The 56,218-nt window shown below is 67.2% G+C and carries 52 protein-coding genes (2 of these 52 cut by a window edge); 19 read left to right on the forward strand and 33 right to left on the reverse strand.

The window, feature by feature from the left end; translation table 11 throughout:
• The 3 genes from htpG to DIS04_RS10780 all read right to left on the reverse strand — a co-directional run.
• A protein-coding gene (gene htpG / locus DIS04_RS10770) for a molecular chaperone HtpG (protein ID WP_111413782.1) crosses the window boundary here: on the reverse strand, positions 1-683 show its 5' end (the start). The gene continues 1,222 nt to the left of window position 1, outside the view; only the first 683 of its 1,905 coding nucleotides appear in the window; the start codon lies at positions 681-683; its stop codon lies beyond the left edge, outside the window.
• 92 nt (positions 684-775) lie between these two features.
• Positions 776-1,246 (reverse strand): PaaI family thioesterase, encoded by a 471-nt coding sequence (locus DIS04_RS10775; protein ID WP_111413783.1) that lies wholly within the window; start codon positions 1,244-1,246, stop codon positions 776-778.
• Positions 1,239-1,760, reverse strand: coding sequence for a PaaI family thioesterase (locus tag DIS04_RS10780; protein WP_111413784.1), 522 nt, complete (start codon positions 1,758-1,760; stop codon positions 1,239-1,241). Before DIS04_RS10780 ends, DIS04_RS10775 begins: the two co-directional genes overlap by 8 nt.
• A 209-nt stretch (positions 1,761-1,969) precedes the next feature.
• Between DIS04_RS10780 and DIS04_RS10785 the strand changes: the two genes are divergently transcribed.
• Positions 1,970-3,922 carry a transglycosylase SLT domain-containing protein gene (locus tag DIS04_RS10785; protein WP_111413785.1) on the forward strand — a complete coding sequence of 651 codons (1,953 nt, stop codon included), beginning with the start codon at positions 1,970-1,972 and terminating at the stop codon, positions 3,920-3,922.
• Positions 3,923-3,933: 11 nt separating this feature from the next.
• On the opposite strand, the gene DIS04_RS10790 is transcribed toward DIS04_RS10785, so the two are convergent.
• The gene (locus tag DIS04_RS10790; protein ID WP_111413786.1) at positions 3,934-4,575 is read right to left on the reverse strand and encodes a LysE family translocator; all 642 of its coding nucleotides are present in this window, start codon (positions 4,573-4,575) and stop codon (positions 3,934-3,936) included.
• A gap of 314 nt (positions 4,576-4,889) precedes the next feature.
• On the opposite strand from DIS04_RS10790, the gene DIS04_RS10795 reads away from it, so the two are divergent.
• On the forward strand, positions 4,890-5,096 hold the full coding sequence (locus DIS04_RS10795; protein ID WP_111413787.1) for a cold-shock protein: 207 nt from the start codon (positions 4,890-4,892) through the stop codon (positions 5,094-5,096).
• Between the two features lie 119 nt (positions 5,097-5,215).
• Here DIS04_RS10795 and DIS04_RS10800 read toward each other — a convergent pair whose 3' ends face one another.
• The 3 genes from DIS04_RS10800 to DIS04_RS10810 all read right to left on the reverse strand — a co-directional run bounded on the left by DIS04_RS10800 (position 5,216) and on the right by DIS04_RS10810 (position 8,644).
• The gene (locus DIS04_RS10800; protein WP_111413788.1) at positions 5,216-6,022 is read right to left on the reverse strand and encodes a hypothetical protein; all 807 of its coding nucleotides are present in this window, start codon (positions 6,020-6,022) and stop codon (positions 5,216-5,218) included.
• Positions 6,023-6,154: 132 nt separating this feature from the next.
• On the reverse strand, positions 6,155-8,035 hold the full coding sequence (locus DIS04_RS10805; protein ID WP_111413789.1) for a M48 family metallopeptidase: 1,881 nt from the start codon (positions 8,033-8,035) through the stop codon (positions 6,155-6,157).
• A gap of 12 nt (positions 8,036-8,047) precedes the next feature.
• Positions 8,048-8,644, reverse strand: a complete 597-nt coding sequence (locus DIS04_RS10810; RefSeq protein ID WP_111413790.1) for a LemA family protein — start codon at positions 8,642-8,644, stop codon at positions 8,048-8,050.
• A 179-nt stretch (positions 8,645-8,823) separates the two neighbouring features.
• Here DIS04_RS10810 and DIS04_RS20890 point away from each other — a divergent pair, with 179 nt between their 5' ends.
• Genes DIS04_RS20890 through DIS04_RS10830 form a run of 4 tightly spaced genes read left to right on the forward strand, consistent with a single transcriptional unit; the run spans position 8,824 to position 11,385 of the window.
• Positions 8,824-10,320 (forward strand): DUF1538 domain-containing protein, encoded by a 1,497-nt coding sequence (locus tag DIS04_RS20890; protein ID WP_340148170.1) that lies wholly within the window; start codon positions 8,824-8,826, stop codon positions 10,318-10,320.
• Positions 10,317-10,667, forward strand: coding sequence for a P-II family nitrogen regulator (locus DIS04_RS10820; protein ID WP_111413792.1), 351 nt, complete (start codon positions 10,317-10,319; stop codon positions 10,665-10,667). Before DIS04_RS20890 ends, DIS04_RS10820 begins: the two co-directional genes overlap by 4 nt.
• A 26-nt stretch (positions 10,668-10,693) precedes the next feature.
• On the forward strand, positions 10,694-11,080 hold the full coding sequence (locus tag DIS04_RS10825) for a CBS domain-containing protein (RefSeq protein WP_111413793.1): 387 nt from the start codon (positions 10,694-10,696) through the stop codon (positions 11,078-11,080).
• 17 nt (positions 11,081-11,097) lie between these two features.
• Positions 11,098-11,385 (forward strand): hypothetical protein, encoded by a 288-nt coding sequence (locus tag DIS04_RS10830; RefSeq protein ID WP_111413794.1) that lies wholly within the window; start codon positions 11,098-11,100, stop codon positions 11,383-11,385.
• Positions 11,386-11,463: 78 nt separating this feature from the next.
• On the opposite strand, the gene pepN is transcribed toward DIS04_RS10830, so the two are convergent.
• The 5 genes from pepN to rimI form a co-directional block, all read right to left on the reverse strand.
• A complete protein-coding gene (gene pepN, locus DIS04_RS10835; protein WP_111413795.1) occupies positions 11,464-14,097 on the reverse strand; it encodes an aminopeptidase N in 2,634 nt (877 codons plus the stop codon).
• A 72-nt stretch (positions 14,098-14,169) separates the two neighbouring features.
• On the reverse strand, positions 14,170-14,577 hold the full coding sequence (locus tag DIS04_RS10840) for a YbaN family protein (protein WP_111413796.1): 408 nt from the start codon (positions 14,575-14,577) through the stop codon (positions 14,170-14,172).
• A gap of 138 nt (positions 14,578-14,715) precedes the next feature.
• Positions 14,716-15,246, reverse strand: a complete 531-nt coding sequence (locus DIS04_RS10845) for an Hsp20/alpha crystallin family protein (protein WP_111413797.1) — start codon at positions 15,244-15,246, stop codon at positions 14,716-14,718.
• 172 nt (positions 15,247-15,418) lie between these two features.
• Positions 15,419-15,904, reverse strand: a complete 486-nt coding sequence (locus DIS04_RS10850) for a YajQ family cyclic di-GMP-binding protein (RefSeq protein ID WP_111413798.1) — start codon at positions 15,902-15,904, stop codon at positions 15,419-15,421.
• Between the two features lie 66 nt (positions 15,905-15,970).
• Positions 15,971-16,429, reverse strand: a complete 459-nt coding sequence (gene rimI, locus DIS04_RS10855; RefSeq protein ID WP_111413799.1) for a ribosomal protein S18-alanine N-acetyltransferase — start codon at positions 16,427-16,429, stop codon at positions 15,971-15,973.
• A 183-nt stretch (positions 16,430-16,612) separates the two neighbouring features.
• Here rimI and DIS04_RS10860 point away from each other — a divergent pair, with 183 nt between their 5' ends.
• The 7 genes from DIS04_RS10860 to DIS04_RS10890 all read left to right on the forward strand — a co-directional run bounded on the left by DIS04_RS10860 (position 16,613) and on the right by DIS04_RS10890 (position 28,213).
• Entirely contained in the window at positions 16,613-18,118 is a 1,506-nt protein-coding gene (locus DIS04_RS10860; protein WP_111413800.1) for a RimK family protein, read from the forward strand.
• Positions 18,119-18,491: 373 nt separating this feature from the next.
• Positions 18,492-19,838, forward strand: coding sequence for a UDP-glucose dehydrogenase family protein (locus DIS04_RS10865; protein WP_111413801.1), 1,347 nt, complete (start codon positions 18,492-18,494; stop codon positions 19,836-19,838).
• A gap of 9 nt (positions 19,839-19,847) precedes the next feature.
• Positions 19,848-21,776, forward strand: coding sequence for a glycosyltransferase (locus DIS04_RS10870; RefSeq protein WP_111413802.1), 1,929 nt, complete (start codon positions 19,848-19,850; stop codon positions 21,774-21,776).
• Positions 21,777-21,795: 19 nt separating this feature from the next.
• Positions 21,796-23,376 (forward strand): alginate biosynthesis protein Alg44, encoded by a 1,581-nt coding sequence (locus tag DIS04_RS10875; protein WP_111413803.1) that lies wholly within the window; start codon positions 21,796-21,798, stop codon positions 23,374-23,376.
• Positions 23,366-24,238: a polysaccharide lyase gene (locus tag DIS04_RS10880; protein WP_111413804.1), complete on the forward strand. Its 873-nt coding sequence runs from the start codon at positions 23,366-23,368 to the stop codon at positions 24,236-24,238. Before DIS04_RS10875 ends, DIS04_RS10880 begins: the two co-directional genes overlap by 11 nt.
• Before the next feature lie 172 nt (positions 24,239-24,410).
• Positions 24,411-25,538, forward strand: a complete 1,128-nt coding sequence (locus tag DIS04_RS10885; RefSeq protein ID WP_245904544.1) for an alginate lyase family protein — start codon at positions 24,411-24,413, stop codon at positions 25,536-25,538.
• Between the two features lie 35 nt (positions 25,539-25,573).
• Positions 25,574-28,213 (forward strand): tetratricopeptide repeat protein, encoded by a 2,640-nt coding sequence (locus tag DIS04_RS10890; protein WP_111413806.1) that lies wholly within the window; start codon positions 25,574-25,576, stop codon positions 28,211-28,213.
• Positions 28,214-28,293: 80 nt separating this feature from the next.
• On the opposite strand, the gene DIS04_RS10895 is transcribed toward DIS04_RS10890, so the two are convergent.
• From DIS04_RS10895 to DIS04_RS10945, 11 genes are all read right to left on the reverse strand, one after another.
• A complete protein-coding gene (locus DIS04_RS10895) occupies positions 28,294-29,589 on the reverse strand; it encodes an adenylosuccinate synthase (protein WP_111413807.1) in 1,296 nt (431 codons plus the stop codon).
• A 127-nt stretch (positions 29,590-29,716) separates the two neighbouring features.
• Positions 29,717-30,898 (reverse strand): ATP phosphoribosyltransferase regulatory subunit, encoded by a 1,182-nt coding sequence (locus tag DIS04_RS10900; RefSeq protein ID WP_111413808.1) that lies wholly within the window; start codon positions 30,896-30,898, stop codon positions 29,717-29,719.
• 175 nt (positions 30,899-31,073) lie between these two features.
• On the reverse strand, positions 31,074-31,958 hold the full coding sequence (gene hflC / locus DIS04_RS10905; RefSeq protein WP_111413809.1) for a protease modulator HflC: 885 nt from the start codon (positions 31,956-31,958) through the stop codon (positions 31,074-31,076).
• Positions 31,959-33,191 (reverse strand): FtsH protease activity modulator HflK, encoded by a 1,233-nt coding sequence (hflK, locus tag DIS04_RS10910; protein ID WP_111413810.1) that lies wholly within the window; start codon positions 33,189-33,191, stop codon positions 31,959-31,961.
• Between the two features lie 149 nt (positions 33,192-33,340).
• Entirely contained in the window at positions 33,341-34,657 is a 1,317-nt protein-coding gene (gene hflX, locus DIS04_RS10915; RefSeq protein WP_111413811.1) for a ribosome rescue GTPase HflX, read from the reverse strand.
• An 8-nt stretch (positions 34,658-34,665) separates the two neighbouring features.
• Positions 34,666-34,917, reverse strand: a complete 252-nt coding sequence (gene hfq, locus DIS04_RS10920) for an RNA chaperone Hfq (protein ID WP_103968388.1) — start codon at positions 34,915-34,917, stop codon at positions 34,666-34,668.
• Between the two features lie 89 nt (positions 34,918-35,006).
• Positions 35,007-35,945, reverse strand: a complete 939-nt coding sequence (gene miaA / locus DIS04_RS10925) for a tRNA (adenosine(37)-N6)-dimethylallyltransferase MiaA (RefSeq protein WP_111413812.1) — start codon at positions 35,943-35,945, stop codon at positions 35,007-35,009.
• Between the two features lie 9 nt (positions 35,946-35,954).
• The gene (mutL, locus tag DIS04_RS10930; protein ID WP_111413813.1) at positions 35,955-37,877 is read right to left on the reverse strand and encodes a DNA mismatch repair endonuclease MutL; all 1,923 of its coding nucleotides are present in this window, start codon (positions 37,875-37,877) and stop codon (positions 35,955-35,957) included.
• Positions 37,874-39,310, reverse strand: a complete 1,437-nt coding sequence (locus tag DIS04_RS10935; protein WP_111413814.1) for an N-acetylmuramoyl-L-alanine amidase — start codon at positions 39,308-39,310, stop codon at positions 37,874-37,876. The genes mutL and DIS04_RS10935 overlap by 4 nt, the downstream gene beginning before the upstream one ends.
• A 38-nt stretch (positions 39,311-39,348) precedes the next feature.
• Positions 39,349-39,849 carry a tRNA (adenosine(37)-N6)-threonylcarbamoyltransferase complex ATPase subunit type 1 TsaE gene (gene tsaE, locus DIS04_RS10940; protein WP_111413815.1) on the reverse strand — a complete coding sequence of 167 codons (501 nt, stop codon included), beginning with the start codon at positions 39,847-39,849 and terminating at the stop codon, positions 39,349-39,351.
• Positions 39,830-41,392 (reverse strand): NAD(P)H-hydrate dehydratase, encoded by a 1,563-nt coding sequence (locus tag DIS04_RS10945; RefSeq protein ID WP_111413816.1) that lies wholly within the window; start codon positions 41,390-41,392, stop codon positions 39,830-39,832. Before DIS04_RS10945 ends, tsaE begins: the two co-directional genes overlap by 20 nt.
• A gap of 101 nt (positions 41,393-41,493) precedes the next feature.
• Here DIS04_RS10945 and queG point away from each other — a divergent pair, with 101 nt between their 5' ends.
• The gene (gene queG, locus DIS04_RS10950; protein ID WP_111413817.1) at positions 41,494-42,585 is read left to right on the forward strand and encodes a tRNA epoxyqueuosine(34) reductase QueG; all 1,092 of its coding nucleotides are present in this window, start codon (positions 41,494-41,496) and stop codon (positions 42,583-42,585) included.
• 160 nt (positions 42,586-42,745) lie between these two features.
• On the opposite strand, the gene orn is transcribed toward queG, so the two are convergent.
• A complete protein-coding gene (gene orn, locus DIS04_RS10955; RefSeq protein WP_111413818.1) occupies positions 42,746-43,330 on the reverse strand; it encodes an oligoribonuclease in 585 nt (194 codons plus the stop codon).
• An 87-nt stretch (positions 43,331-43,417) separates the two neighbouring features.
• Between orn and rsgA the strand changes: the two genes are divergently transcribed.
• From rsgA to asd, 3 genes are read left to right on the forward strand one after another with little or no spacing between them, the layout of a single operon-like run.
• The gene (gene rsgA / locus DIS04_RS10960; protein WP_111413819.1) at positions 43,418-44,452 is read left to right on the forward strand and encodes a small ribosomal subunit biogenesis GTPase RsgA; all 1,035 of its coding nucleotides are present in this window, start codon (positions 43,418-43,420) and stop codon (positions 44,450-44,452) included.
• Positions 44,453-44,491: 39 nt separating this feature from the next.
• Positions 44,492-45,322, forward strand: a complete 831-nt coding sequence (locus DIS04_RS10965) for a sulfurtransferase (protein ID WP_111413820.1) — start codon at positions 44,492-44,494, stop codon at positions 45,320-45,322.
• A gap of 30 nt (positions 45,323-45,352) precedes the next feature.
• Positions 45,353-46,213 (forward strand): archaetidylserine decarboxylase, encoded by an 861-nt coding sequence (gene asd, locus DIS04_RS10970; RefSeq protein ID WP_111413821.1) that lies wholly within the window; start codon positions 45,353-45,355, stop codon positions 46,211-46,213.
• Between the two features lie 6 nt (positions 46,214-46,219).
• Here the strand turns inward: asd and epmA are convergent, their stop codons facing one another.
• Both epmA and efp read right to left on the reverse strand, forming a co-directional pair.
• Positions 46,220-47,206, reverse strand: a complete 987-nt coding sequence (gene epmA, locus DIS04_RS10975) for an EF-P lysine aminoacylase EpmA (RefSeq protein ID WP_111413822.1) — start codon at positions 47,204-47,206, stop codon at positions 46,220-46,222.
• Positions 47,207-47,314: 108 nt separating this feature from the next.
• A complete protein-coding gene (gene efp / locus DIS04_RS10980; RefSeq protein ID WP_111413823.1) occupies positions 47,315-47,881 on the reverse strand; it encodes an elongation factor P in 567 nt (188 codons plus the stop codon).
• 102 nt (positions 47,882-47,983) lie between these two features.
• Here efp and epmB point away from each other — a divergent pair, with 102 nt between their 5' ends.
• Positions 47,984-49,030 carry an EF-P beta-lysylation protein EpmB gene (epmB, locus tag DIS04_RS10985; RefSeq protein ID WP_111413824.1) on the forward strand — a complete coding sequence of 349 codons (1,047 nt, stop codon included), beginning with the start codon at positions 47,984-47,986 and terminating at the stop codon, positions 49,028-49,030.
• 37 nt (positions 49,031-49,067) lie between these two features.
• Here the strand turns inward: epmB and leuA are convergent, their stop codons facing one another.
• The 4 genes from leuA to DIS04_RS11005 form a co-directional block, all read right to left on the reverse strand.
• The gene (gene leuA / locus DIS04_RS10990) at positions 49,068-50,774 is read right to left on the reverse strand and encodes a 2-isopropylmalate synthase (RefSeq protein ID WP_111413825.1); all 1,707 of its coding nucleotides are present in this window, start codon (positions 50,772-50,774) and stop codon (positions 49,068-49,070) included.
• Positions 50,775-51,080: 306 nt separating this feature from the next.
• Entirely contained in the window at positions 51,081-51,440 is a 360-nt protein-coding gene (locus DIS04_RS10995) for a protealysin inhibitor emfourin (protein WP_162623045.1), read from the reverse strand.
• On the reverse strand, positions 51,437-52,480 hold the full coding sequence (locus DIS04_RS11000) for a M4 family metallopeptidase (RefSeq protein ID WP_111413827.1): 1,044 nt from the start codon (positions 52,478-52,480) through the stop codon (positions 51,437-51,439). Before DIS04_RS11000 ends, DIS04_RS10995 begins: the two co-directional genes overlap by 4 nt.
• 70 nt (positions 52,481-52,550) lie before the next feature.
• Entirely contained in the window at positions 52,551-53,384 is an 834-nt protein-coding gene (locus tag DIS04_RS11005) for an ion transporter (RefSeq protein ID WP_111413828.1), read from the reverse strand.
• A 243-nt stretch (positions 53,385-53,627) separates the two neighbouring features.
• Between DIS04_RS11005 and DIS04_RS11010 the strand changes: the two genes are divergently transcribed.
• Positions 53,628-54,482 (forward strand): SDR family oxidoreductase, encoded by an 855-nt coding sequence (locus DIS04_RS11010; protein ID WP_111413829.1) that lies wholly within the window; start codon positions 53,628-53,630, stop codon positions 54,480-54,482.
• A gap of 68 nt (positions 54,483-54,550) precedes the next feature.
• Here the strand turns inward: DIS04_RS11010 and DIS04_RS11015 are convergent, their stop codons facing one another.
• The 3 genes from DIS04_RS11015 to parC form a co-directional block, all read right to left on the reverse strand.
• Positions 54,551-54,811, reverse strand: a complete 261-nt coding sequence (locus DIS04_RS11015) for a TIGR02647 family protein (protein WP_111413830.1) — start codon at positions 54,809-54,811, stop codon at positions 54,551-54,553.
• Between the two features lie 68 nt (positions 54,812-54,879).
• Entirely contained in the window at positions 54,880-56,100 is a 1,221-nt protein-coding gene (serB, locus tag DIS04_RS11020; RefSeq protein WP_111413831.1) for a phosphoserine phosphatase SerB, read from the reverse strand.
• On the reverse strand, positions 56,097-56,218 hold the 3' end of the coding sequence (gene parC, locus DIS04_RS11025; protein WP_111413832.1) for a DNA topoisomerase IV subunit A. Its footprint extends 2,131 nt past the window's final position; only the last 122 of its 2,253 coding nucleotides appear in the window; the start codon falls outside the window, past its right edge — the gene reads right to left on this strand; its stop codon occupies positions 56,097-56,099. The genes serB and parC overlap by 4 nt, the downstream gene beginning before the upstream one ends.

Consider the following 56,218-nt stretch of genomic DNA (forward strand, 5'->3'; position numbering starts at 1 on the left):
TCGATCTCGTTGCCCTCGTCGTCCTTGGCCGTCTCGACCCTGGGCATGCGCACCGGCACCTCGATATGGTCGGAGTACTTGCGCACCAGGCTTCGCAGGCGGAAGTCGTCGGCGAACTCCGTGGCATCCTTCTTCAGGTGCAGGACGATCTCGGTGCCGTGATGCTCGCGCTCGACGTCGGCGACGGTGAATTCGCCTTCTCCCTTCGAGCGCCACTCGACGCCCTCGGCCTTGTCGCTGCCCGCCTTGCGCGTGCGCACCGTGACCTCGTCGGCGACGATGAAGCTGGAGTAGAAACCCACGCCGAACTGGCCGATCAGCCGCGCGTCCTTCTGCTGCTCGCCGCTGAGCTGCTTGAGGAACTCGGCGGTGCCGCTGCGGGCGATGGTACCGAGGTTCTTGATCACCTCGTCGCGGTCCATGCCGATGCCGTTGTCGCGCACGGTGACGGTACGGCCCTTCTCGTCGTGCTCGATCTCGATGCGCAGTTCGCTGTCGCCCTCGTAGAGCGCGTCGTTGTCCAGCGCGGCATAGCGCAGCTTGTCGCAGGCGTCGGCGGCATTGGAAATCAGCTCGCGCAGGAAGATCTCCCGGTTGGAGTACAGGGAGTGGATCATCAAATGCAGCAGCTGCTTCACCTCGGTCTGGAAGCCGAGGGTTTCCTCGTGGGCGGTCGTGGACATGGATCGGTTACCTCATGGCTTGAACCCGCGGCGACGCGCGACGCGCCGCCGTTACAGAACTGTTCAGCGATATGGGGTTCGCGCCCGCTTTTTCAAGCGTCATCCTTCCTCGAAGCGCCCAGCACCAGATGCAGGCGCGCCGTGGCCACCGGCTGCGCCTCGGACTCCTGCCAGGCGATGACCTGGACATTGGCCAGGCGCCGCCCCTCGCGCAGCAGCCGACAGCGGGCATGAGTCGGCACGACGCGGGCGGTACGCAGATAGTCGATGGAGAAGTCGACGATACGCGGCAGCCGGGGCTCGCGGGCCGACAGCATCAGGTCGAGGGTGCCGGCGGTTTCCATGAAGGCCGCCACCACGCCGCCATGCAGGGCGGGGAGCAGGATGTTGCCGACGTTGTGCTCGTGCGGCTCGAGATGAAAGACCAGGCCGTCGCCGGCACCATCCGGCGTGGCCGAGACGCCGATATGACGCGCATAGGGAAGGCGTTCGAGCCAGGCGGCGACATCGCCCTCGGCGCGGGTGCGGGCCAGCCAGGCCACGTCGTGGAAGCCTTCAGGCATGGCCGGCCTCCCCGAATAGCGTCTCGGCGAAGCCCGGTGGCGTGTTGCGAGCCCCCAGGCGCACGAAGTTGCCGATCCCGCGGGCGATGGTCCTACCCGGCTCCTGCCACAGCGTGCCCTCGGTGAAGACCATGGCACCGGTCACCCGCAGCACCCTCGCTTCGGCCATGATCGGCTTGCCCGCCAGCGCCGGGCGGTAGTGATCGACGCGCAGGTCGAGGGTCGGACAGACTTCCGGCGCGGGCAGCCCGCACAGCACCGCCGAGCCGCACACGGTATCCAGCAGCATGGTCAGCACCCCGCCGTGGACCAGGCCGCGCCCGCTATCGCCCAGCAGCTCGTCGCGCCATGGCAGACGCATGCGTACCTTGGGCGGGCTGACCTCCTCGACCTCGAGACCGAGCTCCCGGGTATGGGGAATGACGTTGACGAAGCGGCTCAGGCCGGCTCGCCAGGCTTCGGGACTTCGACCCGCCGTGGCAGGCTCGTTCTGCGGCTCATCGCGTTCGTTCACCCCACCCCTCCAACAAGCGTTTGATCGATCCTGCTAGACTAGTCCGCGACCACCGTCGAGACAAGGCCGAGGGCATCATTCAGCGCAGCGGCCGGCTCGCCGGACAAAGGCCGTTGAAATGGCGCGGAAACGCCCCGCCGGTCTACTCAAAGCGGCTTCGATAGGCGAGGATAGAGGAGTACGTCAACGCCTTCCGGAGGCCGCCCAACATGCGCCATTCCCCAACCTTTCGCCGCGCGTCCGGTTGGCTCGCCGCAGCCGCCCTCAGCCTGACGCTCAGCGCGCATGCCCAACCCGGCGACAGCGCGATGCGCGACGCCCTCGAAGCCGCGCGCAACCAGCAGTGGGATCGCGTCGACGAAGCCGCCATCAGAGACCATGTGCTCGCGGGCTACGTCGAGTACCATCGCCTTCGCAACCGCCTGCCGCAGGCCGAGCCAGGCCAGGTCCTGGACTTCATCGAGCGCCACCGGGACTCCCCGCTCGCCGACTGGATGCGCGGCCAGGCGATCGGCCGCTATGGCGAAGCCGGCCGCTACGGCAGCCTGCTCGCCGTGGCCGACGGCGAACCCAGCGGCACCGAGCGCCAGTGCCACTACTACACGGCCCTGATCGGCAGCGACCCCGAGGCGGCGGCCGCCGGCGGCCGCAAGCTGTGGCGCGTCGGCCAGTCGCAGCCCTCCGCCTGCGACACCCTGTTCGACCACCTGCGCGACGGCGGCGAAATCGACGAGTTCGATGTCTGGGAGCGCATGATGCTGGCCTGGGGGCAGGGCGAGACCGGCCTGGTCCGCTATCTGGGCCGACAGCTCGGCAGCCGCTGGCAGGAGGGACGCGATGCCGTGGAACGGCTGCAGCGAAGCTATGCCGACATCACTCGGGTGCCCACCTGCATCGGCCCCGAGTGCCGTGGCAGCGGGCCGCTGTTCGTGGCCGCCATGCATGGCTTCATCCGCGCCGACACCGAAGCCGCGATGGAGGCATGGCGCAAGATCGCGCCCCACCTGCCGATCGAAGAGACGCATCGCCACGCCATCGAAGAGGACCTTGCCTTCCATTCGCTGGTGCGCGACATCGAGCACAACCTGGCCTGGGTCGACGAGGCGTTACCGCGGATCGGCACCACCCGCGTACTGGAGCTGCGCATTCGCCACGCCCTTTCCAAGCGTGACTGGAACGACGCCCTGAGCTGGATTGAAAGCCTGCCCGACGACAGCCGCGACGAGAGTCGCTGGCAGTACTGGAAGGCTCGCGCCCACGAGCAGCTGGGGGACACGGAGCGGGCCGAGGCGGCCTATGCCCGCGCCGCCCGCGGGCGCGACTTCTTCGGCTTCGCCGCCGCCGATCGCATCGATCGCCCCTACTCCCTGAACCTGGAACGCAGCAGCTTCAACGACGAGTTCCGCGGCCAGGTGGATCAGTGGCCGACGGTGCAACGCACCGAGGCGTTGCTGCGTATCGGCGAGGAGGGTCTGGCCAACAGCGAGTGGCTGCATGCGGCGGCGAATGCCTCGCCGGGCGAAGTCAGGGCGCTGGCCGACTATGCCGCGCGGCGTGGCTGGCACGCACGCCTGGTGCAGACCACCATTACCGCGCAGCTGTGGGACGCGCTGGAGTGGCGCTTTCCCGAGGCCTACCGCGAGCACTTCCTGCACTGGGGCCGGCAGACCGGGGTCGACCCCTACCTGCTGATGGGCATTGCCCGGCGCGAGAGCGCCTACAACCCCGAGGCGATGTCACCGGCCGGCGCGCGGGGCCTGATGCAGCTGATGCCGGGCACCGCCACCCTGCTCAGCCGCCAGCTCGGCATCAGCGACCCCGGCCCCTACGGGGTGCTCGACCCGGAACTCAACATCCGTCTCGGCAGCACCTACATTCGCGACATGACCGACCGTTACCGCGGCAACCGACTGGCGGCGGCGGCGGCCTACAACGCCGGCCCCGGCCGGGTGGATCGCTGGCTGCGCGACGCCCCCGAGGAATTCGACCTGTTCGTCGAGTCGATTCCCTTCCGCGAGACCCGCGACTACGTGCAGGCCGTGCTCTCCTACCGGGTGATCTTCGAGAGCCTGGCCAACGGCGGCAGCAGCGAGGGCGTGTCGATGCTCAGCCAGGCGGAGAAGACGGTGCGCTACGATGCCTCGTTGCTCGCCAGGAACTGAAGCTTCTCCGCTCAGGCGGGCTGGCGCTCCAGCGCCAGCCTGACGCCGAACAGGATCAGCACCGCGCCGGTCGCACCGTTTAGCGCGCGGGCGAAGTGGCGGCTGCCGAGCCAGCGCCCCGCGCTGCCGATCATCAGCACGATGGCGATCTGCCACAGGTTGGCGATCACGAAGTGCACCCCGGCAAGCCATAGCGACTTGAGCAGTGCCGGGTCCGTCGGGGCGATGAACTGTGGCAGGAAGGCCATGTAGAAGACCACCGTCTTGGGGTTGAGCACATTCGACAGCAGCCCCTCCCGCAGCGGGCGCCACATCGACACGGCCCGGCGCTCGCCCTGCACCGCCCCCAGCGGCAGCCCCTTGCCGCGCCAGGCGGCCTGCAGCCCGTGAATCCCCAGCCAGATCAGGTAGGCCGCCCCTGCCAGCTTGAGCGCACTGAACGCCCACGCCGACTGCAGCAGGATCAGCGAGATGCCCAGCGCCGAGACGGTGGCATGCACGAACAGCCCGCAGCAGATCGCAAGACTGGTGAGCACGCCATCGCGCACCCCGCCGCGTGCGGTGTTGCGGATGACCAGCAGGGTATCGACCCCCGGGCTCATCGACAGCAGAGTGATGGCGACCAGGAAGGGCCAGAAGTGTGCGTCCAGCATGGCAGGGCTCCGGTTCGGGAAGGCAGCGCAGCCCGAGCAGGGGCGAACGCCGTGGCTGCCGTACGAGTATGCAGCATTGCCAATTCAAGACAACGGATTCGCTGGACGCTCGGAATTTTTCTATCTACAGTGGATTGAGCGGACGCATGGGAAGAGCGTGCTTCCGTGGCGTTGGCCAGCAAGTGGAAAGTCGTCCCGTCGTATGTCGAGCCAATCGATGCACCCGAAGCGCACTTTTCGCCTCTTGCCCGCGCAGTTTGGGCCCGGCTTGCCGGTGCCCCGCACGATCCAACAGTATGTAAGGAAAATCGACAATGGCAACTGGCACTGTCAAGTGGTTCAACGATACCAAGGGCTACGGCTTCATCTCTCCGGACGACGGCGGTGATGACCTGTTCGCGCATTTCTCCGAGATTCAGGCTGAAGGCTTCAAGACCCTGCAGGACGGTCAGAAGGTGACCTTCGACGTGACCCAGGGCAAGAAAGGCCTTCAGGCCTCCAACATTCGGGTTTCCAACTGAGGCATCCCCTCCGTTGACCCGGCGCCGGGCTGGCAAGAAGGCTCGGCGAGCAGACGAAAGGCCCGCTCCTGCGAGCGGGCCTTTTTCGTGTTCTCCCGGGGCCTGCCAGCCGCAGACCCTCAGGAGTCGCGCTCGGACTCACCCCGGGAGCCGTTCCCGGAGCTCGATTCCGCCCCGCCCTCGCGGCTCGATTCGCTCGAATCCTCGGGCTCGATCTTGGGGAGGTCGCTGCCCGGATCGCTGCGCTCGGCCTCCTCGAACTGCTCGTCGAGTTCACGCTGAGCCTCCTCGAAGCGACGCTCCGTCTCCTCGAGCCAGGCATCCACGTCGGACTGGGTGACCTCGCCGGATCGCTCCGCCTCGCGCTCGATCTCGAAGGACGCGTCCTGCTCCTCCTGCTCGCCGCTCTCCATGGGCTCGAGTCGCAGCTCGGGTTCCGATGAACTCTCCATCGGCTCGAGCTCCGGGGGGGTACGATCCGCCTCCTCGAACTGCTGGTCGATCTTGCGCTGGGCCTCCTCGAAGCGGCGCTCGGTATCCTCGAGGATCGCCTCGACATCGGAGCGGGTCGGCTCCCCGGGCATGGCACCGCCCTCTTCCAGCGCATCGACGGGAGACTCGCCCAGCGTCTCGGCTTCGGCATCGACATCGGCATCGGCATCGAGCTCATCGTCCGATCCGCTCGACGCCTCCTCTTCCTCCGGCTCGGCGGGTATCGACTCGTCTTCGCTCTCCGTGTCTTCCTGCTCGTCGGGGGGCGGGGTCGACGGGTCCTCTTCGGCGGTCTCCTCCGCAGGCGCCGACTCGGCGGTGGGTTCGCCCTGCTCGGCTGGCGCGGCCACCTCATCGCCGTCGTCGCCGCAGCCGGCCAGCATCAGGGCCAGGGTCAAGGCCGCGGCGGCCGGAATCCAGGGTGTCTTGGCCATCGGTTTTCTCCCGTCCGTATGAGACCCGCAAAGTGGCCTATTCCAGCAGAGCCCGGCGGACGCTGCAAGCCGCCGGATAGCGGGCCACCCTACTGCTTGGACAATGGCAGGGAAAAACGATCCGTTCGCGCCTCAATTCGTGGCCGCCAGGGGCAGCGGGCAGCCCAGCGACCAGGCCACGGCGCGCAGCAGCTCGGCCTCCTCGGCACGGACCTGGCCGTCGTGGGCAACGCAGCGGGCCATGGCGCCGAGCAGCCTGACGCGATCGTCGTCACCCAGCAGGCGACAACGCCCCAGGGCCCAGTCGAGCTCCTGCGGCGTTGCCGGCCGGGACACAAACGCGATCTCCAGGCCCAGCCCAGCGGCCGCCTCGCGGAACGCTTGCGCGGCCCCTGTCGCCTGGTCACTGCCGGCCAGCGCCAGGCTCGACAACAAGCGGGCCACCGCCGCCTCGACCCGCGCCAGCGGCTGCCGCCGGCCAGCCCGGCCCCCCGCCCCCTCGCTGCCGGCGATCACCAGGCGATGCAGTGCCCACTGCAGGGCGCCGGGTTCCTGTTCTACCGCCATCAGCCGCTCGAGGCAGTCGCGAAAACCGGCGTACTGGGCGACCGAAAGCTGCCGCAGCACGGGCAGGCACAGCTCGATCAGCGCCAGCCGCTGGCCCGGCCGCACCTCGGCCAGCGGCCGCTCGAGACGCTCCAGCTCGGCCAGCACGTCCGGCCGCGCCGCCGCGGTCAAGGCCTGCCGCTGGCGGGCGCGGCTGGCCGGCTCGGCCCCCATCAGGATGCCGTAGACCACCGCGCGCGCTGAATAGGAGTCGTGCGCGGCCTCGAGCAATACCGGGGCGATGCCCGCCAGCGCCCCGCGGGCTCGCTGCAGGTCCGCCTCGCGCGGTTCGCCGACCCGCTCGGCCAGCGCCGCCGGCGGCGCCATGCCGGCGCCCTGGTCCGGCTGCGCCTGGGCGCGCCCTTCGCCGACGGCGGCGGCTTCCCGCTCGACGCTGGGCTCGGGAAGTCGGCCGTCCCATTCGGGTTCGAGGCGCCGAATGCGGGTCGCCAGCGGCGGATGCGTGGCGGTGAGTCCGCGCAAGCCGGGCAGACCGCGGCTGAAATAGAGGTGGCTGAACTCCTCGGCTCGGGTCGCACGCAGCTCGGAGCCCTGTGTCGCGACGCGCTTGAGGGCATCGGCCAGCCCCGCCGGATTGCGGGTGTACTGGACCGCGCTGGCATCGGCGAGGAATTCACGCTGGCGACTGACCGCCGCCTTGATCAGGTTGCCGCACAGGGTGCCGACGAAGCCCACCAGCATCAGTGCGAGCCCAGCCCCGAGCAGCACCGCTTGGCCGTTGCCACGCCGCGAGCCGCCTGCCACGCGACGGGTCGCCATCCCCCTGAGCAGCAGGCGGCCGACGAGGCCGATCACCAGGATGCCGTACAACAGCGCGACGAGGCGCAGGTTGAGGCGCATGTCGCCATGCAGCACATGGCTGAACTCGTGGGCGATCACGCCCTGCAGCTCGTCGCGCGTCAGCGCCTGGATGGCCCCCCGTGTCACGCCGATGGCCGCGTCCTGGGGCGCATGGCCGGCAGCGAAGGCGTTGATGCCGGGTTCGTCGAGCAGGTAGACCGCCGGCACCGGCAGCCCCGCGGCGATCGCCATCTCCTCGACCACGTTGAGCAGCCGGCGCTCGCCGGTATCGCGCGTGTCGCCATTGAGGGGCCGGCCTCCCAGCGCCTCCGCGACCGCCGCGCCGCCGGCACGCAGCTGCAGATGACGAACCAGGCTGGCGCTGGCGACCACCAGCAGCACGCCGAGGGCCACGCTGCCGAGCAGCAGCGGGTCGAGCGCGCGCGCCAGCGGATCGCCACCGGGCTGGCCGCCATCGAGCAGTAGCGTGGCCAGCGCGACCACCGCGACGGCCGCGGCGATCATGCCCAGCACGGCGATGACGAGCAGCACGACCAGCCAGACGGTCAGACGCTTCGCGCGCTCCTGGGCACCGAAGAAATCCATCGCCGCACGCCGTCAGAAGCGAACGCTGGGGGCGGCCTGGATCTCGGCGCTGTCGTCGAACTCCAGCAGCGCCGCATCCTCGCGATGGCCCAGCGGCCCCGCCAGCAGCACCGGCGGGAAGCTCTGGCGGTAGGTGTTGTACTGCATGACCGCGTCGTTGTAGGCCTGGCGGGCGAAGGCGACGCGGTTCTCGGTGCTGGTGAGGGTCTCGGAGAGCTGGCGCATGTTGTCGGAGGCCTTCAGGTCCGGGTAGGCCTCCATCACCACGTTGAGCCGTCCCAGGGCGGCGCCCAGCGCCCCCTCGGCGCCGGCCAGCTCGGCCATGGCGCCGGGCTCGCCCGGCCGCGCGGCGGCCGCTTCCAGCCCGCTCAGCGCCGCATTTCTCGCTTCGGTCACGGCGGTCAGGGTATCGCGCTCGTGAGCCATGTAGGCCCTGGCGGTCTCCACCAGGTTCGGAATCAGGTCGTAGCGGCGCTTGAGCTGCACCTCGATCTGGGCAAAGGCATTCCGGTAACGGTTCTTCAATGCCACCAGGCGGTTGTAGATGCTGACGCCGTAGACCAGCAGCAGGGCCAGCACCACCAGTACGACGATCACTGTCACGCTCATTGCTCTCTCCCGTGTGCCGCCAGCGACCCGCTTGATGTGAGTCAATGTCCGAGCCTGCATTAGCGTCTGCTCAATGTCATATACCGATGGTATAGTGTGGCAGCCGAGCGGGCCAGCCACTCATGCCTGCGCTCGCAGCGTCACGTCCCGCCCAACCGATCATTGCCAGGGAGTCGGTCTTGGTAGCGCAACTCAAGGATTTCCTCCACGCACTGGTCCATGCCCTGCGCAACCTGCTGCCCATCATCGTGGTGGTGGTGGCCTTCCAGGCACTGTTGCTGCGCGAGTGGCCGGAGGGCGGGCTGAGCATGGCGGCGGGCCTGCTGGTGGTCGCCGTCGGCGTCGCCCTGTTCCTGCAGGGACTCGAATTGAGCATTTTTCCGGTGGGCAAGCGGCTCGCCAATCAGTTTACCCGCCGTGGTTCCATGCCGTTGCTGATGCTGTTCGGTTTCGCCATGGGTTTTTCTGCCGTCGTGGCGGAACCGGCACTGATCGCCGTGGCCGAACAGGCCGCCACGATCAGCCAGGGGCGTATCGACGCCCTCACCCTGCGCCTGATCGTGGCGAGTTCGGTGGGTCTGGTGATGGCACTGGGCGTGTTTCGCGTGATCCTCGGCCACCCCCTTCACTGGTACATGATCACCGGCTACGCACTGGTGGTTCTCGTCACCTTCTTCGCCCCCGAGGAGATCGTCGGGCTGGCCTACGATTCCGGCGGCGTCACCACCAACATCGTTACCGTGCCGCTGATCGCTGCGCTGGGGATCGGTCTTGCCTCCTCGATCCGCGGGCGCAACCCGCTGATCGACGGTTTCGGCCTGGTGGCACTGGCGGTGATGGTGCCTATGATCAGCGTTCAGCTCTACGGCATACTGGTCTATGCCGAGCCCGACGCGTTCGGGGCAGGCGCCGAGTTGCTGCTTGCCGGGAAAGACGTCTCCCCGCCGTCCGGCCCGCTGACGACCCTCCTCGATCTATTCGCCATGCTACGCGACGTGCTGCCGATCATTCTGGTCGTGCTGTTCTTCCAGTACGTCGTGCTGCGCCATCCCTTGGCCAATCCGCTCAGGGTCGGCATTGGCTTCGCGCTGGTGATCGTGGGGCTGTACGCCTTCGTGGTAGGACTCAAGCTCGGCCTTTTTCCCATCGGGCGGAGCATGGCCGAGCAGTTGATCGCTTTCGATTCCTGGCTCTGGGTCTACCTGTTTGCTTTCTGCATTGGCTTTGCCACCACCATGGCCGAACCAGCATTGATCGCCATCGGCAACCAGGCCGAAGAAGCCGCCGCCGGCAAGATTCAGGGCAACGTCATTCGCCTGCTGGTAGCTCTGGGTGTGGCCATCGGCATCACCATCGGCGTACATCGCATCATCACCGGCGACTCGATCCACCACTACATTACCGGCGGTTATCTTCTGGTCATTCTGCTGACCGCCCTGGCGCCCCGCTACATCGTAGCCCTGGCCTTCGACCTCGGCGGCGTAACGACATCCGAGGTGACGGTGCCGCTGGTCACCGCGCTGGGAATCGGCCTGGCCAGCCAGATCGAGGGTCGTAACGTCCTGATCGACGGCTTCGGACTGATCGCCTTCGCCTCGATCTTTCCTATCGTGACCGTCATGGGCTATGCCATTCTGATGGAAAAACTAGCGCAGCCGGGAGGCAGGACGACATGAAGTTTTCGCTATTGGTTGCCATCGTGCCGGAGGATCTCGAGCAGGAGTGCATCGATGCCGCCACCGAAGCCGGCGCGGTCGGCATGACGCTGATGTCCGGCCGCGGGATAGGCGGTGAACGCAAGAAAACGTTCTTCGGGCTGACTTACGAGGGCAGCCAGAGCATCATGCTGCTGACGCTGGAGAAAAGCCTCTCGCTGAGAGTGTTGAAGACCATTCGCCAGGTACTCAACCCGACCGGCGAGGACTCCCGCGGCCTGGTCATGACGCTGCCGGTAGAACACCTCGGCGGTATCGACATGGCGCAGGTCAAGCGCTTCGAAGAGCGCCTCAGGCAAGATGTCTGAACGAATGGTTTAACGGAGAGAACAAGATGCTGGTCAAGGACATCATGAACCGCAACGTGGTGACGGTATCCCCCTTCGCCACCTTGCGCGATGCGCTGAGCTTGATGAAGCGCCATAACCTCAAGAGTCTGGTGGTGGAGCAACAGGATCCGCACGATGCCTGGGGGTTGATCACCTATACCAACATCCTCAAGACCATCGTCGCCGAGAATGGCGACATCGACCTGATCAACGTCTATGACGTCTGCGCCAAACCCGCCATCGGTGTCGGCGAGTCGCTCGACGTGCGCCATGTCGCCAGCTTGATGACCGACAGCGTGGTCAAGCGTGTGCTGGTACTGGACGACAACAGGTTGCTGGGCCTGGTCACCATGGATGATATCGTAGGCACCGTGCTCGACATGATCGAGTAAACCGACCGGACTCGCATATGCAAGATTTTTTCACCTGGCTGGGCCGCACCCTGGGCGAGATCATTCGCTTCGTGGTCGACCTGCTGGTTCACTTCTTCCAGAACCTGGGCGCTTCCGCCCGCGGCTTCTTCGACGGCCTGGCCACCTCGCTGGGCATCTCCCCCTCGCTGATCAGCCTGGCGGTGCTGCTGCTCGGCCTGTGGCTCCTCTACCTGGCGCTGCGCGCCCTGCTGCGCCGTCGCCTCGTCGCCACGCTGATCTGGGCCTTGCTGGGGGTGATGGTGCTGAGCTGGCTCATCTACTAAGCCCAGCCAAAAAAGTGCCGCCCCTGGGGCGGCACATTTTTGTTATCAGGAAGGGCGGAATTTCCAATTACCCTTTCCTCAAGCGAGGGCCTTTTCGATCACCTCATACACATTGGGCGAGAGCTTCTCGGCGCGGATGCGTTCGAGTTCGCCCTTCATCAGATCCTGACGCGACTCGTCGAAGCGCTGCCAGCGGGTCAGCGGCGTGACCAGGCGTGCGGCGATCTCCGGGTTGAGCCGGTTGAGCTCGATCACCACGTCGGCCAGCAGACGGTAGCCCTCGCCATCGGCGCGGTGGAAGTTGATGCGGTTCTGGTTGGCGAAGGTGCCGATCAGGGCGCGTACCTTGTTGGGGTTCTTCAGCGAGAAGGCGGGGTGCGCCATCAGGTGCTTGACCCGCTCCAGGGCGTCGGCCTGGGGCCGGGTGACCTGGATCGCGAACCACTGGTCCATCACCAGCGTGTCATGGGCCCACTTCTCGCCGAAGGCGCGCAGCGCCGGCCCCGCCAGGTCGTCGCGGCTGCTGTGGGTCAGCAGCGTGAGCGCATGGCGCACGTCGGTCATGTTGTGATCGGCCTCGAACTGTCGGCGCGCCAGGGCGATGCCCTCTTCGTCCTCGATCGCCATCAGGTAGGAGAGCGCCACGTTCTTCAGGCTGCGCCGCGCGATCTGCTCGGGTTCCGGCGCATAGGGCGCGTCGCTCACGTTCTCTTCAAAGAGGCGCAGGAAGTCGTCGCGCAGGGTCGCGGCCAGGGACTGCTTGACGAAGTCGCGCGCGGCATGGATCGCCTCGACGTCGACCAGCGGCTGCTGCTCGGCGATATAGGCTTCGCTGGGCAGGGTCAGCATCTCCGCCAGCACCGCCTTGTCGTCGCCGCCGCGCTCGAGCAGGGCACGGAAGGCCTCGACCACGCGCGTGTCCATCACCTTCTCGACCCCGTTGCGGTGAGCGGCGATGAGGTCGTCCAGCGCCAGCACCGCCAGCCGCTGCCCCGCGTCCCAGCGGTTGAAGCCGTCGGAGTCGTTGGCCAGCAGGAAGGCCAGCTCCTCGCGGCCGTAGGGGAAGCGCAGCTGCACCGGTGCCGAGAAGCCGCGCAACAGCGACGGCACCGGCGCCTCGGGTACGTCGGTGAAGACGAAGGTCTGCTCCGCTTCGCGCAGATGAATCACGCCGTCGCTGCCGAGCGCCTCCCCCTCCAGCGTCAAGGGCAGGTCACGCCCCGACTTGGTGCCCACCAGCCCCATGCGGACGGGGATGTGCAGCGGCTGCTTCTCGGGCTGGCCGGGGGTGGCCGGCGTGCGCTGACGCAGGGTGAGATGATACTCGGCGTTGGCATAGTCGTATTCGCCGTAGGCGTCGATCTCCGGCGTGCCGGCCTGGGAGTACCAGCGCATGAACTGGGAGAGATCCTGCCCCGAGGCCTCGGCCATGCAGCCGACGAAGTCCTCGATGGTCACCGCCTGGCCGTCGAAGCGCTCGAAGTAGAGGTCGCTGCCGCGGCGGAAGGCTTCCCAGCCCACCAGGTTGCGCAGCATGCGCACCACTTCGGCGCCCTTCTCGTAGATGGTCAGGGTGTAGAAGTTGCCGATCTCGATGTAGTGATCGGGGCGCACCGGGTGGGCGGTGGGACCGGCGTCTTCGGCGAACTGGGCGGTACGGAAGAAGGCCACGTCCTCGATGCGCTTGACCGCCGCCGAGTTGACGTCGGCGGAGAAGCACTGGTCGCGGAAGACGGTGAAGCCCTCCTTGAGCGAGAGCTGGAACCAGTCGCGGCAGGTGACGCGGTTGCCCGACCAGTTGTGGAAATATTCGTGGGCGACGATGCCCTCGACGCGCTGGAAGGCGGCGTCGGTGGCGGTCTGCGGGTGGGTCAGCACCGCCGCCGAGTTGAAGATGTTGAGCCCCTTGTTCTCCATGGCGCCCATGTTGAAGTCGTTGACCGCCACGATCATGAACAGGTCGAGGTCGTACTCGCGGCCGTAGGTTTCCTCGTCCCACTTCATGGCGCGCTTGAGCGACGCCATGGCGTGGTCGGTCTTGCCCAGGTTCTCCTCCTCGACCCAGATCTGCAGCGTGACCTCGCGCCCGCTGCGAGTGGTGAAACGGTCCTCCACCCTCTGCAGGTCGCCGGCGACCAGCGCGAACAGGTAGCTGGGCTTGGGAAAGGGGTCGTCCCAGGTGACGAAATGGCGTCCGCCGGGCAGCTCGCCCCGTTCCACCGGGTTGCCGTTGGAGAGCAGCACCGGCAGGGACGCGCTGTCGCCGATCACCGTGGTGGAGAAGGTGGCCATGACGTCCGGTCGATCCGGATAGTAGGTGATGCGGCGAAACCCTTCGGCCTCGCACTGGGTGCAGTACATGCCGTTGGAGAGGTAGAGCCCTTCCAGCGCGGTGTTCTCCCGGGGGGCGATCTCGACCTCGCTATCCAGGCGGAAACGACCGGGCGGGCGATGCACGGTCAGCCCGCTATCGCTCAGGGAGTACTCCCCGTCGGCCAGCACCTGGCCGTCGATGGCGATGCGCTTGAGGATCAGCTGTTCGCCGTCGAGCTCGAGCGGCGCGTCGGCAGCCGCCTCGGGGTGGCGCTCCAGCTGCAGGCTCGCCTTGACCCTGGTCGCGGCGGGGTCCAGTTCGAAGGTCAGCTCGACATGGGTCACACGGTAGGCGGGGGGCCGGTAGTCGTGGCGATACGTCGGCTTGGGGTCAGACATCGGGATGGCTCCTGTCCATGATCGATGCCCATTGTACGGTTGCCGGCTCCCCAACCTCAAAGGCAGCTGACGCTAGCGCCGTACCAGGCGTGCCATCGAATCGGGCTCCACCCTGCCGGGCTCGGGCCGCGTGACGATCCACAGCCCCAGCAACGCCAGCCCCGCCACCAGCAGGAGCTTCAACCACAGCAGGCTGAGGGTCACGAGGAGGACCACGACCGACAGTGCCAGCATGAAGCCGGCCATCCACTTGGCATGGCGCGGTATGGCGCGCTCCCCCTCCCAGGCCACCACGGTCGGGCCGAAGCGGGGGTGTTCGCGAATCCACAGGGCAAAGCGCGGCGAGCCCCGCGATGCCGCCCATACGGCCAGCAGCATGAAGCAGGTCGACGGCATCAGTGGCACGAAGACACCGACGACGCCGAGCGCGAAGCTGACCCAGGCCAGGGACATGTAGACGGCACGACCAAGCGAGTGCATGCAAAAAGCTCCCATCCAGGCTTTCCCTGCTGCCTCCATTGAAGCCCATCTCGCCCCGACAGGCCAATCGGCACTGGCTATGGTGGCATTAGAAAAAGAAAAAGCCCGCCCGAGGGCGAGCCAAGGCGTTCCGCAGTCCTACTGGATGGGAATTTCACGACGGTTCGCTTTCACTTCGCCGCTGCGCGGTACCTGGACCTTGAGCACGCCATTGGCGAACGAGGCTGTGATCTCTTCGGGGCGTGCATCGTCGGGCAGATCGAGCACCCGGCGGAAGCTGCCATAAGAGCGTTCGATGCGCTGGTAGCGATCGTCCTTGGTGCTGCTCTCCTGGCGCTTCTCGCCCTCGATGATCAGGCGTTCGCCGTCCAGGGTGAGCTTGACGTCCTTCTCGTCCACGCCGGGCACCTCGACGCTGATCAGGTACTCCTCGTCGCGCTCGGCGATGTCGAGCTGGGGCCTGAGCAGGCTGGCCATGTCGCCGAAGCGACTCTCGAGCGTCGGCATGCCGAACTGGCGCATCACGCCATCCATCCAGCGGTCCAGTTCCTGATGCATGCCGAGCAAGGGCGAGAGTTCGCCCTGGCGAGGCTCCACGGGCGCCGGTGCCGCGACATCGCGGCTCTCGCTCTTGAACCAGTTCCAGGGAGAGAACTTCTGTAGCTTCATACGCCACCTCCTGTTCGTCATGAGTCACGTGACGCATCGGACGGGCGCAGGGCCCGTTCCGGCATGAACAGAATTGGTGGCGCCGGTTCGGTTTTCAAGTGGAGTTGCGGGCGCACTTGCGCCAGGTCAACGTTTCGCCATCGACCGGGGCCGATGGCGCGGGCAGCGCCTCTCAGTCGCGGAAATTGTCGAACTGCAGCGCCAGGTCGGGGCCGCCTTCGCCGCGCAGCATGGCGATGACCTCCTGCAGGTCGTCGCGCTTCTTGCCGGTGACCCTGACCTTCTCGCCCTGGATCTGCGCCTGGACCTTGAGCTTGCTGTCCTTGATGCGCTTGACGATGTCCTTGGCCTCCTTCTGCTCGAGCCCCTGCTTGAGCTTGACCTCCTGGCGCGCCCGCACCCCGGAGAGCTCGGGCTCCTGCTCCTCCATGCACCGGGCATCGATGCCACGGGCGATGAGGCGATTGCGCAGCACGTCGAGCATCTGCTTGAGCTGGAAGTCGACTTCCGCCTCGAGCAGCACCGTGTCACCGTTCAGCTCGAAGCTCGCCTTGACGCCCTTGAAGTCGAAGCGCCCCTGGATTTCACGGTTGGCCTGGTCCACGGCGTTGCTGGCTTCGTGCTTGTCGTATTCGGAAACGATATCGAAGGATGGCATGGCGATGTCCTTGTTTTGCCCCAACATGCCGGGAAGTCTATCAGCCCCGGCCACTCCCTGCGCGCCTCACGCCGTCAGGGCCAGCGGCTTGCTCATCTGCCAGCCGGCACAGCCGTCCTCGTAGTAGTCCTCGAGCCAGCGCTCCAGGCGAAAGCCCATGCGCCGATAGAGCCCCAAAGCCACGCGGTTGTCCGCGCGCACCTCCAGCCCCAGCGCCTCGGCATCGTGGTTCACGGCGACCCGTTCCAGTGCCTCGAGCAGCTGCCGTCCCAGCCCACTGCCGCGGGCCTCGGGGTGGACGCAAAAGGAGTAGAGCCGGGCGCGACGGCTGCCGCGGCGGAACAGCAGAGTGCCATACCCCATCAGCCGCCCTTCGTCGTCGGCGACGAGCGTCTCGGCATGAGCGCGATTCAACAGGTGCCAGAGCTGCCTGCGGCTGAACCGGTCGCCGCTGAAGGCCACCTGCTCCAGGCGGTAGAGAGCGGCAAGATCCTGTGGCCGGGCCTGGCGCAGTGTGACGGCCATGGGCGTCTCCGGGCTGACGCTAGCCGCGCGGCTAGGCGACGTGGGTGCTGGCAGCAGGACATGGCCTGCCGGGATCATGAAATCATTTCACCTGTCGAGGCGCTTGTCGACCGGAAGTTGCAGCGGCATTCTGGCCGCATCCTGCGGCAATGCCGTCCCTCGTCAAGCAACCGGATTTCGCCCATGTGCCCCTTGCGTATCGTCGTCGATCGACAGGAAGACTGGCTGCCCTACTACCCCTCCGAGGACCTGATCAGCGCCGACGAGTTCCTGGCCCTCGATCGGCGTCATCGCAGCGCCGCCGACCAGGACCGCAGCACCCATGTGATCAACCTGTGCGGCGAACTCGACTACCTCGGCACCGGCTACTACGTCTCGCTGCTCGCCCAGGCTCGCGGCCAGCGCGTCCTGCCCAGCGTGGAGACCCTCAACGAGCTGTCGCGCAAGGCCCTGGTCGACCTGCAGCTGGACACGCTGGCACCGCTGCTCGGCGAACTGGCGCGCCAGGGCAGCCTCGCCGGCGACAGCCTGACCCTGCGCGTGCTGTTCGGCGAATGCCGCGAGCCCGAGCTGGCCCGTCTCGCTCGCAAGCTCTTCGAGCGCCTGCCCTGCCCGCTGCTCGAAGCTCGCCTGGTGCGGCGCCACGACCTGTGGCGGCTGGCTCGGCTCAAGCCGATCCACCTACGCGACCTGAACGCCGACGAGCAGGACCTGTTCGCCTCGGCGCTCAACCGGCATTCGCGCAAGGTGTGGCGCACGCCCAAGTCCCGCCGCCGCTACCGCTTCGACCTGGCGATCCTGGTCGACCCCAGGGAGGCCATGCCGCCGAGCAACCGCAGCGCCCTCAAGGCCTTCATCCGTGCCGGGCGCAAGCTGGGTATCGACGTGTCGCTGATCACCCGGCGCGATGCGGGACGGCTCGCCGAGTTCGACGCCCTCTTCATTCGCGAGACGACGGCGCTGGACCACCACACCTATCGCATGGCCCGGCTCGCCGAGCACGAGGGCCTGGTGGTGATCGACGCGCCGCGGGACATCCTGCGCTGCACCAACAAGATCTACCTGCACGCGCTGCTGCGCGCCCGCGGCGTGCCTGCCCCGGAGGGCGTGCTGCTGAAGCGGCGCGACCGGCGCCCCCTGGCGGAGCGGGTCGCCGGGCTGAGCTTTCCGCTGGTGCTCAAGATTCCCGACGGCTCCTTCTCCCGCGGAATCGTCAAGATCGGCTCCTTCGAGCAACTCGAGCAGGAGACCCGGCGGCTGTTCGAAGACTCCGCCCTGCTGCTGCTGCAGGAGTGGCTGCCGACGGAGTATGACTGGCGTATCGGCGTGCTGGACGGCCAGGTGCTGTTCGCCAGCCGCTACTACATGGCACGCGGCCATTGGCAGATCTACGACCACTCGGGCACCCGCGTGAAAAGCGGCGGCTTCTCCACCCACGACCCGGCCGAGGTGCCGCCCGCCGTCATCAGGGCGGCGCTCAAGGCGACTCGCCTGATCGGAAACGGCCTCTATGGCGTCGACCTCAAGCAGGCCGGAGAGCGCGTGGTGGTCATCGAGGTCAACGACAACCCCAACGTCGATGCCGGCATCGAGGACACCGTCCTGGGTCGCCAGCTCTACGAGCGCATCATGGGCGTCTTCCTGGCGCGCATGGAGGCGCGCGTCTCGGCCAGGTCGGCGGATGGGTGAGGCGAGAATGACGGCCGCGGTCTTTCCTAACCGAAAAAAACAAATCGATTCCATAAGTTACCGCTTTCACGTCTATCCTTGTCGCCAGTAGGAGACAGTTCAAGCCCTTGATCTGCAAGGCTCAGGCGGCTTCGGCTCACATGCGTCTCCTATTCGCGACAGTTTGAGACTGTCCTGCTGACAACATTTCTTCCTTGGCCAAGCCAACCCGCTGACTGGAAAAGAAATTTTCTAGTTGGCGCGGATGTTGCGTACCACAATGGCACGCAAACCAAATCAACCGGCCCTGCACGCCATCACCCGTCGGCCTAACGGACCGGCGCGATGGCGTTGATTGGATGACGGGGCATCACTGCAAGGAGCGACGACGATCATGAGGATAACCATCTTCGGTTCCGGCTATGTAGGACTGGTCACCGGCGCCTGCCTGGCCGATGTCGGCCATCGGGTCATGTGCGTGGATATCGATGCGGAGAAGGTGGCGCGACTGAACGAGGGAGTGGTGCCCATCTACGAGCCCGGCCTGGATGAGTTGATCAGCAAGAACCGCGCCGCCGGACGGCTCGAGTTCACCACCGACGCCGCCAAGGCCGTGGAATTCGGCCTCCTGCAGTTCATTGCCGTGGGTACCCCTTCCGACGAGGATGGCAGCGCCGATCTCCAGTACGTGCTGAAGGTCGCCGAGACCATCGGGCAGCACATGAATGACTACAAGATCGTCGTCGACAAGTCGACCGTACCCGTCGGCACCGCCAGCAAGGTGGAGCGCACCGTGGCCGCCGAGCTGGAGAAGCGTGGCGTCAGCCTGGAATTCGACGTCTGCTCCAACCCCGAATTTCTCAAGGAAGGCGCCGCCATCGAGGATTTCTCGCGTGGCTCGCGGATCATCATCGGCACCGATTCGGAGCGCGTCAGGAAGGCCATGAGCGAGTGCTACGGCCCCTACAACCGCCAGCGCGACAAGATGATGTTCATGGGCGTACGCAGCGCCGAGCTGACCAAGTACGCCGCCAACGCCATGCTGGCCACCAAGATCAGCTTCATCAACGAGATCGCCAATCTCGCCGAGCGCCTCGGCGCCGACGTCGAGGAGGTCCGCCATGGCATCGGTTCCGATCCGCGCATCGGCTACAGCTTCATCTATCCCGGCTGCGGCTACGGCGGCTCGTGCTTCCCCAAGGACGTCAAGGCGCTGGCGCACACCGCCGAGGAGATCGGTCATCCCGCCGAGATGATCAAGGCCGTGGAGCGGGTCAATGCGCGGCAGAAGAACAAGCTGTTCGAGAAGCTGTGCCAGGCCTTCGACGGCCAGCTCGCCGGCAAGACCATCGCCATCTGGGGGCTGGCCTTCAAGCCCAATACCGACGACATGCGCGAGGCGCCCAGCCGTGCCCTGATGGAAGCCTTGTGGGAGGCCGGCGCCCGCGTCCAGGCCTATGACCCGGAGGCAAGCGAAGAGTGTCATCGCCTCTACGGGAACCGCGAGGACCTGGTATTGGCCGAGCGTCGCGACGATGCGCTGGAAGGCGCGCATGCGCTGGTCATCTGCACCGAGTGGAAGGCCTTTCGCACCATCGACTTCGACGAGCTGCGCGACAGCCTCGTGGAACCGGTGCTGGTCGATGGCCGCAATCTGTTCCAACCCGATTCCGTGAAGGCTGCGGGGCTCGCCTACTATGGCATCGGCCGCGGCGACTCCGTACGGCCCGTACTGGCCTGAGGAGTTCCGATGTCAGCGACCCCCCCAGACCCTACCACTGCCAGCTGGACCACGGAGGTCACCACCTTACTGTTCGGCCTGGCGCTGATGGTGGTCATCCTCAGCGAGCTGCCCGCGGAGGTGTTCTCGCCGGAGTCGGAGAGCTTCATCTTCGTCATCGGCGGGATCGCCATCTGGCGCTACTCCTGGTGGGCCATCCAGGCCATACGATCGGTATGGTACAACCGGCGGATTTTCCCGCAGATGCGGGCCGAGGCGGACGCGATCGGCGAGGAGGAGAAGCCACCCGAACTGTTCGTGCTCTGCACCTCGTTCCGGATCGAGGCGAGGGTGAACTTTCAGGTCTACGACGCCCTGATTCGCGAGGCGCGTGACTACGGCGTACCGACCACCATCTTCGCCTCCATCTCGGACCGTACCGACGTGGACGTGATCACCCACGTCATGGAGGAGCACGGCTGGCCGAAGAACGTCGAAGTGCGCTACATGTTCCAGAAAGGGGATGGCAAGCGCTCGGCCATGGCCGAAGTGCTGCGGGCGATATCCCGGCGCCTGCCGGCGCCGGGGGCGCTGCTGGTTTCGATGGATGGCGATATCCGCCTGGAGCCGGGTACGCTGTCGCGTTCGCTCTCCTTTTTCCAGACCCAGGACGACCTGGGCGCGCTGACCACCAACAACCGCGCCGAGGTGACCGGCAACGATGCCACCCGCGAGTGGTACGACCTGCGCTATGCGCAGCGCCACCTGATGATGAGTTCGATGTCGGTCTCGCGTCGCCTTCTGGTGCTGACCGGGCGCTACAGCGTGTTCCGCGCCGACCTGGCGACCCAGCCGGACTTCATCGAGCTGATCGAGAGCGACCACGTCCATCACTGGCGCTTCGGCAACTTCAAGTTCCTCTCCGGCGACGACAAGTCGTCGTGGTACTGGTTGCTGAAGAACGGCTGGCGCATGCTGTACATACCCGATGTCTACGTCACCGGATTCGAGGAGCTGCCTGACCGGCGGCGCTTCTTCGCCTCGACCACCGACCTGATGCGACGCTGGTACGGCAACATGCTGCGCACCAGCAACCGCGCGATCGCACTGGGACCGCGGCCGATGGGCATGTTCACCTGGTGGAGCCTGGTGGATCAGCGCCTCTCCATGTGGACGACACTGGTCGGGCCCACGGTAGTGACGCTGGTATCGCTGTTCGTGAGGCCCTCGTTCTTCTTCGCCTACGTGCTGTGGATCCTCTTCACCCGCGGCATCGCCACGCTGATCCTGGCCTGGCAGCGGGGACGCTTCAGCCTGCTGTGGATTCCGCTGATCTATTACAACCAGGTGTGGGGCGCGATGCTGAAGACCTATGTCAGCTTCCGCTTCAATCGGCAGAAGTGGTCGCGCCAGGGCATCTCTGCAGGGGAACCGGACGACCCTGTGGCGGCCAGGAGGCAGCGCCGCATGGGCCATGTGCTGCATGCCTTCACCTACGGGGTGCTGCTGTTCTTCCTGATCCTCTCCACCGGGGTGATGACGCCGCCGGATCGGGTTTCGCTGCACATTGCCCGTAACCAGACCTGGGAGCGCAGCGAGGACCCCGAGCGGCTCGACCGCTGGCTCGGCGCCGTCCTCTCTGACAAGGGCGCCGACACGGTACAGCTGCCGCCTGGCCACTTTCGGCTCGAGGGCGACCTGATCGAGACCCTGCAGCAAAACACGCTGCCGAGCGAGAAGCGAATCCACGGCGACCGCGAAACCACGCTGGTGGCGATTTCCCCCGCCGTGGCGGAACTGATGCGAGGGCCAAATGGCGACCCTATCCAGGATGCCACCGAGTGTACCGTGGATGCGAACTGCCAACTGGCATTCGACGAACACAACCTGACCCTCGTCAACGTACGACTCAGGGTCGAGCCCGAGGCCCCCACCGAGGTGGCCACGACTCAGCCCTGACGCAAGGAGCGACCAACGGATGGCTGACAATTTCTTCAATGACGACTCAAAGCGGCACGAGCCCACCTTGGGAGGGGACCGAGCAAGGCGGCAGCCAGGCGCTTCCGCCGAGTCGAGGGATGCCGACCAGGACAGCGTCCGCCTCAGCCAGGGCGACCGGCTGCAACATGAGCGCCGTGACGAGCGCGGCTACATACGCGTCACCCTGCCGTTCCGCGTCGAGCTCGACGACAGCGACACCGAGCTTCACGGCAACGACGTTTCACTGGGCGGGTTTTCCGCTCGCAGCACTCGCGGTTTCCATCCTGGCGAGCGTATCTCGGCTTCGCTGCTGGTAATGGCCGGCGCCACCGAGCTGATCGTGCCGCTTGAGGCGGAATGCCTGCGCTCCACCCCCGCCGACGATGGCAAGGGCTACGACAACAGCTTCGAGATCACCGAGATCGAGCCCCAGCATCGCGAGCTGCTGCGCCAGATCATCCGCAGCGCGCTCAGCGGCCGCACGCCCAACGTAGAAGGCCTGCTGGCGGGCGAGGATCCCCAGACCCCGCGCAAGCGCCAGGCCAGCAAGCCCTTTCCACCGGCCCGCCCGCCCAAGCCGATGAGCCGCTACATCCTGCTGTTCGTTGCCATCGGCCTACTGGTGCTGGTAGGGGCCGCCACGGCCTATCGCAACTTCATGTTGATCGAGCCCAACTTCGCCGCCGTCACCGCGCCGCGCATCGATATCCGGGCACCGGGCCCGGGGATCCTGGGCGAACACGAGCTCATCGCAGGAGATCGGGTCGAGCGCGACCAACTGCTGACCAACGTGGTCAACAGCGAGCTGGAATCGGACCTGATCCTGGCCGAGGCGGCGCTCGACTACAACAATCGCCTGATCGAGAACCTGCGCGAAGAGCTCGAGGGCGGTTCGCAGGAGGTCAGCCTGGCCAACTCCGCCCAGCCGGCCAGCGGCGACACCATGACCTTCGAATCGGTCTCGCCGGAGATCGCCCAGGCCCGCATCGATCAATTCGAGACGGTTCGCGACTACGAGGACTCGCGTATCGCCGCCCTCGAGGCGCGCCAGTCCAGCAACGACATCTACAGCCCCTGCGACTGCCTGGTGGCGTGGGCCCTGAGCAGCGCCGACGGCGTCTACATCAACGAGAGCGAGCGGATCATGACCCTGATCCGCACCGATGAAGACGACGTGCTGGTCGAGGCACTGGTACACATGGAGGACATCAGCCGCATCGAGCCCAACCAGCAAGCCTACGTGACCCTGGCCAACGCCAACCAGCCGATTCGTGCCCGGGTGCGCAACGTGTCGCTCGACGTCGAGCGGCAGCCCCGCGCCGGCTTCCCCAGCTGGGTGCGTCAGCAGCAGAACGTGGCCAGCGTGCTGCTGGTGCCCGAAGAGCCGCTGCCGGCCGAGAGCGTCGGCCAGCCCGTTGACGTGCGCTTTACCGAGGCGCCGCTGCTGGGAGCCGCCTCGGAGCGAATTTGGCAGGGAGTGCGTTCGGTCATCCAGTTCGGTGACGACATCTATCGCGCCGCTGTGGAAGACAGCAATGCCGACATGGAGAAACCCGATGAAGAGACCAATGATAGATAGACGCGAGCTGTCGTGCGGCAAGGTCGCGTGCAAGAGCGCTCTGCTGGGCACGTTGGCGCTGCTTCCGCTTGCCGTCGGTCACGCCAAAGAGGCGGAAGATGCGCTTATCGTCACACCGCAGGTTGAGCCCTGCTCTCAGCGCTACACCGCGGCCGAAACCCCTCGCCCCCACTCCGCTGCGAACGGCAAGGAGGCCGTTCGCCAGAACTTTCACACTTCGCGCCACTGGGGAGAGGAGAATATCGAGCGCCTGGGTACCGAGGACACCGGCATCGACGAGCCCGGCCTGCGCGTTCACTATCCGGCCGGCACTTCGTCGCCTGGGGACAAGCGAGGTGGGGCCGGCTTCTACAGTGATCCCCCTTCCCTACGGGGAGCCGATCGGGCCTGCCTGAGCTACATGGTGCGTTTCCCTGCCGATTTCGACTTTGTCAAGGGAGGCAAGTTGCCCGGGCTCTACGGTGGCGAGGCGCCATCGGGCGGCGACGAGGTGGACGGCAAGAGCGGCTTCTCGATGCGCCTGATGTGGCGCGAGGAAGGAGAAGGCGAACTCTACCCCTATGTGGTCGGTTTCGAGGGCGATTCGGTGGGGCGCGGCTCGTGGCGCTTCCCCTTGGGTCAGTGGGTGACTGTCGAACAGGAGATCATACTCAACGATCCCAATGGAGAAGACGGCATCGTTCGGCTCTGGATCGATAGCCAGCCGGTACTGGAGCAGCAGGAAGTGGTCTTTCGCACCACGCCGGAGCTCACCATCGACGGCCTGATGTTCTCCACCTTCTTTGGCGGCAACGGCAAGGAGTGGCGCACGCCTCGCGCCCAGTACGTGGACTTCGCCGCCATTCGCTTCTATACGCCATAACCCGACCACTTCGCATTCGAGCGCCAACGGAGCGACGCCGACCATGCCCCTTGCAGTAGTAAAAGGACTTACTGAACGTCTATCAGCCAGGATACTCGTTGCCCTGCTGGCAACGAGTGTTGCCTCCGCGGCAGCCGATACGCATACCGATACGCTATCCAGAGAAGAGCGTATGGAACTCGACCTCTCGGAATACCGGGTGACCGACACGGACGCCAGCTATTTCGACGTGGAGGACCGCATGGCCCTGATTCAGGAAACCGACAATCCCATTCTGCTGCAATCCCGAGATGAACTCTCCATGGGCCCCAGCTGCCGCCAGCTGCTCAACGCCGAGCCCATCCGAACGCGCGGCGGGATTCCTGGCTTTTATCCCAATCCCGAGGAGTGGGAGCTGGCCACCGAGCCGCTGTTCGCTTTTGAAGATAACGTATCCCACCTGGCAGGATCCTTTATCGCCAGCGGTGACGACTTCTATGCCGACTGTCTGGTGCGTTACCTGCACCGCTGGGCCGAGGCCAAGGCGCTGACCACCTTCGTCTACGATTCCCTGGAGCCCCAGGCCTGGTTCGCCTCCGAGTCGATGCTGTTTGCCGCCGCCATGGCCTACTCCATCGTGCGCCCCTATGTGAACGGCATGGAGGAGGAGCGTGCCGAGGTCGAGAAGTGGTTGCACGGCCTCGCCCTGCAGCATTCGGCCATCCACGGCGAACCGGAAGAGAGTTGCTGCAACAACCACTTCTATCGCCGTGCGCTGTACGCCAGCGTGATCGGCGTGCTGGTAGAAGATGACGATCTCTTCCGCTTCGGCGTCAGCGCCATCTATTCGGCCCTGCACGACATGACCGAGGAGGGTGCCCTGCCCCTCGAGGTGGGCCGCGGCCGGCGCGCGACCCACTACCAGAACTATGCACTCAACTACCTGGTCACCAACATGCAGGTCATTCAGCGCCAGGGTTACGACGTCTTCAAGCTCGAATATGAGGGCAACACCATCCACGATGGTGTCGATTTCCTGTTCCAGATCCTGGGCGACCCGCAGGCGCTGGGCGATTACGCGCCGCGCGAGCAGTACACGGGTTTCCTGCGGGACCCACAGTACTTCACCTGGATGGAAATCTACCTGGCCCGCTACGATCACCCCGCCATGTCCAGGTTCATTACCCGGGTACGCCCCACCTACAACCGCAGTGCGGGGGGACACATGACGTTCTATTTCATGGATCCCGACGCGCAGGAGCATGTCTACCTGGATGAGGATCGGCGTAGTACAGAGGCCTTTCAAGGCCTGAGCAATTGAGGCAGAGACCGGAACCACACGACAGAGGGGAACACATGGAACGGCTATCGGACAGGACTCGACTCGTCCCCTCGCTGCGGCTTGCCGCGGCGGTAACCCTGGCGGCATGGCTGGCTGGCTGTGCAGTAACCGACAATGGCCAACGTGCCTCGGACACCCATGCGCCTCCCGTCCCCTCCCAGTACGAAGCCTGGTTCGGCGGCGTCGCCGTACCCGATATCGAGGGGCAGGATTGGGAGACGATCAACTATGCTCGCTCCTTGATCGATGAAGAGCGCCACGAGGAAGCGCTGGAACACCTCGATGCGCTGATGGCGCGCAATGTCTTACCCGCCTTCTACGAGACAGGCAAGCTCTATGATGAGGGGCTGGGCGTCGAGGAGGATCCGGCCGAGGCGGCCCGGCTGTATGGCAAGGCCATCGAACAGCCTTCTTCCATCCGTGGTCATGCCTCACTTGATCTCGCCCGCCTTTATCTCGAAGGACGGGGCGTCGAGCGCAACGACGTGCTTGCTTACCACCTGCTGCAGCAGGCAATGGAGTCCAAAGCCAGGGATAACGCCAGCGTGCTGCTGGCGGAGCTGCTCGCCGAGGGCGGCGAAAATGTCGAGGCGGACCCTGAACTTGCCCGCGAGCTCTACGAGCAGGCAGCAGCCGAAGGCCAGGAACAGGCCCTGCGCGCCCTGGCAGAGGCTTATGCCCCAGGCGGCTGGCTGGATGAGGATCCGGCTCAGGCCATGGACTACGCCCAGCGTTACGCCGAAGTTCTCGAGGCGAAGGCCGACAAGGGCGACACAGGCGCGATGCTGGGTCTGGCGTCGCTGCATGCGGAAGACGGGCTGCTGGGCAATCAGCCCGAACGGCGGCTTCACTGGCTGCGCCAGGCGGCGGAGGCCGGTGATGTGGATGCGCTGGCTCATGCCGGGAATGCTCTGGTGGAAGCCGGCGACACGGAGGACGGCATGGAACTGCTCGAGGAAGCAGCCAATAAGGGACATGTCGACGGTATGGCCTACCTTGGCCGGGCCATGCTCGAGTCCGACCCGCCGCAGCCGACTCGCGCCGAGCATTGGCTGCGTGAAGCGGCCGATGCCGGTTCGGTCGATGCCCAGGTCTTCCTCGGCCGGGCTCTGGTGGAGGGACAGGGCGGATTAAATGATCTGCAGCGTGGCATGGACCTTCTCGAACAGGCAGCCGAGCGTGACCATCCGCTGGCCCTGGCGCAGCTCGGTTCGCTCTACATGGACGACCAGCGAGTGGCGAGCCAGCCCAGTATCGCTGTCGACTATCTCGAGCGAAGCCACGAACTGGGCCATCCGTGGGCAACCCAGCAGCTGGGCGAGGCTTATCTCGAGGGACGCGGTGTGCCAGAGGACCCGGCGAGAAGCGAGGAGTTGCTGCGCCAGGCAGCCGACCGCGGCCAAGCAGGCGCCATGCGACTCCTGGGCGAGGCCTACCTGGACGAGGACAACCCCAATTACCAGCCCAGCCGCGGCGAGGAACTACTCAGCCAGGCTGCCCAGGCCGGTGACACAACGGCCATGACTCAACTGGGCGCAGCTTACCTGGAGGGTCCGCTCGACAACCCCACTCGGGGGGTCGACCTGCTGACCCAGTCGGCCCAGCAAGGGGATGCCTATGCCATGGTCGTGCTAGGCCAGGCCTATCGTAACGGCGACGGTGTGGATCAAGACCTAGACGAAGCGACCCGCTGGCTTACCCGCGCGCAAGAGGCCGGCCACGATTCGGCAGAGGAAATTCTCACCTACGTCCAGCGTGAACGGGGCGCACATGGTGATATCGAATCTCTGGTTGCTGCCGCTGAGGATGGCCACCCAGGCGCCATGGCCGACCTGGGACGAGCTTTCCTGGAGGGTCAGGGGCTGCAACGCGACCCCACCCGAGGGGAACGCTGGCTGGAGCGCGCCCACCAGGCTGGACATGCAGGTGCCTCCGCTACCCTTGGGCGCTTATTCCTGGAGCGCGGCGATAATCAGAGAGGCGTCGAGTACCTCGAGACAGCCGTTGCCAATGGGCATGCCGAAGCGCGCGCCCACCTGGGCAAGGCTTATCTTAACGGCGAGCATGTTGAGCAGGATGTGGAGCGTGGCATCGAGATGCTGACCGCGGCTGCAGAGGCGGGTTCGCCTCATGCGGCGTATACGCTGGCCGAGGTATACCAGAACGGCGAGGGCGTCTCACAGGATGCCGAGATGGCGGAACAATGGTTCCGCAGAGCCATCGATGGCGGAGCCCCTTATGCCAAGCCCGCCCTGGGTCGAGCGCTCTTGAGAGGGGACGGCGCCATCCCGCAGGACGTGGACCAAGCGTTGGCCTTGCTGGAAGAGGGAGCCGAGCAGGGAAATGCCGATGCACAAGCCACCTTGGGACGTGAATATCTGCGTGGTGACGTGGTCGAGAAGGATTTGGAAAAAGCCGTCGATTATCTTTATAAGTCCGCCACCCAAGGGCATACCAGCGCACGCCTGGCGCTTGCCGGTGCCTACCTTTCCGCCCGTGGACTTGAGATGGCGAATCAGGATCAGGCTCTGCTCTGGCTAGATGAGGTCATCGAGAGTGAAGGACAGCTCGCCCTCGAGACGCTGCGCGAACTGCTGGAGGACGAGACAGCAGCGGAGGCGGCCAACGAACTCGCAGCCGAAGGAGAGGAGTGAAGGCGTAGAAAACCAGCGGCATGTCAGGAGGAGACCGGCACGTTCGTGCCGGTCTCCTCGGTTCTGGACTACAGGGGCACTCAACCCTCGAAGGGGTTGCGCAACACGATGGTCTCGTTGCGGTCGGGGCCGGTCGAGACGATGTCGATCGAGGTGCCCACCTTCTCCTCGAGGAAGCTGATATAGGAGCGCGCGTTGGCCGGCAGGTCCTCGATACGCTTGGCGCCCAGGGTCGACTCGCTCCAGCCCGGCAGGTCCTCGTAGAGCGGCTCGACCGCCTCGTAGCCCTCGGAGTCGACCGGGTTGTCGAGCACGTCGCCATCCTTGCTGCGGTAGCCCACGCAGACCCGAATGTTCTCGAGCCCGTCGAGCACGTCGAGCTTGGTCAGGCAGATGCCCGAGACCGAGTTGATCTGCACGGCATGGCGCAGGGCCACGGCATCGAACCAGCCGCAGCGGCGCGGGCGCCCGGTGGTGGCGCCGAACTCGTGCCCGCGCTCGGCCAGGTGACGGCCATGCTCGTCGAACAGCTCGGTGGGGAACGGGCCGGAGCCGACCCGCGTGGTATAGGCCTTGGTGATGCCGAGCACGTAGTCGAGATAGAGCGGGCCGACGCCGGAACCGGTAGCCGTTCCCCCCGCCGTGGTGTTGGAGCTGGTGACGAACGGGTAGGTGCCGTGGTCGATGTCGAGCAGTGACCCCTGGGCGCCCTCGAAGAGGATGTTCTCGCCGGCGCGGCGCAGCTCGTGCACCAGGCTCACCGTATCGCACACCATCGGCCGCAGCTCCTCGGCCATGGCCATGGCGGTGTCGAGCACTTCCTGGAAGTCGACCGCCTTCTCGCCGTGGTAGTTGACCAGCACGAAGTTGTGGTAATCGAGCACTTCCCCCAGCTTGGAGGCGAAGCGCTCGCGATGCAGCATGTCGCCCAGACGCAGGCCACGACGCGCCACCTTGTCCTCGTAGGCCGGGCCGATGCCGCGTCCGGTGGTGCCGATCTTCGCCACGCCGCGGGCCTTCTCGCGGGCCAGGTCGAGGCGCACGTGATACGGCAGGATCAGCGGACAGGCCGGCGAGAGCCGCAGCCGCTCGCGTACCGGCACGCCCTTGTCCTCGAGTTCGCGGATCTCCTTGATCAGCGCCTCGGGCGACAGCACCACGCCGTTGCCGATGATGCAGGTCTTGCCCTGGCGCAGGATACCGGAGGGAATCAGGTGCAGCACGGTCTTCTCGCCGTCGATGACCAGCGTATGCCCGGCATTGTGCCCGCCCTGGAAGCGTACCACCGCCGCCGCCGATTCGGTCAGCAGGTCGACCACCTTGCCCTTGCCTTCGTCTCCCCACTGTGTGCCCAGTACGACTACGTTCTTGCCCATTGTGTCTCGTCTCTCGTGTCGGCGCCGCGTACGTGCGCGCGTGCGCGTCGATGATCGGCCCTGCGGGCCGCGCTTCGTCTTCCGGCCCGCTGCCGGTATCGTACTATGCAGGCCTTGGCCGTTTCGCCTACGCCTGGAGTGCCTCCGTTTGCCAACGGCCGTCGACCAGCACCAGCCGTCGGCTGCAGCGGTGCGCCTCGGGCGGCGTCGTCTGCCCCGGCAGTGCCTGTACCACCCGGTGCCCAGCGCTGCGCAGCGAGGCAATCGCCTCCGCCACGCCGTCCCCGTCGGCCGGCGCCCAGATGCCGTCGCAGGCCGGCTCGCTCTGCACCAGCGTGGCAAGCAGCTTCAGGTCCATCGAGAAGCCGGTGGCGGGACGCGCCCGTCCGAAGGCGCGTCCGGTGTCGTCATAGCGGCCGCCCTTGGCTAGCGCCTGGCCGTAGCCCGGCACGAAGGCGGCGAACATCATTCCGGTGTGGTATTGATAGCCGCGCAGCTCGGCCAGGTCGAAGTAGAACTCCACCTCGGGGTGCTCCTCCGCCACGCCCCGGTGCAGCGCCTTGAGCTGCGCCAAGGCTTCGGCCACGGCCGCCGGCGCACCGGCAAAGGCATCCCGCGCGCTGTCCAGCACCTCGGGGCCTCCGTGCAGGCGGCCCAACGCTCGAAACATCTCGGCAAGCGCTGGGTCGGGCACGCTGGCCTCGACCTGCTGGGCGAGGGCCCCCGGCGACTTGAGTTCCAGCGCCTCGAACAGCGCCCGCTCCTGGTCGGGCTCCAGTTCGGCCGCCTGTACCAGGCTACGATAGATGCCGATATGGCCCAACGCCAAGTGCAGCTCAACGGCACCTGCGGCCTTGAGGCTCAGCAGTGCCAGGCGCAGGATCTCCAGATCCGCCTCCAGCCCGGCATGGCCGAACAGCTCGACGCCGACCTGGACCGGACTGCGCCCGCCCTGGTGCTGGTCGGCCTTGGCCCGCAGCACGTTGGTGCAGTAGCACAGCCTGGCGGGGCCCTGGTGGCGCATGGAGTGGGCGTCCATCCGCGCCACCTGGGGCGTCACGTCGGCGCTCACCCCCATCAGCCGGCCAGTCAGCTGGTCGGTGAGCTTGAAGGTCTGCAGATCCAGATCGGTGCCGGTGCCGGTCAGCAGGGAATCGAGGAATTCCACCGGCGGCGGCATCACCTGGTCGTAGCCCCAACGGTAGTAGAGGTCGAGCAGCGACCGGCGCAGCTCCTCCATGCGGCTCGCCTGGGGCGGCAGCACTTCGTCCATGCCGTCGGGCAGCAGCCAGCGGTCAGCAGTGGTCATGTCGTCAATCCTGCGAAGCGATTGGGCGGGCAAGGAAGACCCGATTGGCAAAAAAGGCCCACAAAAAAACCGGGCCACGCCCGGTTGACGGATTCTACCACGTTTGGCGGCCGGATGAACCCCGCGCCCCATGGGCAGGCAGGTCGGCCGCGCCGCGGCCAACCTGCTGTCCGGCTCACTCCTCGCCCTGGACCTCGGGGCTGCGCAGGTAGCGGAAGAAGTCGCTGGTCGAGTCGAGCACCATCATATCCCGCTCGCCGTCGAAGCTGTCGCGATAGGCGTTGAGGCTGCGCCAGAAGGTGAAGAACTCCGCGTTCTGCTCGTAAGCCTCGGAGAAGATCGCGGCCGCTTCGGCATCGCCCTCACCGCGCAGGGTCTCGGCGCGCTCGGTGGCCTGGGCCAGCAGCACCTGGCGCCGACGGTCGGCGTTGGCGCGGATCCGTTCGGCCTCCTCCTGGCCCTGGGCACGCCATTCACGGGCCTCGCGCTCACGCTCGGAGCGCATGCGGTCGAAGACCGCCGTTGAGACGTCGTCGGGCAGATCGATCCGCTTGACCCGGATATCGACGATCGCCACGCCCAGCTCCTCGCGCATCAAGTTATCGAGGTCTTCGGCCGGCCCGGTCATCAGGTCGTCGCGACGCTCGGCGATGATCTGCTGCAGGTCCAGGCGGCCGAATTCGTTACGCAGGCTTTCGTCGACTCGGGGTTGAATCAAGCGAATCGCCATCGTCTCGTCACCCGCGGTGGCTTCGTAGTAGCGTGTGGGATTGACCACCTGCCACTTGACGTAGGAGTCGACGATCACCGCCTTCTGCTCCAGCGTCAGGTAGCGGCTGGGGTCGGTGTCCAGGGTCAGCACCCGGGTGTCGAACTTGCGCACCGTCTGGGTGATCGGCACCTTGAAGTGCAGCCCCGACTGGATGTTCTCCTCGATGACCTCACCGAAGCGAAGCTTGACGGCGCGCTCGGTCTCGTCGACCACGAAGAGGCTGTTGCTGGCGAGCCAGGCAACGGCAGCGAGGCCGCCGACGATGATCAAGGAACGGTTGTTGACCATTTAGCGGCCCTCCCTGCGGATACCACCGGTGTTACTACCCCCCTGCTGCGACGAAGCGCTGCGCAGGCGCTCGAGCACGCGAGGGTCGAGCTCGCCGTTCTCGCCGCGTGCGTCGTCGCTGTCGTCGTTGCCATCACCGCCGGACCCGCCGGGGCGCTGGTCGAGAGGCAGGTACATCAGCGGCGCATCATCGCTCACGTCGACCAGCACCTTCGGCGTACGGGCGAAGACGTCGGCCATGGCGTCGATGTAGAGGCGCTCGCGCATGATCTCCGGCGCGTTGCGGTACTGTGCCAGCAGCGCGTTGAAGCGGTTGACCTGACCCTGGGCCTCGGCCACCACCGATTCACGATAGCCCTGGCCCTGCTCGACCAGACGCTGGGCCTGGCCCTGGGCGGCCGGGATGATGGCGTTGGCGTAGGCCATGCCCTCGTTGATCGTGCGCTGACGATCCTCGCGGGCCCGGATCACGTCGTCGAAGGCGTCGATGACCGGTGCCGGTGCGGTGGTGGATTCGATGTTGATGGTCTGCAGGCGAATGCCGGTGCCGTAGCTGTCCAGGTAGGTCTGCAGGCGGCTGGCCACGGAGCTGCCGAGAATCTCGCGCCCGGAGGTGAGGATCTCGATCATGTCCGTGCCGCCCACCACGTGTCGCAGGGCGCTGTCCAGCGCGTTCTCGATGGAGAGTTCGGGGTTGCGCACGTTGAGCACGAAGTCGCGCGGGTCGTTGACCTGGTACTGGGCCGAGATCTCGACCTCGACGATGTTCTCGTCGCGGGTCAGCATCGACTGGGTCTGGGTCAGCGAGCGCACGCGAGTGACGTTGACCATGCGGACGTCGTCGATCAGCGGCGGATTCCAGTGCAGGCCGGGGCCCACTACCGTCTGGTACTCGCCGAAGCGCAGCACCACGCCGCGTTCGGCCTGGTCGACCAGGTAGAAGCCCATGGCCCCCCAGATGCCCAGGGCGATGACGAGCAGCAGGCCCGGCAGCGCAAAGGTGTTGCGCGGACGCCCGCCGCCCTTGCCGCCACGCCCGCCGCCGCCCTTGCCGCCACGCCCGCCGAGCATGCTGTTGAGCTTGTCCTGGAACTTCTTCAGGGCCTCGTCAAGGTCGGGCGGCCCCTGGTTGCCCCCACGGTTCCCACCGCCGCCGCCATTGCCGCCGCCGCGCCGCCCCCCGCCACTCCAGGGGTCATGCTGGTTGCCGCCACCCGGCTCATTCCAAGCCATACGTCGTCTCCACTCTGCGTTACCCCGCCGCCGGCGTCTTGCTCGGCCGACTGGGGAGATCGGTTGCTATCCTGTAGGGACACCCGAGGGGGTCTGGCGCCATCGTCACCAGGGGATGCCCGTCCAGCCGGCCAGGACAACCGCAGTTGTCATGCATCCCACACCGGCCGCTGGTGCAGCTCGGACGGCAGGTAGTCCTCCGCCCGCTCTCCCAACCGGGCCATCAACTGCAGGAAGTCGCGGCGCGGCAGGCGCACCTCGAGCCGCACCTTCCCACCCTCTTCGTACTGTTCTTCTCGCACGGCCCCGAGTTCGTGCAGGCCCGCACGCAAGCGACCCTGCTCCGGCGCCAGATGCATGCTGAAGTCGATGACGTCTTCCGCCAGGCACTCCGAAAGGGCCTGCCCGAGCAGGTCGAGCCCACGCCCGTCGCGCGCCGACAGCCACACCGCTTCGGGCCGGCCCTGCCCGTCGCGCTCGATGCGCGGCGCACTGTCGAGCAGGTCGATCTTGTTCATCACCTTGAGCATCGGCACGTCGAGGGCACCGATCTCGTCGAGCACGCCTTCGACCTGGGCCACGTTGACCTCGCGATCCGGATCGGCGGCATCGATCACATGGACCAGCAGCGAGGCCTCGGCCGCCTCCTGGAGCGTGGCCTGGAAGGCCTCCACCAGCTTGTGCGGGAGATGGCGGATGAATCCCACGGTATCCGCCAGCACCACCGGCCCGACATCACCGACCTCCAGCCGCCGCAGGGTCGGATCGAGCGTAGCGAACAACTGATCGGCCGCATAGACCTTGGCTTCGGTCAGGGCGTTGAAAAGCGTCGACTTGCCGGCGTTGGTATAGCCGACCAGCGAAACGCTGGGGATCTCCGCCCGGGCCCGCGCACGGCGGTTCTGGCTGCGCTGGCTGCGCACCTTGTCGAGGCGCTTGTGGATCGCCTTGATGCGCGCCCGCAGCAGCCGGCGGTCGGTCTCGAGCTGGGTCTCACCGGGGCCGCGCAGGCCGATGCCGCCCTTCTGGCGCTCGAGGTGGGTCCAGCCCCGTACCAGGCGGGTGGACATGTACTCCAGCTGGGCCAGCTCGACCTGCAGCTTGCCCTCGTGGGTACGCGCCCGCTGGGCGAAGATATCGAGTATCAGCCCCGTGCGGTCCAGCACCCGGCACTTGAGTTCCCGCTCCAGGTTGCGCTCCTGGGAAGGGCTCAAGCCATGGTTGAAGATGACGAGCTCGGCACCATGCACTTGCAGGGCCTCGCGGAGCTCCTCCACCTTGCCGCTGCCGATGAAGGTGCGCGAATCGGGCCGATGCCGGCTGCCGCTGAGCAGCATGGCCGGCTCGGCGCCGGCGGAACGGACCAGCTCCATGAACTCGCCCGGATCCTCGCGTTCGCGCTCGTCCTGGAAGTCGACATGGACCAGTACCGCCGTCTCGCCGGCATCGGGTCGTTCAAAAAACAATCAATACCTCACGCATTGCTGTCCGGCTGGGCCGCGGGATCCTGCGGCGGTAGCCGCACGTTGCGCGAAGGCACCACCGTGGAGATGGCGTGCTTGTACACCATCTGACTGACGGTGTTGCGCAACAGGATCACGAACTGATCGAACGACTCGATCTGTCCCTGCAGCTTGATGCCGTTGACCAGGAAAATTGAAACCGGAATGCGCTCCTTGCGCAGGATGTTCAGGTACGGGTCTTGAAGGGACTGCCCTTTGGACATGTTACCTCTCCCTAAATCGTTCTCATGAGGGGTGGAAGTTGTGTTCTTGCTTGGCTGGTCACCCGGCCTCTCGAAGCCAACATCTTACGCTAAGAGCCCGATTCACGCACGAAATTCAGGACATCGCCCAGCGCGTCCCGGCTCAGGCTGTCGACCCAGTGCAGCGCCGGCCAGCTGCGCAGCCAGGTCAACTGACGCTTGGCCAGCTGACGGGTCGCCACGATGGTGCGCTGGCGCAGTTGCTCGAGATCCCCCGTGCCATCGAGGTATTCCCATGCCTGGCGGTAACCCACGCTTTTCATCGACGGCAGACCGAGGTGCAGGTCACCGCGCGCCCTGAGCGCCTCGACTTCGGCGATCAGGCCGGCATGCAGCATGACCTCGAAGCGTGCGGCGATCCGCTCGTGCAGGACTCGACGATCGAAGGGCGTGAAACCTATCGACAGCACTTCCCAGGGGAAGGTTTCAGGACGTTGGCGGCGCCACAGCTCGGTCAGGGTCGTGCCGCTGGCCCGATAGACCTCCAGCGCCCGCATCAGGCGCTGCGGATCGTTGGGGTGAATGCGCCGGGCGGACTCGGGGTCGACCCTGGCGAGCTCGGCATGCAGCCCGGCCAGGCCGCCGCGCTCGGCCTCGCGCGCCAGCTCGGCACGCAGCGCCGGGTCCGCCGCCGGCAGGTTGGCCACGCCCTCGAGCAGGCGCTTGGCGTACATCATGGTGCCGCCCACCAGCAGCGGGATCCGCCCGGCTGCGGTGATTCGTCGCATCTCGCGGCGGGCATCCTCGCGAAAGTCCGCCGCCGAGTAGGGCTCGGCCGGGTCGCGGATGTCGATCAGCCGATGGGGGGCGCGCGCCAGTTCCTGCGGCGAGGGCTTGGCGCTGCCGATATCCATGCCGCGGTAGACCATGGCCGAGTCCATGCTCACCAGCTCGCAGTCGAGCCGTTCGTGCAACTCGATGGCCAAGTCGGTCTTGCCGGCGGCGGTGGGTCCCATCAGCAGGATGGCGAGGGGGCGTCTTTCGGGCATGGCGCTGCCTTACTGTCCGCGCAGAAACAGGCGATCGAGCTGCTTGAGCGACATCTCGGTCCAGGTGGGGCGGCCATGGTTGCACTGCCCGCTGCGCTCGGTGCGCTCCATGTCGCGCAGCAGGGCGTTCATCTCGGCCGTGGTCAGGCGGCGATTGGCGCGCACGCTGCCGTGGCAGGCCATGGTGGCCAGCAGCTCGTTGATGCGGGCCTCCAGGCGGTCGGAACGGCCGTAGCGCTCGAGGTCGCCCAGCATGTCGCGGATCAGCGGCTCGACGTCGGCATCGGCGAGCAGCGCCGGTACCTGGCGCACCAGCAGGCTTTCGGGGCCGGCCACGTCGAGCTCCACGCCCAGGCGGCTGAAGGCGTCACGCTCCGCCTCGGCGGTCGCCACCTCGGCGTGGCTGGCGGCCATCGACACCGGCACCAGCAGCGGCTGCGCCTCGAGCGCCCCGCCGTGCACCTGCTCCTTCATGCGCTCGTAGACGATGCGCTCGTGGGCGGCATGCATGTCGACGATGATCATGCCCTGTGCCGTCTGCGACAGGATGTAGATGCCGTGCAGCTGGGCGATGGCGAAGCCCAGCGGCGGAATGCCGCCCTCCCCCGTTTCGGGCAATGCCGGCGACCCGCCCCCTGGCACCGGGGCCACGGCGACATTCGCGTCGTCGGCGGGCCGCGGCGTCAGCAGGCGCTCCTCGTGATCGGGATGCAGCGCACGGTAGCCGCTCATGAAGGCGCGCACGCGGTCGGCCGTGACACGCTCGCCCTCGTCGGGCGCCTGGGGCAGGCGCATGGGCTGCTGCTGCCAGCGCCCGGCCGGCTCCTGCACCGCTCGCTCGTGCCCGGGCATCGCCACTGTCGCGGCCGCACCCACGGCATCTTCGCCAGCGTCGCCCTGCGCGGCGGGCGGTGCCTCGGCCAGGGCCCGGTGCAGGCTGGAAAAGAGGAAATCGTGGACCAGGCGACCATCGCGAAATCGCACCTCGTGCTTGGTGGGATGGACGTTGACGTCCACCACCGTGGGGTCGACCTCGAGATAGAGCACGAAGACCGGATGGCGCCCATGGAACAGCACATCGCGGTAGGCCTGGCGGATGGCGTGCGCCACCAGGCGGTCGCGTACCACGCGGCCGTTGACGAAGAAGTACTGCTGGTCGGCCTGGGCGCGCGAATGGGTCGGCAGGCCGACCCAGCCCCACAGACGCAGCCCGCCGGCCGCGAGATCGAGGTGCAGGGCGTTGTCGAGGAAGCCCTTGCCCAGCAGCGCGGCAATGCGTCGCTCGCGGCGGGCGGCGTCGTCCCCCGCCGGCAGCTGGTGCACCGTCTTCTGGTTGTGGCGCAGCACCCAGCCGATGTCGTAGCGCGACAGCGCCAGGCGGCGGAAGGCTTCCTCCACGTGGCCGTACTCGGTCTTCTCGGTGCGCAGGAACTTGCGTCGCGCGGGGGTATTGAAGAACAGGTCGCGCACCGTGACCGAGGTGCCCCGCGGGTGGGGCGCGGGAGTGACGCGAGGCTCCATCTGGCGGCCCTCGGCCACCACGCGCCAGCCGCTGCGCGGATCGTCCTCGACGTTGGCGACGAGCTCGAGTCGCGAGACCGAGCTGATCGAGGCCAGCGCCTCGCCGCGGAAGCCGAGGCTCGCCACCCCTTCGAGATCCTCCAGCGAGGCGATCTTGCTGGTGGCGTGGCGCGACAGCGCCAGCGGCAGGTCGTCCTCGGCAATCCCGCTGCCGTCGTCACGCACGCGGATCAGCCGTGCCCCGCCGGCCTCGAGCTCCACCTCGATACGCCGGCTGCCGGCATCGATGGCGTTCTCGACCAGCTCCTTGACCACCGACGCCGGGCGCTCCACCACTTCGCCGGCGGCGATCTGGTTGGCCAGCCTGGGATCGAGGACGCGGATGCGCCGGGTATCGTCGACTACCGTCATGAGCGGGGTATCCGTAGTACCTGTCCGACGCGGATCACGTCGCCGTTGAGTTCGTTGGCCTGCTTGAGCTGCGCCACCGGCACGCCATGCCGCGCGGCGATCTGCGACAGCGTGTCGCCCGGCTGGATACGGTACTCGTTGCCGGAGGGCGTGCGCTGGTTGTCGCGTTGCCAGGCCAGCAGGCTCGCGGGTGGCGGGTTGCTGCGGAAGTGTGCCTGGATGCCTTCGAAGATCGACTCCGACATCCGCTGCTGATGGCCCGAATCGCGCAGCCGACGCTCCTCGTCGGGGTTGGAGATGAATCCCGTCTCGATCAGCAACGAGGGGATGTCGGGGGACTTCAGCACCATGAAGCCGGCCTGCTCGACCCGCGACTTGTGCAGGCGATTGACGCGGCCCATCTGATCGAGCACCTGGCCGCCGATGGCCAGCGAGTCGTTGAGGGTGGCGGTCATGGTCAGGTCCAGCAGCACGCCGCGCAGCACCTCGTCCTTGTCGTTGAGCGAGAGATTGCCGTCGACACCGCCGATCAGGTCGGCCTCGTTCTCGCTTGCCGCCAGCCACTGGGCGGTCTCCGAGGTGGCACCGCGCTGGGACAGCGCATAGACGGAGCTGCCGTTGGGCCGGGGGCTGTTGAAGGCGTCGGCGTGGATCGAGACGAAGAAATCGGCCTTCTGTTCGCGCGCGATGCGGGTGCGCTGGCGCAGCCCGATGTAGTAGTCGCCATCACGAATCATCACCGCGCGAAACCCTTCGCTGTCGTCGACCAGGCGCTGCAGGCGCCGGGCGATCTCCATCACCACGTCCTTCTCGCGGACGCCGCTGGGGCCGATGGCGCCCGGGTCCTCGCCACCGTGGCCGGCATCGATGGCGATGATGATGTCGCGACGCGGATGCGGCTCCGCCGGCTGCTGGGCCACCACCTCGGGGTCGACGCGCGGGGTCTCGCCGTCGGCCTCGTTGCGATGGCGGTTGGCGGCGATCTCCTGCTCGCGGATCATCGCCTCGATCGGGTCGATGGGGTTCTGGACCGCGCTTTCGCCGGGGTACTCCATGTCGACCACCAGGCGGTGGCCGTACTGCTCGTTGGGCGGCAGGGTGAAGTGGCGCGGCTCCACCTCGCGGGAGAGCTCCAGCACCACGCGCAGGCCGCCACCGTCGCGCGCCCCGCTGCGTACCGCGGTGATGGCGCTGCCGTCCAGCTCGAGGCTCGCCAGGTCGGTTTCGAGTCCGCTCTGGTCGAGGTCGATCACCAGGCGCAGCGGGTCGTCCAGGGTGAAGACGTTGGCCTCGGCGTGGTCGGAGAGGTCGAACACCAGCCGCGCATGATCCGGCGCCGCCCACAGGCGGATGTTGTCGACCTGGGCCGCCTGGGCCGGCATGTGCGGGACCGCCAGCAGCGCCAGGACCAGCAGCAGGCCGCGACAGAGCATTGGGCCGAAATGGCGGTTGGGCAGGTTTCGCGTACTCGTCACGGCGTTTCACGCTCTCCGTCGCTGATCATATCGGCAAGAACGGCCTCCCGCGCCAGCGCCTCGAGCACCGACCGGCCGTGCTCGGTATGCGCCGCCAGCCGCGCCTCCCGCCCGCTTGCGCACAGGCTCAGAGCCACGCGCAGATCGGCTGTGGGCAGCCAGCCCTCGCCCCGGCTGGGCCACTCGACGATGCACAGCGCATCGTCGGCAAACAGATCGCGTCCGCCGATGAACTCCAGTTCCTCGGGGTCGCCCAGGCGGTAGAGGTCGAAATGGTAGACCCGCCCGCCCGCCAATTCGTAGGGCTCGACGAGCGTGTAGGTGGGACTCTTGACCGCGCCGCCATGCCCGAGGGCACGCAGGATGCCCCGGGTGAGGGTGGTCTTGCCCGCCCCCAGCTCGCCCTCGAGATAGATACGTCCCCGCCCTCCCATGGCCGCCCCCAGGCACTGCCCGAAGACGATCTGGCGGTCTTCGTCATCGAGTCGTAGGCGCATCACGGCCCCCTGCAAGCGAATGAATCCCCGGCTCGAACCCAGGGTTGGCGATGACTCGGGCATAGGATGCCAGATCGGCAGCCAGCAGACCACGCTCCCCCGCGTCGCGCACCGCCATGTCGGCCGCCAGGGCATGGATGGTGACGCCGAGCCTGGCCGCCGCTTCCAGCGGCAGCCCCTGGGCCAGCAGTGCCCCGAGCATGCCGGAAAGCACGTCGCCCATGCCGCCGGAGGCCATGCCCGGGTTGCCGTAGGGGCACACTGCCATGCCATGCGGCCCCGCCACCAGGCTGCCGGCCCCCTTGAGGACCACCACCCCGCCATGTCGCCGCTGCAGCTCGCGCGCCGCCGCGGGGCGGTCGGCCTCCACCTCCGCCGCGCTGCAGCCCAGCAGCCGGCCCGCCTCGCCCGGATGAGGCGTCAGGATCCAGTCGTCTCGCTGCCGGCCGGCGAAATGCGCGGCCAGCAGGTTGAGGCCATCGGCGTCGACCACGAGGGGCTTGGTCTCTGCCAGTGCCGCCTGCAGCATGCCCTGCCCCCAGGCGCCCTGGCCCAGCCCCGGGCCGACCACCAGCACCCCGGCCTTGCCCGGCAACTCGCCGAGTTCGGCGGCACCGCGCAAGCCGTGGACCATCACCTCGGGTCGGTAGGTCAGGCAGGCGGTGACGTGCTCGGGCGCCGTGGCCAGGCTGATCTTGCCGGCCCCCAGACGTGCCGCTGCCTCGCCGGCGAGCAGCGCCGCCCCGCCGAAGCCCGGCGCACCGCCCAGAATCAGCACGTGGCCCATGGCGCCCTTGTGGGCGTCGCGCGCGCGCGGCGGCAACCAGGCCTCGATCAGCGCCGTGTCGAGCAGCTCCGCGGCCGGCGGCAGGTCGGCGTGGCGGCGTGCGTCGACGCCCAGGGCACGAAAGTGGACCTCGCCGCTCAGCGCCGGTGCGCGCCCGGTATGCAGGCCGATCTTGTCGCCGATGAAGGTCACGGTGCGCGTGGCACGCACCGCCACGCCGAGCTCGGCCCCGGTATCGGCGGCGAGCCCGGAGGGAATGTCGATGGCCAGTACCGGCAGGCCGCTGGCATTGATCGCCTCGATGGCCGCGCGGAACTCACCGCGAACCTCGCCACCGAGGCCGGTGCCGAGCAGCGCATCCACGATCACCTCGCCGGTGAAAGCGACGCCCTTGCGCCAGGGCTCGAGGCCGACCCCCGCGGCACTGGCCATTTCGGCGGCACGCGCCGCATCGCCCTCGAGCGCCTGCGGCGGTTTCAGCGCAATGCGCTGGACCTCGACCCCGGCCACCGCCGCCAGCGCCGCCAGCACGTGGCCATCGCCGCCGTTGTTGCCGCCGCCGCACAGCACCGTGATCCGCCTCACGCCGGGCCAGCGCGCCTTGAGGCTCTGCCAGGCCGCCGTGGCCGCCCGCTGCATCAGCGCGAAGCCCTCGATCCCGGCGGCGATGGTGCGGCGGTCGAGTTCGCGCACCTGCTCGGCGCGGTACAGCGGCCGCAGTGCGACGCTTGGTACGTTGGAACGCTTCCCGGACATCCCGTGTCTCCCAGCCAGCATTGCTTTATCATGGGGAGTGTAAGCGCCGCGGCGCCCAAGCCAATCCCCCCGCTACGTTTTTGCCCGGTTTTTTCTCGATCATGCCCCAATCCGCCACCCTGGACCTCGGTGCCCTGGCCACGACCATCAAGACCTGGGGGCGCGAACTCGGCTTCCAGCAGGTGGGCATCGCCGATGTCGACCTGGCCGAGGACGAGCGCCACCTGCAGCGCTGGCTCGACGCCGGCTACCACGGCGAGATGGGCTTTATGGCCAAGCACGGCAGCAAGCGCACGCGGCCGGAGGAGCTGGTACCCGGCACCCTGCGCGTCATCAGCGTGCGCCTGGACTACCTGCCCGCCGAGGTCGAGAACGCCAAGGTGCTGGGCCAGCCCGAGCGGGCCTATGTCTCGCGCTACGCGGTGGGCCGCGACTATCACAAGCTGATGCGCAAGCGCCTGGCCACCCTGGCCCGGTGGATCGAGGAGAAGGCCGGCCCCTTCGGCTACCGCGCCTTTGTCGACTCGGCCCCGGTCATGGAGCGCGCCCTGGCGCGCAAGGCCGGGCTCGGCTGGGTGGGCAAGAACGCCATGCTGCTCAATCCCCGTGCCGGCTCGCTGTTCTTTCTCGGCGAGCTCTATGTCGATCTGCCGCTGCCCGTCGACCCACCCTTCGCGGGCGAGCACTGCGGCAGCTGCAGCGCCTGTCGCACCGCCTGCCCTACCGGCGCCATCGTCGCGGACAAGGTGGTGGACGCTCGCGCCTGCATCTCCTATCTCACCATCGAGCTGTTCGGCAGTATCCCCGAGCACTTTCGCGAGGCCATGGGCAACCGCGTGTTCGGCTGCGACGACTGCCAGCTGGTCTGCCCCTTCACCCGCTTCGCCCGCACCACGCAGGAGGACGACTTCGCCCCACGCCACGACCTCGACCGCGCCAGCCTGGTGTCGCTGTTCGGCTGGGGCGAGGAGGAGTTCCTCGACAAGACCGCCGGCAGCCCGATCCGTCGCATCGGCTACGAGCGCTGGCTGCGCAACCTGGCGGTGGGGCTGGGCAACGCCCCCTGGAGCGAAGCCGTGGAGGCAGCCCTGCGCGCCCGCCTCGCCTACCCCTCCGACCTGGTGCGCGAGCACGTGCGCTGGGCGCTCGAGCGGCAGCGGGAAAAGCGTAGCAGAGTCATCGCCCGCGTCTGATTGGTGGCTGAACCGCGGCTTTTCCGGGGACAGCTCACCTCGAAGTGTCACAAGCCGGGTATGCCTACTACGCCTCATTTCGCTCGTATTGTCGTCACGGCCAAATCCTTCGCATGACAGCTCCGACTCATGCCTCCAAGGGCTGAGCCAGGTTTGTTGCTCACTCCTCTTCGTCGCGCTCGCTACCGGCCAGCCGCAGGAAGGTATTGCGATAGTGCGCCAGCTCGGCCAGCGACTCGCGAATGTCGTCAAGCGCCTGGTGCGTGTTGCGTTTGCTGAAGCCGGCCAGCGCCCCGGGGTTCCAGCGCTTGGCCAGCTCCTTGAGGGTCGAGACATCCAGGTTGCGGTAGTGGAAGAAGGCCAGCAGCTCGGGCATCTCGCGCTCCAGGAAACGCCGATCCTGATGCACGCTGTTGCCGCACATGGGCGAGGCGCCGGGCACCACGTGTCGCCTCAGGAACTCGAGGGTCTGGCGCTCTGCCTCGGCGGTGTCGACGCGGCTCTGCTTGACCCGCTCGACCAGGCCCGACTCGCCGTGAGTCTTCTGGTTCCACTCGTCCATGGCGGCGAGCAGGCTGTCGGGCTGGTGCACGGCGATCACCGGCCCTTCGGCGACGAGGTTGAGATCGGCGTCGGTGATCAGGGTCGCCACCTCGATGATGCGCTCGCGCTCGGGCTCGAGACCGGTCATCTCGAGGTCGATCCACACCAGCAGATCGTCGCGCGGCTCGGGGGAGTTGGGCATGGGTCAGGCTCCGGTTTGAAGGGCTCGGCAGGACAGGCCGGTCCGTGCTGGGTACAATGCCGCTATTGTAACGACCTTCGGGCGCCCATGAGCAAACGCAAGCTGAGCCGCCAGCAGCGCTGGCGGATCGAGAAGATCCAGGCCGAACGGTCCCGGCGCGCCGATCAGCGCGACGCCCAGGATTCGCAGAAGCTCGCCGCCGGGGAGTACGGCCCCGAGCGACCCGGCCGGGTCATCGCCCACTTCGGCCGCACGCTGGACGTGCAGGGCGAGGGCGACGGGTCGGTCGTGCGCTGCCACCTGCGTGCCAACCTCGAGGGGCTGGTAACCGGCGATCGGGTCGTCTGGCGCGCCACCCAGGATGCCGAGGGCAACCTCGTCGAAGGCGTGGTAGTGGCCCGCGGCGAGCGCGACAACGTGCTGGAGCGCCCCGACCCCCGCGGCCAGCTCAAGCCGGTGGCGGCCAACATCGACCAGCTCCTGATCGTGTTCGCCGTCGAGCCGGCACCGCACCCCAACCTGATCGACCGCTACCTGGTCGCCGCCGAGGCTACCGGCATCGCCCCGGTGCTGGTACTCAACAAGATCGACCTGTTGCCGGACGACGGCGGCGAGCTGCGTGCGCTGCTGGCCCGCTATGAGGCGCTGGGCTATCCGGTGGTGGCCACGACCACTGCCCGCGACGACGGGCTCGATGCCCTGCTCGATCGCCTCGCCGGACGCACCTCGGTGTTCGTCGGCCAGAGCGGCGTGGGCAAGTCGTCGCTGATCGATCGCCTGCTGCCCGATGAATCGCTGCGCATCGGCGAGCTGTCGAAGGACTCGCGCAAGGGTACCCACACCACCACCACGGCGCGCCTCTACCGGCTGCCGGCGGCCGACGACGCCGAGCTGATCGATTCCCCCGGCATCCGCGAGTTCGGCCTGGTGCATCTCGACGAGCAGCAGGTGGCCGAGGGGTTCCCCGAGTTTCGCGACCTCCTCGGCCGCTGCCGCTTCCGCGACTGCCGTCACCGCCACGAGCCGGGCTGCGCCCTGCTCGAGGCCGTGGAGCGCGGCGACATTCATCCCGATCGCTTTGCCAGCTACCGCCATATCGTCGATAGTCTCGACGTGACCTGAACAGGCCCGCACCGCGAGATTGAGGATAAGGAGAGCGTGATGAGTTCCGAAGAGAATCTGCTGCCGCTGATCGTCGAACCCGAACAGCTCGCCGAGCATCTCGGCGACCCCCAACTGCTGATCGTCGACGTCCCGCTCAAGGCGGAGAGCTACGCGGAGGGACACGTGCCCGGCGCCGTGTTGCTCGATTTTCGCCGCCTGCTGCGCGGTGAGGGGGAGGTGCCCAACGAGGTGCCGAGCCCGGAGGCGCTGTCGCAGCTGTTCTCTTCGCTCGGCCTGACCCGCGACACCCACGTGGTGGCCTACGACGACGAGGGCGGCGGCTGGGCCGGGCGTTTGCTGTGGACCCTGGAGCTGATCGGCCACACCCGCTACTCCTACCTCAACGGCGGCATCCACGCCTGGCGCCAGGCCGGCCAGCCGGTCGCCCACGAACCGACAGTCGCCACGCCGAGCGACTACGAGGCGGAGATCCTGCACCCGGAGGTCGCCATCGACCGCTTCGAACTGCAGGAGCGCCTGGGCGAAAAGGGCTTCGCCGTATGGGACGCCCGCTCGCCGGCCGAATATCGCGGCGAGAAGGGCGAGAACCGGTACCTCGGGCACATCCCCGGCGCGGTCAACATGGAGTGGACCGAGGCGATGGACCGGGAGCGAGCGCTGCGCATCCGCGACTACGCCGAACTGATCACCGAACTCGAGGCGCTGGGGCTCACGCCGGACATGGAAGTGGTCACTCACTGCCAGAGCCACCACCGCAGCGGCTTCACCTGGCTGGTGGGCAAGGCCCTGGGCTTCGAGAACATTCGCGGCTACGCCGGATCCTGGCAGGAGTGGGGCAACCGCGACGATACGCCGAAAGAAACGTAAACCCGCCTTCACTACCAGGAAGTCTGTCCCTTGTCTCTCGCCAAGTGCTTCGCCCTGATCCAGTACCCGATCCCCCACCATCTGCTGTCGCGGCTGGTGGGCTTTGTCGCCGCATGTCGCCTCAGCTGGCTGAAGAACGCGCTGATCCGCGCCTTCATCAAGGTCTTCGAGGTCGACATGCGCGAGGCCGCCGAGCCCGACCCCACGGCCTACGCCACCTTCAACGACTTCTTCACCCGGGCGCTGAAGCCCGAGGCCCGCCCGCTGGGCGAGGGCCTGCTGTGCCCCGCCGACGGCAACATCTCCCAGTTCGGTCCCATCGAAGCCGACCGCCTGCTGCAGGCCAAGGGCCACCGCTTCTCCGTGGTCGACCTGCTCGGCGGCGACGCCGAGGCCGCACGGCGCTACAGCGGCGGCAGCTACGCCAACGTCTATCTCTCCCCGCGGGACTACCATCGCGTGCACATGCCGCTGGCCGGCACTTTGACCGAGATGGTCTACGTGCCGGGGCGGCTGTTCTCGGTCAACTCGGCCACGACGGACCACGTGCCCAACCTGTTCGCGCGCAACGAGCGCCTGGTGTGCCACTTCGATACCGAATACGGCCCCATGGCCGTGGTGCTGGTCGGGGCGATGATCGTGGCCGCCATCGAGACGGTATGGGCCGGGCAGATCACGCCGCTTTCGGGCCAGGTGCAGCGCGTGCGCTTCGACAAGCCGATTCGCCTCGAGCGCGGCGAGGAGATGGGCCGCTTCAAGCTCGGCTCCACGGTGGTGATGGCCTTCGCCGGCAGGGTCGATTTCGATACCGGCCTGGCCCCCAAGACCAAGGTCAGCATGGGCCAGTCGCTGGGTGGCTTGCCGCAGTCACAGACACCCGACTTCGTCTAGGCACCTTCAGCAGCGCGGTGTGGCGAAGGCCATGACCTCCGCCACGCTCGTTTTCCCTAGCGCCAGCTGAATCAGCCGGTCGATGCCCAGCGCCACGCCGCTGCCGGCCGGCATGCCGTGCTCCAGCGCGGCCAGCAGGCGCCGGTCGACGTCCACTGCGGGCAGGCCCAGGCGGCGCCGGACGGCGTTGTCCTCGGCGAAGCGCGCACGCTGCTCGTCGGCCTCGGTGAGCTCGTCGTAGCCGTTGGCGAGCTCCAGCCCGGCGAGATAGACCTCGAAGCGCGAGGCGACCCACTCGCCGTCCTCCGGATCGCGATGGCGCCGCGCCAGGGCCGCCTGGCTGGCCGGGTAGTCCACCACCACGTCGACCCCCTCGTGCCCAAGCGTAGGCTCGATGGCCAGGCTCATCAGCAGGTCGAGGCAACCGTCGCGCTCGGCATCGCGCATGTCGAGGCCGCCCCGCTCGCCGGCCAGTCGCCGCAGTTCCGCGAGATCGACGCTGAAGGGGTCGAGTCCCAGCCCCTCGCGGAACAGCTCGCGGTAGCGTCGGCGGCGCAACGGGCCCGCCTCCCCCCCCAGTGCTGAACCGAGCACCTGATGAATCAGCGCCACGGTCTCCTCGATCAGCTCGTCGAGGGAGAAGCCCGGGCGATACCACTCCAGCATGGTGAACTCGATGTTGTGGCGGCTGCCCACCTCGCCGTCGCGAAAGCTTCTTGCCAGCTGGAAGATCGGCCCGCTGCCGGCGGCCAGCAGCCGCTTCATGTGGAACTCCGGCGACGTCTGCAGCCACAGCCGCTCGCGCCCCGCCGGGGTGGTCGCCTCGAGCGACAGCGAGGCCAGGTGCACGTCGGTGCTGCCGCCGTGACCCAGCACCGGCGTCTCCACCTCCAGCACGCCGCGCTCGGCAAAGAATGCCCGCACCGCGGCCAGCAGCCTTGCCCGCTGACGCAGCGTCTCGATACTCGCCGTGGGCCGCCAGTCGGTTGCCATGAGAGGTCTCCAGAACAAGGAAGGCCACGCCGAATCAGCGTGGCCTGCGTGGAGGCGGTGGCAGAGTGCGGCTGTTCCGGCGACAGGCGCCGCACGCTGGGCTATCTCTTATGCTCTCGAGACGTACTCACCAGAGCGCGTATCGACTTTCAGCACTTCGCCCTGGTTGATGAACAGCGGCACCCGCACCACGGCGCCGGATGAGAGCGTGGCCGGCTTGGAGCCGCCCTGGGCGGTATCGCCCTTCAGGCCCGGGTCGGTCTCGACCACTTCCAGCTCGATGAAGTTGGGCGGCGTCACGCTGATGGCGTTGTCGTTCCACAGCGTCACGGTATAGGCCACCTGCTCCTTTAGCCACTTGGCGGTATCGCCCAGCGCCTTCTTCTCCACCGCGTACTGCTCGAAGGAGCCGTCGGTCTTCATGAAGTACCACATGTCGCCGTCGTTGTAGAGATACTCCATCTCGAGGTCCACCACGTCGGCGCCCTCGAGGGATTCGCCCGACTTGAAGGTACGCTCCCACACACGGCCGGTGATCAGGTTGCGCAGCTTCACGCGATTGAACGCCTGGCCCTTGCCCGGCTTGACGAATTCATTCTCGACGATCGCGCAGGGATCGCCGTCCAGCATCACCTTCAGACCGCCCTTGAATTCGTTGGTAGAATAGCTAGCCATGTTGCCTCTCGAATGATCGGGCACGCCGCAGCTGGCTGCGGCGTGCAAGAAACCGAATCGACGAGGAGTCGAGCCCTCGCCCCTTAGTGACTGGTGTGCCGCATGATAACCCGAAGCTCCGCCCTTTTGCAGAGACCGGATACGCCGGGCGCTGACGTGACGACCTTGTCGCTGCCTAGCGCCTGGCAGACCCAGCTATCGCGGGCGATCCGCGACCCGCGCGAGCTGTGCCGGCGCCTGGGGCTGGACGACGCCTGGCTGCCCGGCGCCGAGGCGGGCCATGCCCTCTTCGAGGTGCGCGTGCCCGAGGCCTTCCTGGCGCGCATGCGCCGCGGCGATCCTCACGATCCACTTCTGCGCCAGGTGCTGCCGCGCATCGCCGAGGGCGAGAGCGTGCCCGGCTACGTCACCGACCCGTTGGAAGAGGCCGAGCACACGCCAGGACCGGGGCTGATCCACAAGTACGCCGGCCGCGTGCTGCTGATCGCGAGCCCCGCCTGCGCGGTGAACTGCCGCTACTGCTTCCGTCGCCACTTCCCCTATGGCGACAACAGCCCTTCCCGCGCCCAGTGGGAGCGCTCGCTCGAAGCGCTGCGCCAGGACACCTCGATCCACGAGGCGATCCTCTCCGGCGGCGACCCGCTGGCCGCCAGCGACCGCCAGCTCGCCTGGCTCGTCGAACGCCTCGAGGCCATCCCTCACCTCAAGCGCCTGCGCCTGCACACCCGCCTGCCGGTGGTCATTCCCGACCGGGTCGACGACGCCCTGCTCGGCTGGCTCGGCGCCACCCGGCTGCAGAAGGTGATGGTGCTGCATATCAACCACGCCCAGGAGATCGACGACGCTGTGGTCGCGGCCTGCGTACGGCTCAAGCAAGCCGGCGTGACACTGCTCAATCAGAGCGTGCTGCTGCGCGGCGTCAACGATTCGGTGGAGGCACTGGCCCAGCTCTCCGAGCGGCTGTTCGAGGCCGGCGTGCTGCCCTACTACCTGCATGTGCTCGACCCGGTGGCGGGCGCAGCCCACTTCGACGTGCCCGACGAAGAGGCCCGCGAGCTGGTCGCGGGCCTCAGAGAGGTGCTGCCGGGCTTCTTGCTGCCGCGCCTGGTCAGGGAAATACCCGGCGCGGCAAGCAAGACGCCGCTGTAGGGCCCAGACCCTCGCCGGCAGGCTGAGGCAACGCCGATTACGCCAGCGTCGCCGCGGTCACGTTGGCCGCCGCCGGTTCGTTGGAGACATGCCGGTTGATGGCGCTCATGACTGCCTTCATCGAGGCGCTGGTGATGCTCTCGTCGGTACCCACGCCGAACACCGCCTTGCCGTCGATGCGCACCTCCACGTAGGCGATCGCCTCGGCGTCGGCGCCCTGGCCGCGGGAGTGCTCGTGGTAGTCGATGATCTCCACGTCATGGCCGGCCGCCGCCAGGGCCTTGATGAAGGCCGCCAGCGGGCCGTTGCCCTCGCCCTCGATGCTGCGCCGCTCGCCGCGCTCCTCGACGGTCGCCTCGAGCTTCACCCGGGGGCTGTCGGGCTCGGAGGAGAGGCGATGACTGACCAGTGCATAGGGCGAGGTGCGCGTCAGGTACTCGTCGGCGAAGGCCTGGTAGATCATCTGCGAGGTGATCTCCTTGCCGGTACGGTCGGCGACCTCCTGCACCACCTGGCTGAACTCGATCGAGAGCCGGCGCGGCAGCTCGATGCCGTGCTCCTGCTCGAGCAGGTAGGAGACCCCGCCCTTGCCCGACTGGCTGTTGACGCGGATCACCGCCTCGTAGCTGCGGCCCACGTCGAGCGGGTCGATGGGCAGGTAGGGGACCTCCCACATGGCGTCCGGATTGGCGCGGCGCTCGGCCATGCCCTTCTTGATCGCATCCTGGTGGGAGCCGGAGAAGGCGGTGAAGACCAGGTCGCCGACGTAAGGGTGGCGAGGGTGCACCGGCAGCTGGTTGCAGTACTCCACTTCGCGCATGATCGGCGTGATGTTGGAGAAATCGAGCCCCGGATGCACGCCCTGGGTGTAGAGGTTCATGGCCAGCGTCACGATGTCGACGTTGCCGGTGCGCTCGCCGTTGCCGAACAGGGTGCCCTCGACGCGGTCGGCGCCGGCCATCACGGTGAGCTCCGCCGCCGCCACGCCGGTGCCGCGGTCGTTGTGCGGGTGCACGCTGACGATCAGGTGGTCGCGGTGCTTCACGTTACGACAGAACCACTCGACCTGGTCGGCGTAGTTGTTGGGCGTGGCCGCCTCCACCGTGGCCGGCAGGTTGACGATCATCGGCTTCTCGGACGTGGCGCCGTAGGCCTCCATCACCGCTTCGACCACCTCCTTGGCGAAGTCCATCTCGGTGGTGGTGAACAGCTCCGGCGAGTACTGGAAGGTCCAGCGGGTCTCCGGCGCGGCCTCCATCAGCTCGCGAATCTGCCGGGTGGCGTCCACGGCGATGCCGATGCACTCCTCCTTGCTGACGTCGAATACCACGCGGCGGAACACCGGGTCGGTGGCGTTGTAGACGTGGACGATGGCGTTCTTCGCACCCTTCAGCGCCTCGAAGGTACGCTCGATCAGGTGCGGGCGCGCCTGGGTCAGCACCTGGATGGTGACGTCGTCGGGCACCTTGCCCTGCTCGATCAGCGCGCGCACGAAGTCGAAGTCGGTCTGCGATGCCGAGGGAAAGCCGACCTCGATCTCCTTGAAGCCGATCTTCACCAGCAGGTCGAAGAAGCGCTGCTTGCGCTCCTGATCCATGGGGTCGATCAGCGCCTGGTTGCCGTCGCGCAGGTCGACGCTGCACCACAGCGGCGGCGACTCGATGCGCCGATTCGGCCACTGGCGATCGGGCAGGTCGACGGCGACGAAGGGACGGTACTTGGCGGCGGGGTTGTCGAGCATCATGGCGGTGGTCTCCCTGGGCTGGCGGCGTTCAGAAACGACGACGCCCCGGCTGCATGGTGCATGCCGGGGCGTCGGAGCAAGAGGCGCTACAAGGGCCGCGACCGACAATGGTCGCGACGGAATGACGTACATGGCGGAAAGCGATTCGGGTGGTAGACATTTCGGTACCTCGACTGACCTGGACAAGAAGGCGATGCACGACGCATCGCTCCGGCGTTCAAAGGCCGGCTAGTAGTCGTAGGTTCAGGCTGAGGTAGCAAAATGTCGTGTTCATGCTCCCTAGAAAATCAGCATGCGCGGCGCTTGTCAAGGCGCACTCCCGTTTTCCGCTTGCGTCTCGGCCCTTCGCCACCACTCGATCAAGCCCGGCGGAAGCGCCTCCTCGGCGACCGCCACCGCCCAGCTCGCGGCGCCGTTGGCGTCTTCCACGCTCAGCCGGAACCGGCGCCGGTCGGCGCCGGGCGCCCGCCCCGCTTCGGCTTCGGCTTCGGCTTCGGCTTCGGCTTCGGCACGCGACAGCAGTTGCCAGAGCTCGTCGCGCTGCGCCTCGCTGTAGCGGTCGCAGCGGATGCAGCGTGGCTGCGACAGGCCAGGAAAGTGGGCCACCCCCCCCTCGCGCCGCAGACGGACCACGCTGCCAGGCGTCAAGCGAGGCGGCTGGCTCACGACAGCACCCCGACGCGACGCCAGCCCTCGCGCACCGCCGTCGCTTCCTGGCTCGAGGCGCCGTGGCGGCGCTCGGCATTGTCCAGGGTCAGCGCGGCGAAGGCGGCAAAGTCGCTGTCCTGTTCCAGGCGACGATCGACGAGGGTGTCGTACCAGATGCGGCCGGCGCGCTCCCAGGCTCGGCCCCCCAGCGCCATGGCGGCCAGATGGAAGGCGCGGTTGGGAATGCCCGAATTGATGTGCACGCCGCCGCTGTCCGCCTCGGTCTCGACGAAGGCATCCATGTGATCGGGCTGCGGGTCGCGCCCCAGCAGGGGGTCGTCGTAGGCGGTGCCGGGTCGGGCCATGGAGCGCAGGGCGCGGCCGGCGACCCGCTCGGTAAAGAGCCCCTTGCCGATCAGCCAGTCCGCTTCGTCCACGCTCTGCCCCAGCTCGCGCTGCCTGGCCAGGCTGCCGAAGACGTCGCACAGCGACTCGTTGAGTGCCCCCGACTGGCCCACGTAGGCCAGCGCCGCCTCGTGCTGGATGACGCCATGGGTCAGCTCGTGGGCGACGATGTCCAGCGCCACGGTGAAGCGGTTGAACAGCTCGCCGTCGCCGTCGCCGAAGACCATCTGCTGGCCGTCCCAGAAGGCGTTCTCGTAGTCGCGTCCGTAGTGCACCGTGGCCAGCAGTGCCATGCCCTCGGCGTCGATGGAGTGTCGCTCGTAGGCTTCCCAGAACAGGCGGTAGGTCGCGCCCAGCCCACGATAGGCCTCGTCCACGGCGGGATCGCCGCTGTCGCCCTCCCCCTCGCGCCGGACCAGCCTGCCAGGCAGGACCTGGCGCTGCTCGGCGGAGTGCACGTAGCGGGCCGGGACGCCGCGCTCCGGGCTCCCCGGTGGCAATGCGGTGGCGCCCCCGCGCGCCCGGAACTGTTGGTCGACCAACAGGGTCTGGCGGGCGCATTCCCGCTGATGATCGGAGCCGGCGCTGGCGACTCGCTCGAGCAGGTAGGGCGGCAGGAAGCTGCGCCCCCCCGAGGCTGAATGGTCGGTCATCCGTTACCCTCCTTGCGCCTCCCGGCTCGCCGATCGAGCCCGGCCACCTGAAGCATAGCGGAAGGACGGCCTAGCGTTCGCGCCGCTCCAGCATCGCCTCCATCCGCGTCAGCTGGTCACGCAGCTGACGCACGTCGTCGCGCAGGCCGTGCAGCTCGGCGGCCTCCCCTTCGCCGCTCTCCAACTGCACCTGGATGCTCTCCTTCTGCATCACGTCGAGCACGATGCCGATCATCATGTTGAGGAAGACGAAGGCGTTGAGGAAGATGAAGGTGAGAAAGAAGATCCAGGCATAGGGATAGTGCTCCATGACCGGGTAGAGCACCGCCGTGGCCCAGCTCTCGAAGGTGGCGACCTGGAACAGGGTCAGCATGGCCAGGGAGATGTTGCCCCACAGCTGCTCGTCGACGTCGCTGAACAGGAAGCTGCCGATGGCCGCGTAGATGTAGAAGATGATGAACATCAGCAGCGCCACGTAGCCCATGCGCGGGATCGACTTGAACAGCGCGGCGATCAGCATGCGCAGCTCCGGAATCATCGAGACCAGGCGCAGCACGCGGAAGATCCGCAGCAGCCGTGCCAGCAGCACCATCTCGGAGTCGTCCATGGGGATCAGGCTGGCGGTGACGATGAGGAAGTCGAAGACGTTCCAGCCTCGCTTGAAGAAGTCGCTCAGGCGCCGCTCCGCCGCCATGCGGATCAGGATCTCCACCAGGAAGAAGATCGTCACCCCCACGTCGAGCAGCAGCAGCCACTCCTGGAAGGGGCCGACCTCTTCCTCGTAGGTCTTGGCGCCGATCAGCAGCGCCGAGAGCACGATGATCGCGATCACCGTGAGTTCGAAGATCTTGTTGGCGCGCAGCCGCTCGAAGCGGTCGCGCCAGGTACCGAAAGAAGCGCTCATGAAGTGTCTCGAAAGCACGCTGTGACTGTAACCCCCCGCCGCCTGCCGTCAGCCGCTTGTCATGCCTGACGGACGGCGGCGTGATGTTAGCACGAGCGGCAAGCGATGGGACGCTCGCTAGGGGCGGTGACAACACCAGACATTACGACAGCGAAACCTTTATTCACGCTCCCTGCCTTGTCCGGAAGGTTGTGTGCTGCCTACTTTCTAGTCATCACGTGCAAAGGAAAAGGAGTCCGGCACATGAGCGAAGAGAAGCAACCTCCCCAGGAGCAGTCCCACCAGCCCGGCGCCGAGTACAAGATGGACCCGCAGCCGGAGTACATTCGCGAGAGCTACCGCGGCGCCGACAAGCTCAAGGACAAGGTGGCGATCATCACCGGCGGCGACAGCGGCATCGGCCGCGCCGTGGCGGTGCATTACGCCCGCGAGGGTGCCGACTGCACGATCGTGCACCTGGAAGAGGACACCGACGCCCGCGAGACCCAGCGCCTGGTCGAGGCGGAGGGGCGCCGCTGCCTGGTGCTCAAGGGCGACGTGGGCGAGCCGTCGTTCTGCGACAAGATCGTCGACAGGACACTCAAGGAGTTCGGCAGGCTCAATATCGTGGTACACAACGCCGCCGAGCAGTACGACTGGGACGCCATCACCGACATCCCGCCCGCGCAACTGCAGCGTACCTTCCAGACCAACGTGTTCAGCCACTTCTACCTGACCAAGGCCGCCCTGCCCCACATGAGCGAGGGCGACAGCATCATCTGCACGTCCTCGATCAACGCCTTCAAGGGCAACCCGACCCTGATCGACTACACCGCCACCAAGGGCGCCATCCAGGGGCTGGTGCGCTCGCTGGCGGTACCGCTGGCGGAAAAAGGAATTCGCGTGAATGCGGTGGCGCCGGGACCGGTCTGGACGCCGCTGATTCCGGCGAGCTTCCCGGCCGAGAAGGTCGCCTCCTTCGGCGGTCAGGTGCCGATGAACCGCGCCGGCCAGCCTTCGGAGATGGGGCCGGCCTACGTCTACCTGGCCTGCGAGGAGTCCTCCTACATGAGCGGCCAGACGCTGCACCTGAACGGCGGTGTGGTCCTCAACACCTGAGCCGTCCGTTCAGCCGAAAAGCGCGACGCCCGCCTCGAGGAGGCGGGCGCCGGCGTAAGCCGCCCTTCTCAGGTCGTCAGCTCGGGCGAGGCCAGCAGGCCCGCCAGCTCCTGGGCGTGGAGTGCGGCCTCGCGTCCGCGCGGCGTCAGGTAGCCGCCGTCGGCCTGGGTCACCAGGCCCTTGTCGTGCAGCCGAGCCGCGGCGGCAACGGCGCCGGGAGCTGCACTGCCGGCATGGACCTTGAGCCCCACCTGGGTGGTGTCGAGATTGAACAGGCAGAGCAGGTTGAGCTCGTCGAGCAGCTCGGCGGAGAAATGCGCTTGGGCCATGGCGACCTCCGGTACTGTGGGTCCTTCGAAGGTACGCCACTTGCCGCCGGTTCACCAGCGCCCGCGGTTCAACCGGCCCGGCTTTCGTCCTCCAGGTCCCCTTCCCGGTAGCCCATCAGGTAGAGCACGGCGTCGATGCCCAGGGTCGAGATCGACTGGCGCGCCTGGCTGCGCACCAGCGGCTTGGCGCGAAAGGCGATGCCGAGCCCGGCGGCGGCGAGCATCTTGAGGTCGTTGGCGCCGTCGCCCACGGCGATGGTCTGCTCCATGGCCAGCCCCTCTCGCGCGGCGATCTCACGCAGCAGTTCGGCCTTGCGGCTGGCGTCGAGGATCGGTTCGCGCACCTCGCCGGTGACCTTGCCGTTCTCGATGACGAGCTCGTTGGCGTGGACCTCGTCGAAGCCGAGTCTCTCCTGCAGGTCGCGGGCGAAGTAGGTGAAGCCGCCGGAGAGGATCGCGGTGCGATAGCCGAGCCGCTTCAAGTGCTTCATCAGGCGCTCGACGCCGTCCATCAGCGGCAGCTCCTCGGCGATCTCGGCCAGCACCGCTTCGTCGAGCCCCTTGAGCTTGGCCATGCGCTCGCGGAAGCTCTGCTGGAAATCGAGCTCGCCGCGCATGGCGCGCTCGGTAACCGCGGCAACGTCCTCGTAGACGCCGTGGCGGCGGGCCAGCTCGTCGATCACCTCGGCCTGGATCAGGGTCGAGTCCATGTCGAAGCAGACCAGGCGACGGTGGCGACGCCAGATCGAATCCTCCTGCAGGGCGATATCGACCCCGTGCATGGCACCTAGCGCCAGCGCCTTCTCGCGCAGGCTGTCCAGGTCGACCTCCTCGCCGCGCAGCCAGCACTCGACACAGGCGCCGAAGGGCGGCACGCCGCCGTCCAGCGGCTCGCGACCGGAGAGACGATGGATCAGCTCCACGGTCAGGCCGTGCTCGGCGGTGAGCGCGCCGACCTCGGCCAGGATTCCCGCGGGCAGGTGCGGCGCGAGCAGGGTCAGGATCAGCCGCGGCTGGCTGGCATGCGCGCTCCAGCGCTGGTAGTCGTCGGCACTGACCTGGATCGCCTGCACGTCGAGTCCCAGGCTATCGCCTGCCTCGGTGAGCGCGCCCTCCAGGTCGCTGTCGCGGTCGAGCCCGACCAGCGCTTCCAGCGAGACCATGCCGAAGGTCACGCTCTGGTTGATGTCGAGCAGCCGTGCGCCGCTGCGCGCCATGGCCTGGCCCAGGCCGGCCAGCTGGCCGGGTCGTGCCGCGCCGGTGGCGCGGATCAGCAGTCGTCGTGTCATTCCCCACTCTCCAGGCGATCCACCTTCTGCAGGCCGCGGGGCAGCTTGCTGCCGCGTCGACCGCGTTCGCCGCGATAATAGTCCAGATCGGCGTCCTTGAGGGTCAGGTGGCGCTTGC

It is taken from the genome of Billgrantia lactosivorans (genome assembly GCF_003254665.1).
In the GTDB taxonomy this organism is placed as follows: domain Bacteria; phylum Pseudomonadota; class Gammaproteobacteria; order Pseudomonadales; family Halomonadaceae; genus Halomonas; species Halomonas lactosivorans.

Bases quoted from the DNA above. Each gene is read 5' to 3' on its own strand.
- DIS04_RS10775 (WP_111413783.1), bottom strand. From the start codon at position 1,246: ATGCCTGAAGGCTTCCACGACGTGGCCTGGCTGGCCCGCACCCGCGCC.
- DIS04_RS10785 (WP_111413785.1), top strand. From the start codon at position 1,970: ATGCGCCATTCCCCAACCTTTCGCCGCGCGTCCGGTTGGCTCGCCGCA.
- DIS04_RS10790 (WP_111413786.1), bottom strand. From the start codon at position 4,575: ATGCTGGACGCACACTTCTGGCCCTTCCTGGTCGCCATCACTCTGCTG.
- DIS04_RS10795 (WP_111413787.1), top strand. From the start codon at position 4,890: ATGGCAACTGGCACTGTCAAGTGGTTCAACGATACCAAGGGCTACGGC.
- DIS04_RS10800 (WP_111413788.1), bottom strand. From the start codon at position 6,022: ATGGCCAAGACACCCTGGATTCCGGCCGCCGCGGCCTTGACCCTGGCC.
- DIS04_RS10805 (WP_111413789.1), bottom strand. From the start codon at position 8,035: ATGGATTTCTTCGGTGCCCAGGAGCGCGCGAAGCGTCTGACCGTCTGG.
- DIS04_RS10810 (WP_111413790.1), bottom strand. From the start codon at position 8,644: ATGAGCGTGACAGTGATCGTCGTACTGGTGGTGCTGGCCCTGCTGCTG.
- DIS04_RS10820 (WP_111413792.1), top strand. From the start codon at position 10,317: ATGAAGTTTTCGCTATTGGTTGCCATCGTGCCGGAGGATCTCGAGCAG.
- DIS04_RS10825 (WP_111413793.1), top strand. From the start codon at position 10,694: ATGCTGGTCAAGGACATCATGAACCGCAACGTGGTGACGGTATCCCCC.
- DIS04_RS10830 (WP_111413794.1), top strand. From the start codon at position 11,098: ATGCAAGATTTTTTCACCTGGCTGGGCCGCACCCTGGGCGAGATCATT.
- pepN (WP_111413795.1), bottom strand. From the start codon at position 14,097: ATGTCTGACCCCAAGCCGACGTATCGCCACGACTACCGGCCCCCCGCC.
- DIS04_RS10840 (WP_111413796.1), bottom strand. From the start codon at position 14,577: ATGCACTCGCTTGGTCGTGCCGTCTACATGTCCCTGGCCTGGGTCAGC.
- DIS04_RS10845 (WP_111413797.1), bottom strand. From the start codon at position 15,246: ATGAAGCTACAGAAGTTCTCTCCCTGGAACTGGTTCAAGAGCGAGAGC.
- DIS04_RS10850 (WP_111413798.1), bottom strand. From the start codon at position 15,904: ATGCCATCCTTCGATATCGTTTCCGAATACGACAAGCACGAAGCCAGC.
- rimI (WP_111413799.1), bottom strand. From the start codon at position 16,429: ATGGCCGTCACACTGCGCCAGGCCCGGCCACAGGATCTTGCCGCTCTC.
- DIS04_RS10860 (WP_111413800.1), top strand. From the start codon at position 16,613: ATGTGCCCCTTGCGTATCGTCGTCGATCGACAGGAAGACTGGCTGCCC.
- DIS04_RS10865 (WP_111413801.1), top strand. From the start codon at position 18,492: ATGAGGATAACCATCTTCGGTTCCGGCTATGTAGGACTGGTCACCGGC.
- DIS04_RS10870 (WP_111413802.1), top strand. From the start codon at position 19,848: ATGTCAGCGACCCCCCCAGACCCTACCACTGCCAGCTGGACCACGGAG.
- DIS04_RS10875 (WP_111413803.1), top strand. From the start codon at position 21,796: ATGGCTGACAATTTCTTCAATGACGACTCAAAGCGGCACGAGCCCACC.
- DIS04_RS10880 (WP_111413804.1), top strand. From the start codon at position 23,366: ATGATAGATAGACGCGAGCTGTCGTGCGGCAAGGTCGCGTGCAAGAGC.
- DIS04_RS10885 (WP_245904544.1), top strand. From the start codon at position 24,411: ATGGAACTCGACCTCTCGGAATACCGGGTGACCGACACGGACGCCAGC.
- DIS04_RS10890 (WP_111413806.1), top strand. From the start codon at position 25,574: ATGGAACGGCTATCGGACAGGACTCGACTCGTCCCCTCGCTGCGGCTT.
- DIS04_RS10895 (WP_111413807.1), bottom strand. From the start codon at position 29,589: ATGGGCAAGAACGTAGTCGTACTGGGCACACAGTGGGGAGACGAAGGC.
- DIS04_RS10900 (WP_111413808.1), bottom strand. From the start codon at position 30,898: ATGACCACTGCTGACCGCTGGCTGCTGCCCGACGGCATGGACGAAGTG.
- hflC (WP_111413809.1), bottom strand. From the start codon at position 31,958: ATGGTCAACAACCGTTCCTTGATCATCGTCGGCGGCCTCGCTGCCGTT.
- hflK (WP_111413810.1), bottom strand. From the start codon at position 33,191: ATGGCTTGGAATGAGCCGGGTGGCGGCAACCAGCATGACCCCTGGAGT.
- hfq (WP_103968388.1), bottom strand. From the start codon at position 34,917: ATGTCCAAAGGGCAGTCCCTTCAAGACCCGTACCTGAACATCCTGCGC.
- miaA (WP_111413812.1), bottom strand. From the start codon at position 35,945: ATGCCCGAAAGACGCCCCCTCGCCATCCTGCTGATGGGACCCACCGCC.
- mutL (WP_111413813.1), bottom strand. From the start codon at position 37,877: ATGACGGTAGTCGACGATACCCGGCGCATCCGCGTCCTCGATCCCAGG.
- DIS04_RS10935 (WP_111413814.1), bottom strand. From the start codon at position 39,310: ATGCTCTGTCGCGGCCTGCTGCTGGTCCTGGCGCTGCTGGCGGTCCCG.
- tsaE (WP_111413815.1), bottom strand. From the start codon at position 39,849: ATGCGCCTACGACTCGATGACGAAGACCGCCAGATCGTCTTCGGGCAG.
- DIS04_RS10945 (WP_111413816.1), bottom strand. From the start codon at position 41,392: ATGTCCGGGAAGCGTTCCAACGTACCAAGCGTCGCACTGCGGCCGCTG.
- queG (WP_111413817.1), top strand. From the start codon at position 41,494: ATGCCCCAATCCGCCACCCTGGACCTCGGTGCCCTGGCCACGACCATC.
- orn (WP_111413818.1), bottom strand. From the start codon at position 43,330: ATGCCCAACTCCCCCGAGCCGCGCGACGATCTGCTGGTGTGGATCGAC.
- rsgA (WP_111413819.1), top strand. From the start codon at position 43,418: ATGAGCAAACGCAAGCTGAGCCGCCAGCAGCGCTGGCGGATCGAGAAG.
- DIS04_RS10965 (WP_111413820.1), top strand. From the start codon at position 44,492: ATGAGTTCCGAAGAGAATCTGCTGCCGCTGATCGTCGAACCCGAACAG.
- epmA (WP_111413822.1), bottom strand. From the start codon at position 47,206: ATGGCAACCGACTGGCGGCCCACGGCGAGTATCGAGACGCTGCGTCAG.
- efp (WP_111413823.1), bottom strand. From the start codon at position 47,881: ATGGCTAGCTATTCTACCAACGAATTCAAGGGCGGTCTGAAGGTGATG.
- epmB (WP_111413824.1), top strand. From the start codon at position 47,984: ATGATAACCCGAAGCTCCGCCCTTTTGCAGAGACCGGATACGCCGGGC.
- leuA (WP_111413825.1), bottom strand. From the start codon at position 50,774: ATGATGCTCGACAACCCCGCCGCCAAGTACCGTCCCTTCGTCGCCGTC.
- DIS04_RS11000 (WP_111413827.1), bottom strand. From the start codon at position 52,480: ATGACCGACCATTCAGCCTCGGGGGGGCGCAGCTTCCTGCCGCCCTAC.
- DIS04_RS11005 (WP_111413828.1), bottom strand. From the start codon at position 53,384: ATGAGCGCTTCTTTCGGTACCTGGCGCGACCGCTTCGAGCGGCTGCGC.
- DIS04_RS11010 (WP_111413829.1), top strand. From the start codon at position 53,628: ATGAGCGAAGAGAAGCAACCTCCCCAGGAGCAGTCCCACCAGCCCGGC.
- DIS04_RS11015 (WP_111413830.1), bottom strand. From the start codon at position 54,811: ATGGCCCAAGCGCATTTCTCCGCCGAGCTGCTCGACGAGCTCAACCTG.
- serB (WP_111413831.1), bottom strand. From the start codon at position 56,100: ATGACACGACGACTGCTGATCCGCGCCACCGGCGCGGCACGACCCGGC.